Source organism: Streptomyces sp. NPDC058307 (assembly GCF_042880295.1).
Lineage (GTDB): Bacteria > Actinomycetota > Actinomycetes > Streptomycetales > Streptomycetaceae > Streptomyces.
In genome coordinates this window covers 1-41,703 of sequence record NZ_JBHVYZ010000073.1, presented here as the reverse complement: position 1 = coordinate 41,703, position 41,703 = coordinate 1, and the positions used below count along the sequence as shown (strand labels likewise).

Here is a 41,703-nt window from a genome sequence, read left to right as displayed (position 1 = left end):
GGGGCGTGCCGTACGGCACTCCCCCCTCCGGGCCTGACCGGACCTCACCGGATGCGTGGGGACTCCAGGGGGGTGGCTCACCTCTGCGGGGGTGGCTCTCACCTGTGCGGGGTGTGCTGTGCGGCCCATTGCGGATCCTGTGGTGCGCGGGCGTGGATCACCCTGACTTCCTGGTCCTCGGCGAGCGGCTCGGACGGCGGTGCGGTGCGCGCGCTCGTGGCGGCCGGACGGTTCCAGTCGCCGTCGCCGAGCACCAGGAGCGGGTCGAACATGACCACCACCCCGGCCAGCAGCAGGAAGATCGCCGGTCCGAGGAGCATGGGCAGGAGCAGCGAGGTGGGCGAATCGCCCGCCCACGAGCCCCCGGTGCTGTCGTGGACATGGACGCTGACCGCGGACATGCCCGTGTAGTGCATTCCCGTCACGGCGATGCCCATGATCAGGCTGGCGCCGAGGCTCGTCAGGAAGCCCCGGATCGTGACGGCCGCCCACAGTGCAGCGGTCGCGGCGACGATCGCGATGACCACGGAGAGCGTGACGACGGCCGCGTCGTACCGGATCGTCCCGTTGATGTGCAGCGCCGCCATACCGAGGTAGTGCATCGCGGCCACGCCCACCCCGGTGACCACGCCCGCGAACGACAGATTCCGGGCGCTGGCGCCCCGATAGCCGACGATGAACACGCCGATGCCCACGACAACTATGGCCACGACGAGACTGAGGACCGTGAGCCCGGCGTTGTAGCGGATCCGGGTCTCCACCACCTGGAAACCGATCATGGCGATGAAATGCATCGTCCAGATACCGCAGCCGATCGAGGCGGCTCCCAGCGCCAGCCAGCCCGCCTTCCACGACTGCGTACTGAGCAGGGTACGCACGATGCAGCGCAGCCCCAGGGCCCCTCCCAGGCACGCCATCAAGTAGGCGGCCACCGGGGTCACCGCGCCATAGCGGAACCCGTCAACCGTGCCTTCCATATGCCAACTCCCCCCAGAGTCTTGGCTGGTTGTTGAGGAAGGGTTACGGCTGGGGATCCGGTAAAGCAAGGCATTACCGGGGGTAAGCGCTTAACTCTCCAGAAGCGCTGTTGAACTTTAGTCACAAGAGGACGAGTTTCAGCCAAGGGGACTCCAGCGGCTCGCCGATGTGCCAGAGTTGAGCAATTTTCAGCATTCCCACAGTGTCGGCGAACCTGTTCGATCAGGAAAAAACGGTTGTCGCTTCGCCGCCGTTCGTGAACGATCCCGCTCGTGACCACGCGCACCGAACAGCCCTCCTCCGCCACCCGCCCCCTCGCCCTGATCACCGGCGTGGGCCGCACCGTCGGCATCGGGGCCGGTATCGCGCAGCGGTTGGCGGCCTCGGGGTGGGACATCGCGTTCACCTACTGGAACCCGTACGACGCACGCATGGCCTGGGGCGCCGAGCCCGACGCGACCGAGGCGATCGTCAGGACCCTGTCCGAGCGGGGCGCGGCGACCGCCGCCATCGAAGCGGACCTCGCCGACCCCGGGACACCGGCCCGGGTCTTCGACGAGGCGGAGCGACGCCTCGGCCCCGTCACCGCGCTGGTGATGAGCCACTGCGAGTCGGTCGACTCCGGCCTGCTCGACACCACCGTCGAGAGCTTCGACCGGCACTTCGCCGTCAACACCCGCGCGACCTGGCTGCTCATCCGTGAGTTCGGCCGCCGCTTCACCGCGGAACGGGGTACCGGGCGGATCATCAGCCTCACCAGCGATCACACCGTCGGCAACCTGCCCTACGGGGCGAGCAAGGGGGCCATGGACCGCATCACCCTGGCCGCCGCCCACGAACTCGCCCACCTCGGCGTGACCGCCAACGTCATCAACCCAGGGCCCGTGGACACCGGTTGGATGACCGAAGAGGTCCGCGCGCACTGTCTCGCCGCCACGCCACTGGGCCGCCTCGGCACCCCGCAGGACACCGCCCACCTGGTGGACTTCCTGTGCTCGCGGGAGGGGCAGTGGGTCAACGGGCAGCTGCTGAAGAGCAACGGGGGCTTCGCGTAAGGCCGTTGGGCCTCACTCACCGTCCCCCACGAACTCTCCCAGAAGCGGCAGCAACAGGGACGTCCGCTGCATGGGTCCATGTGTGTGGTGGCGGGCAGGACGGCCAACTGGGCGCCGGGATGAGCTGTTGCATCTCCGCCGCGTGCTCCAGCAGTGGGGGCGCCCGCAGTCCGCGCAGGTCGTCGGCGGTCCAGGGCAGTGGGGCGTGCGCGGCCGCCGAGAACTTGGCGAGGAAGTCCTGGAAGTGCTCGGGTGGGGCGCTATCGCCACGTAGGTGTCGGGCCATCTCCTGGAAGTCGTCCTGGCTGGGCTGGGCGGCCGGGGCGAGTTGTAGTCGGGGACGCGGACCTCGTCGTGGACCCCGTCCTGGCTGTATGCGGTGGCGGCGAGCGCGAGCCGTCCCACGCGCTCCGGGTGCCGCACCGCGATCTCCAGCGCGGTCAGCCCGTCGAGGCTGAACCCGAAGAAGTCGGCCTGCGCGCCCGGACCCGCCGGCCGGCGGCCAGAGCGGGCAGTACGGCGGAGAAGGTCAGACCGACGGTGAGGCCACCCCCGTGCAGCAGCACCAGCGGGCGGCTGCCCTCGGGGGCGGCGCCGTGGGTCTCGTAGTACGTGTCCAGGGCGTTGACCTTGGCGTACGCGGAACTGCTCGACACGGTCATCACATCCGTTCTGCGGAAGTCGTATGCGAGGTGGACCGTGCGCGGTCGCGGAAGTGATCGGCGCCGGAGTGGTGTCACCTGGGCGGGGCGGGCACCGGCCGCAGCACCATCAGGCCGCCTTCGCGACCCGCGGCCATGGCGAACGGAAACCGGTCGGCCTCCAGGCAGAGGCCGACGTCGTCCGGGTGAACCCCCGGCAGTCCCCGCCGCGCCCCCTGCGCCAGCTCGGCCGCCCAACGGGAGTCCCGTGCACGACGGAGATACGGTTCCGCGTCCACCTCGGCGGACTCGACGCGTCGCCCGATGTACTCGGCACACGCGAGATCCTCCTCGGCCCGACCCTCCTCGCCGGTGACGACGAACGTCACCTCCCGCGCGCCACGCTCACGCAACAGCCGCGCGGTCGCACCGGCCACGACGAAGCTCGCGCACAGCAGCAGCCGGGCCTCGGCCACGGCCAGGGCGCCCACCGTCCCCGAGGTCGTCTTCTGCACGATCGTGCGGCCGGAGAGGTCGTGCGTCGCCAGCATGGCCGGGGAGTTGAACGCGTCGAAGCCGGACGCGGGCGCACCGTCCTTGAGGGCCAGCCAGCCCGGACGACGGGCCTTCAGCTCCAGTGCCTCCTCCTCCGAGGAGGCCAGGACGATTTTCTCGGCACCACCGTCGAAGGCACAGGCGGCCACTGTGAACGCGCGAAGTACATCGACGACGACGGCGACGGCGGGAGTCCGCGTCAACTCCGGAATGCCAAGGAAACGAGAGCGCATCGACTCATACTGCCCTGGCGCGGCCGTGTGCGGTCACGAATATCACGGTGGCCGCCGACCACTGCGCTGCTCACGACTGAGCGGTCAACTCCCCGCCGCGCGTTCGAGTTCGGCGAGGGTCAGGACGTTGCCGCCGAAGCCCCAGCCGCCGTCGGTGACCTCCTCGACGACGACGAGGGTGGCGGCGCGGGCGCGTTCGCCGTAGATGTCGACGTAGAGCTCGGTGGTGCGGGTGATGATCTGCTCCTTCTGCTCCTCGGTGAGGGTTCCGGCAGGGACCTTGAAGTTCGCGAACGGCATGAGTGTGCTGCTCCATCTGTGGGGTGGGGAACGCTGTACGCACACCACAGTCGTCCGGTGCGGGACGCACAGCCAGGGCTGCGTCCACCCTGGGGTCGGCATCCCCTGGTTCCGGCGCCGCGTTCCGCGTGATGATGGCGGGATGAACCTTGCCGAGCTCGCCGCGTTCCTGAGGTCCCGGCGCGACCGCGTACGGCCCTCCGACGTCGGCCTGCCCACCGGGCCGCGGCGCCGGGTCCCCGGCCTGCGACGCGAGGAGGTCGCCCAGCTGGCCGGTCTGTCGGCGGACTACTACACCGAGCTCGAACGCGGAGGCGACGTCCAGCCCTCCGCGCAGGTGCTGGCCGCGCTCGCCCGGGCCCTGCGTCTCGGCGGCGACGAGCGCGACCACCTGTTCCACCTCGCCGACCGGCCCGTCCCCACGGTGGCCCGGGGCTCGAACGCTCACGCCCAGCCGGCCCTGCTCGGCCTGCTCGACCGGCTCGGCACGACACCCGCGCAGATCATCACCGACCTGCACGAGACGCTCGTCCAGAACGAACTGGCCGCCGCGCTGATCGGCCGCCCTCCCACCCGCCGCGGCGCGGCCGGGAGCTTCGTCCACCGGTGGTTCACCGATCCCGACTCCCGTGCCGTCTATCCCACCGAGGACCACCCGCAGCACTCCAGGGCCTTCGTCGCCGACCTCCGTGCCGTCGCCGCCCGGCGCGGCCGCGACACGGAGGTCACCGGGATGGTGGCCGAACTGCGGGGCCGCAGCGAGGAGTTCGCCACCCTGTGGGACACCCACGACGTGGCCCTGCGACGCACCGACCACAAGCGGATCGTCCACTCCACACTCGGAGTCGTCGAAGTCGACTGCCACACCCTGTTCAGCGAGGACGCACGCCAGCGGCTGCTCTGGTTCAGCGCCCCACCGGGCACCGAGGCCGCCGCCCAGCTGGAACTGCTGGCCGTCATCGGCACCCAGGACATGTCCGCGGACGACGAGACCTCTTTGCGCCGGACGTCGGTCAGCGTGCCTCGCGTACGACCGCGACACCCCCCGCGGGAACGGTGACCGACCCGCTGACCTCCTTGCCGGTGAGGAGGTCGACGCCGTCGGCGGGAACCTCGGCACCGAGTCCACCGTCGCCCCCGGGTACAGCCGCGGCATGCTCCCGCTGCCCGACGGCCACAGCCTGGAGACCTTCAGCGGCGGCTGCAACGCCCAGAAGTGGACCCTGACCAGCGCGGGCGGCGGCTCCTACAAGCTCGGCAACGTGGGCAGCGGTCTGCTCGCCGGGGTGGCCCAGTCCTCCACCGCCGACGGCGCCGTCGGCCAGTGGAACGACGCCGGCGTGGAATACCAGCTGTGGAAGATCGTCCGCGTCAACTGACGTAAAGCATCGCTTCCGGGCCGGCCCACCGTGCTCGGCGACGACCTCGGGGGTGGGGGAGCCGGGCTCCGGACGCCACCGCGTGACCGGGACGACGCCGGGTTCGACGAGTTCCAGACCGTCGAAGAACCGGCTGATCCGGTCGACGGTACGCAGGACGTACGGCACGGCGCCGCTGTCGTCGTAGGCCTCCTGGGCCTGCTCGAAGACCGGGTCGACGCCGAGCGAGCCGTCGTTGACGCAGAGTGGCTGCCCGGAGGGAGGGCACGTCGAGGAACTGCCGGATGCCCGCCTCGGCGACCAGGCAGGTGATCGGGCGGCCGCAACCTGTGTCCCAACACCCACCGCTCGCTGGCCAGTTCGGCTTTTCGAGTCGGTCGGGCACCGCCGTCGAACCGGAGACGTGCCGACGCCGGGCAGCGGCGCGCTCAGCCGCCGCGACGCACCTGGGCGGCCCTGCGGGCCTCGGCGAGCTTGCGGGCCTCGCCGGACTTACGGGACTTGCCGCCGGTGGCGCGCGAGGCGTCCTTGCTGGTGCCCAGCCCGCGGAAGGGAGTGTTGATGTTCTTGGGCCGGGGCGCGGCGGGCCCGCCGTCGAGCGGGGTGCCGGACGGAGCCCTGGCCCCGGTGATCCGGCTCAGCTCCGCCTCGCCCGAGCGCACCTTGGTGACGGTCGGCTCGATGCCGGCCTCGGCCATCACGCGGCTCGTCTCGCGGCGCTGGCCCGACAGCACCAGGGTGACGACCCTTCCGGACTCACCCGCCCGGGCGGTGCGGCCCGCGCGGTGCAGATAGTCCTTGGCGTCGGTGGGCGGGTCCACGTTGACCACGAGGTCCAGGTCGTCGATGTGCAGGCCGCGGGCCGCGACGTTGGTGGCGACCAGGACGGTGACCTGCCCGCCCTTGAACTGGGCGAGGGTGCGGGTGCGCTGCGGTTGGGACTTGCCGCTGTGCAGGGCAGCGGCGTGCACGCCGCTGGTCCGCAGATGCCGGGTGAGCTGGTCCACGCCGTGCTTGGTGTCCAGGAACAGCAGCACGCGGCCGTCGCGGGCGGCGATCTCCGTGGTGACGGCGTACCGGTCGGGGCCGTGGACGACCAGCAGGTGGTGATCCATGGTCGTGACGGCGCCCGCGGACGGGTCGACCGAATGGACGACGGGGTCGCTGAGGTAGGTGCTGACCAGCTGGTCGACATCGCGGTCCAGGGTGGCCGAGAACAGCATCCGCTGCCCCTCGGGCCGCACCTGGTCGAGCACCTCGGTGACCTGCGGCAGGAAGCCCAGATCGCACATCTGGTCGGCCTCGTCGAGCACGGTGATCCGCACCCGTCCCAGACGGCAGGCCTTGCGCTCGATCAGGTCGTGCAGTCGGCCGGGGGTGGCGACGACGACCTCGGCCCCGTCCCGCAGCGCGGCGATCTGCCGGCCGATCGACATACCGCCGACGACCGCGGCCATCCGCAGCCGGAGCGCCTCGGCATACGGTGCCAGTGCCTCGGTGACCTGCTGGGCGAGCTCCCGGGTGGGCACCAGGATCAGTGCGAGGGGCTGCTTCGCCTCCGCGCGCTGCCCGGCCGTGCGGACGAGCAGCGGGAGGCCGAACGCGAGCGTCTTGCCCGATCCGGTGCGCCCGCGGCCGAGGACGTCACGTCCCGCGAGGGCGTCGGGCAGCGTGGCCGCCTGGATGGGAAAGGGCTCGCGCACACCGTGCTCGGTGAGGGCGCGCAGCACCTGCGCCGGAAGGGCCAGGTCGGCGAAGGAGGCGGCGGGGGACACTGTGCCGGGGTGATCCGGGTGATCCGGGTGGTCGGGGTGGTTCATGAAGAGCCTTCCGCAGAGGGGACGTACCGAGGAAGGCCCGGCAGGAAGTCATGAGCGCGCAAACGTTAGACGGTAACACAAAGTGATGGTGGGGTCGGGTGCGTGAACGTCTAGAACGTCCGCTTGAGCAGGTCGAGCAGTGCCGTCCAGTGCCGCTCGTCGCCCTCGGGGTGGTACGAGGCGGTGTCGGCCTGGGTGAAGCCGTGCGGGGCACCGTCGTAGACCTCGCACCGGTGGCGGACCCCGGCCCCGGTCAGGGCGGCGGCGAGGCGCTCGATCTGCTCCGCAGGCAGCGACGGGTCGTTGTCGGCGTGACCGAAGTACAGCTCGGCGGTGATGTTCCCGGCCACCAGGTGCGGGCTGTCCGGAGCGTCGGTCGCCAGGCGTCCCCCGTGGAAACCGGCCGCCGCGGCCACCCGGTCCGGATAGGTGCCGGCGGTCAGCAGGGACAGCCGTGCGCCCATGCAGTAGCCGGTGACAGCGACCGGACCGTCGGCGGCCTCGGGACGGTCGGCCAGCCAGCGCAGATACGCCCCGGCGTCCCGCATCGCCAGTTCGGGCGTCAGCGCCTGCATGACCGGCATGATCTTCCTGAAGATCTCCGGCCGCGCGCCCGGGTCGATGAACTCGGGCAGCTCGAAGACCGGCGCGCGCCCGTGACGGTAGAACACGTTGGGCACGAGGACCGTGTAGCCGGCCCCGGCGAGCCGGTCGGCCATCGACCTCAGCTGGGGGCGCAGCCCGAAGGCGTCCTGGAAGAGCAGAACGGCCGGCCGCGGCGCACCGTCGGCCGGGTGGGCCAGATAGGCGTCGGCGGTGCCGTCCTCGGTGGGGATGTCGACGGGGGTTCCCTGTACGGAGGTCATGGGGGTGCCTCTCTGCGCATGCCACGGCGAGCAGGTCGCCGACCCGGCGGAACCGGGCCGGGGCACATGTTTGCACGCACCATCCAACTCGCCGTGGCGACCCCCTCCCACTTGAGGGCCGCTTTACTCGAACCGGCTGGTGTCACCCGCCCCGTGCCGTACGATCTCGGCCTCGCCGCCCGAGAAGTCGATCACCGTCGTCGGTTCGGTGCCGCAGTCCCCGGAGTCGACGACCGCGTCCAGCACATGGTCGAGACGGTCCTTGATCTCCCAGCCCTGGGTCATCGGTTCCTCCTCGTCCGGCAGGAGCAGGGTGCTCGACAGCAGCGGCTCCCCGAGCTCGGCGAGCAGCGCCTGGGTGACGACATGGTCGGGGATGCGCACGCCGACAGTCTTCTTCTTCGGGTGCTGGAGCATCCGTGGCACCTCCTTCGTCGCCGGGAGGATGAAGGTGTAACTGCCGGGCGTGGACGCCTTGATCGCTCGGAACACGTCCTTGTCGACCCGTACGAACTGGCCGAGCTGCGCGAAGTCCTGGCAGACCAGGGTGAAGTGGTGCCGGTCGTCCAGATGCCGGATGGTCCGGATCCGGTCGATGCCGTCACGGCTGCCCAGCCGGCACCCGAGCGCGTAGCAGGAGTCCGTCGGATACGCGATCAGCGCGTCCGACCGGATGCTCTCGGCGATCTGGGAGATGGTGCGGGGCTGCGGGTTGTCGGGGTGCACGTCGAAGTACTTCGCCATCCGTCGAGCTTATGCGGTCGGCGCACGGCGACGACGCAGGCCTGGGTGGCGGCGACGCCCGCGAGACGGCCACGTTGGGTCGACGCCGGAAATCCCCGACGGACCCGGGCATGAATGCCGTGGCGGATTTTCTGCCCCGGGGTGGACTGACCTGCGCACGACGGGTACTCGTCCGGCTCCGGAACGACTACCGCTCGAGGAGGCCGGAATGACGAGCAGCACGGAGACCGGCGGCGCGACCGGCACGCCGGACAAGGACTACAACCTGATCTGGTATGTGGAGGCGTGCCTGAGCAACGCGCTGCGACTCGAGAGCTACATCGAGGACGCGGAACGCGGCAAGGACACCGAGGTCGCCGACCTGTTCCGCAAGGCCCAGGCGGACAGCCGCAAGGGTGCCGAGATCGGCAAGAAACTCCTGCGCGCCCGCCTGAACGGCGGCTGACCCGGTAGGTGCGGAAGGGCCGGACAGACGGGTGTCCGGCCCTTCCGTCGTGCACGGGGAACGCGTTGCCGTGCCTCTGGCCGAGACCGACGTGCAGGGGAACGCGGTCGTCCTGAGCCGGGCGTCGCCCACAGCGACTGAACAGCCGTAACCGGTCTTCCGTACCCCGGGGCGTAGGCGTACGCCGACTGGATACGGAGAGGCTCGTGCCGCGACGAGGACGCAATCATCGGAACACCGTGCTGCGACTGGGCACCCTCGCCGGGAGCCTCGCGCTGGTCACGGCGTGTGGCGGAGGCGAGGACGACACCGCCAGGACCCCGCGGCCGTCGAAGAGCTCCGCGCCGCCCGCCGCTGGCATCGTGGCACCGGCCAGGGTCGAGGTGATCGCCGGGCTGGCCGGCTGCGAGGCCGAGATCCGTATCGACGCGGACGAACTGCGCGAGGGCCTGTGCCACTCCCCGCAGGCCGACTACCGCATCACCACCTTCCCCGCGGAGAAGTACAAGGAGGCGTGGCTCGACGCGGCCAGTGTCTACGGGGGTACGTACCTGGTGGGCCCGCGCTGGGTGGTCAGCGCCAAGGCGGAACAGCTGGAACAGGCCAGGAACAAGCTGGGCGGGACGATACGGCAGTTGCGGGGCACGTCGTAGGTTCCGCCGGGCGCGCCCCCGGCGGAACCCATACCGTCAGGCGACGAGCGCGGACACCTTGCGCCGGGTCGACCCTCGGTTCGAGGGCCCGCTCGGCCAGGCGGCCGAACAGCGGCTCCGACGCCGACCTCAGGACGGTCTGGACGCCGAGGGACCAGGCGGAACTCGCACAGCCGGGGCGAGTCCGAGGTCCGGCGGGACAGCGCCGATCCCGAGGAGCACGCCGAGCGCGGTCATCAGGACGAACAGGCCGGTGCGCTTGTCGACGGTGTCCGGGTCGCCCACCGCGGGCGGGTTCGCGGGTCCGCGCTCGGCTACGACGCCACCGCGCTGTGGGCGGCCTGGGCCGACGACCTTCGGCATACGACCGTCTCGTCCGGCCACTTCATGGCGGAGGAGGCGCCGGCGGACGTGGCGAAGGCCCTTGAACTCGGGGGCGCCGCGAGCGGGTTGCTGACCGCCGGGCCCGTGGCGGACCATCTGGACGCGTTGGCCGCCGGCGTTGGCGGTGCACGCATCTTGACCTTGGTCCAGACGGAGGCTTAGCGTTCGGGCGTTCAGCGGGACTGAAACGATTCATAAGTCGCTTGGGGGCGCCCACATGCATGAAGCCGTCTCGCAGCGCGGGGGGATGTCCCGACGTGCGGTCCTGGCCGTAGGACTGACCGCGGGCGCCGTCGCGGCGCTCGGGGTGGCGGTCCCGGCCGCGGCCTCGGGGGCGACCGCCGACTGGTTCGCGGCCCCGGTGAAGTCCGTGCGGCCCAGGTTCCGCTGGTGGTGGCCGGACGGTCTGGTGGACCCGGACGAGATCGCCCGCGAGATCGACCAGATCGCGGACGCGGGCTTCGGCGGTGTGGAGATCGCCGCCGTCCACCACAGCATCAAGGACAAGTCGGTCCTGGACACCGCGCACCACGGCTGGGGGAGCAGACCCTGGCGGGACGGTGTCGAGGCCGCGCTGCGCCGCGCGGCGAGACGCGGGCTCACCGTCGACCTCACCCTCGGTCCCAGCTGGCCCGTCGCCGTCCCCGGTCTCACGCCGGACGACGAGGCCGCCGCCAAGGAACTGGTCCACGGCCGCGCCGCGTTGACCGGCGGAAGCACCTACCAGGGCCCCGTCCCGCCGCCCGTCCACGCCCCGGCCGCAGGGGTCACCCGCCAACAACTCCTCGCCGTCCAGGCCGCCCGGGTCGAGCCCGCCAACTCGACCCGCAAGGAGACCGGACTCGACCCGGACAGCGTCCAGGACCTCACCGCGACCGTCACTGACTCCACCCTGACCTGGACCGCGCCCGAGGGCGGGGACTGGGTGCTCATCTCCTACTGGGTGCGTGGTTCGGGCCAGCAGCCCGAGTCCGGCCCCCACTCCGCCCCGGCCGCCTACGCCGTCGACCACTTCAGCCCGGCCGGCACCACCGCGGTCACCTCCTACTGGCAGGACCACCTGCTGACCCCCTCCGTGCGGCGCCTGTTGCGAGCGGCGGGTGGCTCCTTGTTCGAGGACTCCGTGGAGCTGGAGACCGACGGCCTGACCTGGACACCCCTGCTGCCCGAGGCCTTCGAGAAGCACACCGGACGGCCCCTGCTGCCGTACCTGTCCGCACTTGTCCTGGACAAGGGCAACCAAGTCTTCGCCTACGACGCCCAGTTGACCCGCCAGATCCGGCACGACTTCTGGGAGACCGTCTCCGGCCTCTTCAACCGCAACCACCTCACGGCCCTGCGGGACTGGGCGCACACCCTCGGCATGACCCTGCGCTCGCAGCCGTACGGCCTCCAGACGGACGCCATCGCTGCGGCCGCGATCCTCGACGTCCCCGAGGGCGAGTCGCTCGGCTTCAAGAACCTGGACGACTACCGCTGCCTGGCCGGCGGCCGGGACATGGCCGGACGGACCGTCCTGTCCTGCGAGGCGGGGGCCTACAACGGATCCGCGTACAGCACGACCTGGGACCGCTTCCTGCGGACCATGGGCGGCGCCTACGCGGCCGGCGTCAACCAGACCGTCGTGCACGGCTTCTCCTACGCCACCGCCCCCGGGGCGAACTGGCCGGGATTCGCGGCCTTCAGCCCGTACAGCGGCACCGCGGGCTACGGCGAGTCGTGGGGCCCGCGCCAGCCCACCTGGCGGCATGCCGAGGACATCTCCGGATACCTGGGCCGCGTCCACCAGGTGCTCCAGAGCGGTACCGCCCGAGCGGACGTCGCCGTGTTCCGGCAGACCGGCTACACCGCCACCGGTATCGGCGCCTCCTGGTTCACGGCGACCGGTGTCCCGCTCGGCTGGACCCACCAGTTCCTCAGCGGCCCCCTGCTCGACCTGCCCTCCGCCGCCGTCTCCGGCGGCCGGCTCGCCCCCGAAGGACCCGCCTACAAGGCGCTGTTCGTCGAGGGTGACTTCTTCTACGGCTCCACGCCCACGCTCGCAGTCGAGGACGCCCGCAGGATCCTCGCCCTGGCCGAGGCGGGGCTCCCGGTGGTCCTGTTCGGCGCCTTCGACCAGGCGCTGACCCCCGGCGTCCCGGACCAGGGCGAGACGGACCGGTTGCGCGGGCTTCTCGGACGGCTGCTCGCCCTGCCCCATGTCGTACGGATCACCGACAAGGCCGCGGTCGGTGACGTCCTCGCCGCACTGGGCGTGAGGGCCGACGTGCGGCACGCGAGCGCGTCCACGCTCCTCAACGCCCACCGGGTCACCGCCGAAGCGGACTTCTACTACCTGTGCAACGGCAAGCACGCCGAGACGGTCAAACCGCCCGTGGCCGCGATCGACCACGACGTCACGCTGCGCCGCACGCACGGCGGCCGGACGGTGCCGTATCTGCTCGACGCCTGGACGGGCGAGGCGACCCGGCTCGCGCGCTACACCGAGGACGGGGACGACGTCACCCTGCGGGTGGCGCTCCAGCCGGGTCAGACGATGATCGTCGCCCTGGGACGGCCGGGCCTGTTCGGCGACCGGTACGGCAGCAGCCCCCACGCCGAGGCCACCGACGCCGACGCGGTGCTGTTCACCGAGCGCGGGCTGACCGTACGCGCCCGCACGGCCGGTACCTGGACCACACGCCTGTCCCAGGGCCGGACCGTCACCACGAGGACCCCCGCCGTGCCCGCACCGATCACCCCGACCCGCTGGCAGCTGGACGTGGAGGACTGGTACCCGGGCCCGGACGCCGCCCGGACGGAACGCGTCCGGCGCAGCCTCACCCTCGACACGCTCAGGCCCTGGTCGCAGATCCCCGAGCTGGCCGACTCCGCGGGCGTCGGCCGCTACCGCACCACCGTCACCCTGCCGGCCGACTGGACGCCGTCCCACGGCGCCGAACTGGAGCTGGGACAGGTCAGCGACACGTTCCGGGTGAGCGTCAACGGCCGGCGGCTGCCCGCGGCCGACCGGCTCCACCCCGTCGTCGACCTCGGCCCCTTCCTGCGGCGCGGTGCGAACACCCTCGAGATCGAGGTGGCGACCCCGCTCATCAACCGGCTCAGGGCCGAGCAGCCCACCGTGTTCGGCGGGGCCGCCCGCCAGGACCACGGCCTGGTCGGGCCGGTGCGACTGGTGCCTTACGTGCAGGTGGCCGTGCGCTGACCGGCCGGAGACGGGCTTACCCGCTCCCCCTACGCAAGAGAGCAGTACAGGAACAGATGCGGTTCGGTGGCGCCCTCGGGGTGGTCCGGGGTGAACTCCGTGAAATGCTCGGACTCCACCGTCAGACCCGCGTCGCGCACCACGGCGGCCACGTCCTGGGCGGCGAAACTGGTCGCCCGGACGGGCTGGCCCATGAACTCGACCGCCAGGTCCTCCACGTCGGCCGGCACGGTGGCGAACACCAGAGGCCCGCCCGGGCGCAGGGCTTGTGCCAGCCGCCCCAGCACCTCGGACTGCTCGGCGCGGGTCATCTGGAGCAGCGAGAAGTACACGCAGACCGCGTCGAACGAGCCCTGCTCCAGGGGCAGTTCGCGTATGTCGGCGTGGCGGAAGGTGGCCAGCGGCACCTGCCGCGTGGCGAGGTCGACCATGACGGGGGAGACGTCCACCCCCAGCACCTCGTGGCCGGCGGCGGCCAGCGTCGACGCGGTGGGCCGGCCGGTGCCGCTGCCGACGTCCAGGACCCGGCTCCCGGGAGCGAGCCTCCCGAGCAGCCACTCCAGCGAGGCCAGGTGCGCCTCGGAACGCGCGAACGCCTTCTCGTACGTCAGCCCCAGCGCGTCGAAGACCGCTGCCGCCCGCTGTCCTTTGTCACCCACGACCTGCTCCCCCCTCGCGATGTCCGGGCATCGTAGCCCGGCAACGCCCGGCCACAGCCCGGCTTGCGGACGAAAGCCGGGGCAGGGCAGGGTTCGACCGTGGCCACCTTGCTGATCGTGCATCACACACCCTCGCCCAACTGCCAGGCGATGTTCGAGGCCGTCGTCTCCGGGGCCACGGCGCCGGAGATCGAGGGCGTCCGTGTCGTACGGCGCGCGGCCCTGTCCGCCACCGCCTCGGACGTGCTGGAGGCGGACGGCTACCTGCTCGGCACCCCGGCCAACCTCGGCTACATGTCCGGCGCCCTCAAGCATTTCTTCGACCAGGTCTACTACCCGTGCCTCGACGAGACGCGCGGCCGGTCCTTCGGCTTCTACCTGCACGGCGGCAACGACGTCACCGGTGCCCTGCGCGGCATCGAGTCGATCACGACCGGTCTCGGCTGGCGAAGTGCGGCCGAACCGGTGACTGTCACCGGCCAACCGGCCAAGGCCGACATCGAGGCGTGCTGGGAGCTGGGGGCGACGGTCGCGGCCGGACTGATGTCCTAGGGGTCCCGGTCTCCTAGGGGTTCCGGTCCCAGGGACCCCGGAAGGCGCCTTCCGCGGTACCGCCCGGCGTGACCAGCCCGCTCTCGTAGGCGAGGACGACCGCCTGCACGCGGTCGCGCAGCTCCAGCTTCGACAGGATCCGGCCGATGTGCGTCTTCACCGTGGTCGGACTGAGGAAGAGCCGGTCCGCGAGCTCGGCGTTGCTGAGCCCCGTCGCCAGCAGCCGCAGAACCTCCAGCTCACGCGGGGTCAGCCCGGACAGGTCCCGGTGCAGGTCGGCCGAGGGCACTGCTTCCTCCCGCTGGGCGAAGCGCTCGATCAGGCGACGGGTGATCGTGGGCGCCAGCAGGGCGTCCCCGGACCGCACCAGCCGTATGGCGGCCACCAGGTGCTCGGGCGTGACGTCCTTGAGGAGGAAGCCGCTGGCCCCGGCGGTGAGCGCGGCGTAGACGTAGTGGTCGAGGTCGTACGTGGTCAGGATGATCACGCGGATCTCGCCGGCGGTGTCCTCGGCGAGGATCCGCCGGGTGGCCTCGATGCCGTCCATGCCCGGCATCCGGATGTCCATGAGAACGACGTCCGGGCGGGTCCGCCGGACCGCGGCGACCGCCTCCGCCCCGTCCGCCGCCTCCGCGGTCACCTCGATGCCGTCCGCGGTGAGGATCATCCCGAACCCGGTCCGTACGAGGGCCTGGTCATCGGCGATGACGGCCCGCAGCCTGTCACCGTCGACGCCGTTGTCGGTGTTCATGCCGTTCACGCCGTCCGCCACGGCACCTCCGCCCTGATGCGGAAGCCGCCGGCGAGAGTCGGGCCCGCCGTCAGCTCGCCGCCGTAGACCGCGAGGCGCTCGCGCAGGCCGATCAGCCCGCGGCCGTTCCCGTCCGCGGTCACCCCGTCGCGGACCGCGCCGCTGTCCATGACCTCGATCTCCAGCCGGTCGCCGGACCAGCCGACGGTGACGACGGCCTCGGCGCCGGGCGCGTGCTTGATGGTGTTGGTCAGCGCCTCCTGGACGACCCGGTACGCCGTGAGGTCCACGCCGGGCGGCAGCGGTTCCGGAGGCAGTGAGACCGCGACGCCGACCGGTGTCCCGGCGGCCCGCACCCGGTCGATCAGGGCGTCCAACTGCCCGAGGCCCGGCTGCGGTTCGAGGCCGTTAGCGGGGGAGTCCGGACGGCCGGTGTCCGGCGCGGCCAACAGGCCCATCACGTGCCGGAGTTCGGCCATCGCGGCCCGGCCCCCGGCCTCGACCGCGAGCAGCGCCTCCTTGGACCGCTCCGGGGCCGCGTCCATGACCTTGCGCGCGGCGCCCGCCTGGATGACCATCACGCTCACATTGTGGGTCACGACGTCGTGCAACTCCGCGGCGATCCGGGCCCTTTCCTCCGCCACGGCCCGGCGCGTCGCCTCCTCGTGCGTCCGTTCCAGCGCCGTGAACCGGTCCCGGCTGGCCGCGAGGCGCCGCCGCCCGAACCGGACCACGCTGGCCAGCACCCCCGCCACCAGCAGCACCACCCCGGGACTCGACCAGCCGGGCAGTACCGGCTCCGTGGACCGGAAGGCCACCCCGGCGAGGACGGCCGCGACGGCCAGCCCGGTCATCGCCCCCGCCCGGTGACGGCTGTACATGACCGCGCTGTACGTGCCGATGACACAGGTCAGCACATTGATCCAGGAGGCGTCGTCCCCGATGCGGAGCGCCGCGCCGAGCACCACGGCGAACACGGTCAGCGGAAACCGCCGCCGTGCCGCCAGCGGCAGTGCCGACAGCACGACCAAGGCCCAGGGCGGCGAGGAGACCGGTTCCTCGATCCGCGCGCCCGGGAGCACGGGAGGCCGGGGCGGCACCGGCACGCCGTACTCGAATTTCGACACCTGCACCGGTCCGTCGCCGGGGTAACGCGACGCCACCACCAGCGCGACCACCGTCAGCAGTACGGCCAGCAGCACGTCGAAACCCACCGACCGCCGCGACAGCGCGGCGCCCTTCGCCTCCGGCCGCAGCGCGACACGCACCTGCCGACGCCATCCCCGCAGGTACTCCGTCTCCATGCGCTCATTGTCGCGGCCCCGGTCCCGCCGCGCGTCCGTCTCCACGACCAACGCCCCCTCCGACGGGCGTACTTCGCAGGGATGACCCCCGGCAGGGTCCTCCGCACGGAGGGCCGCATGTCGGTGCCCCGGCCGACGCGCCCGCCACCCGCCCGCCCATACCTTCGCCACGCCGACAAGGACACGACCCGACGACCGACAGGACGGGCACCTCCCATGACCGCAGTGATCGAACTGAAGGGCGTGGCAAGCGCTACGACACCGCCGGCGCACCCGCGCTCGGACCGCTCGACCTCTCCGTCGCCCAGGGCGAGGCCCTCGCCGTCACCGGTCCTTCCGGCAGCGGCAAGTCCACGCTGCTGAACCTCGTCGCGGGCCTCGACAAGCCGACCGAGGGCACCGTGACCGTCGCCGGGCAGCGGATCGACCGGCTCGGCGAGCACGCCCTGGCCCGGTTCCGCCGTGAAAGCGTCGGCATGGTCTTCCAGTTCTTCAACCTCCTCGACGACCTCACCGTGGTGGACAACATCCGGCTTCCGGCCCAGCTCACCGGGACCTCACGGCGCAAGACGGAGGCGCGGGCACACGAGCTCATGGCGGTCCTGGGCATCGAGAAGCACGCCCAGGCCTACCCCGGCCGGCTCTCCGGCGGCGAGCGCCAACGCGTGGCCGTGGCCCGGGCGTTGGTGAACCGGCCCGCCCTGCTGCTCGCCGACGAGCCGACCGGTGCCCTCGACAGCGCCTCGGGCCAGGACGTCCGGGAACTCCTCGTCGACCTGCACCGCGGCGGCCAGACCATCGTGCTCGTCACCCACGACCCGGCCCTGGCCGAGGCCTGCGCGAGCCGCACCGTCCACCTCGTCGACGGCCATGTCGCCCTCGACTCCCGCGCCGGAGCCGTGCGATGACCGGCCCGCTTCTCCGCGTCGTACGCTCCGGGGTGAGCCGGCGCCGGGTACAGACCGTCGTCATCGCCATCGCCACGATGATGGCCGTGGCGGCGGCCGTGGTCGCCGGTTCCCTCATGGTCGTCTCGAACGCGCCCTTCGACCACGCCTTCGCCGAGCAGAACGGCGCCCATGTCACCGCCGAGTTCGACCCGGCGAAGGTGACGGCCGAACAACTCGGGGCCACCGGGAAGTCGGACGGGGTCACCGCGAGCGCGGGGCCATATCCCACTACGGTCCTCCAGACGACCGACTCGTCCGGCCACCAGCCCCCGGCCATGACCCTGGTCGGACGCACCGGCCCGCACGCAGACGTGGACGACCTGGACCTCACGGCCGGCCGGTGGGCGAGGGAGACGGGCGAGATCGTGCTGAGCTCCGCGTACCAAGGCCCCGGCTTCAAGGTGGGCGACACCCTGACGGCCTCCGACACGACTCTCACGATCGTCGGTTTCGCCACCTCGGCCAGCGAGACAGCCGACATGTGGGCAACTCCCTCGCAGGTCAGGGCCCTTGCCTCCAATGAACAGCCCGTCACCAGCCAGATGCTCTACCGCTTCGAGTCGGCGGGCTCGAACGGCGACATCGCCGCCGACCGCAAGAAGCTCCTCGCCGCCGTCCCGTCCGGTGCGCTTCTCGGCACCCGGTCCTACCTCGACACCAAGCGCGCAGCCGACGCGGGCGCCGCACCTACCATCCCGTTCCTGGTCGCCTTCGGGGTCCTCGGCATCGTCATGTCGGTGATCATCGTCGGCAGCGTCATCAGCGGCGCGGTCGGCACCAGCCTGCGCAGGATCGGCATCCTCAAGGCCATCGGCTTCACCCCGCGCGAAGTGGTCCGCGCCTACGTGGCCCAGGCGCTCATCCCGGCAAGCGTGGGCATCGCACTCGGAGTCGTCCTCGGCAACCTGCTGGCCCTGCCCCTCCTCGACGACACCGAGCAGGCGTACGGCACCGCCACCCTGTCCGTCGCCTGGTGGGTGGACGTCGTCGCCCCCGCCGGAGCGCTGCTGGTCGTCGGGCTCGCGGCTTTCGTCCCCGCACTGCGGGCCGGGCGGCTGCGCACGGTCGAGGCCATCGCCGTCGGCAGGGCCCCGCGCACCGGACGCGGTCAGTGGGCCCACCGCGCGGCGGGGCGGCTGCCGCTGCCCCGGGCCGTGGCCTACGGCCTGGCCAGCCCCTTCGCGCATCCGGTCCGTACTGTCGCCATGCTGCTCGCGGTGGCCTTCGGCACGATCGCGGCGACCTTCGCCGTCGGGCTCACCTCTTCACTGAACGCGGTCACGGAGATACAGGATCCCAGCCGTTCCGCGGTCACCGTCCTCGCCGGCGGCCCGAGTCTGGCGGGCGGCGACCATGTGCCCGCACCGGGCACCCCGCAGTCCGAGCCGGCCGACCCCGCGCAGGTGAGCGCCGCCATCGAGGCCGAGTCGGGCACCGCCTCGTACTACGGCGCCAGCGGACAGAACGCCACGGTCGCCGGGGTCTCCGGAACCGTCCGGGCGACCCTCTACCAGGGCGACTCCACTCGTGCCGGTTATGCCATGATCTCCGGGCACTGGCTCACCGGCGCGGGCCAGGTCGTCGTGCCCGGCCGATTCCTGGAGACCACCGGCACCGAGATCGGCGACACCGTGCGCGTGACCGTCGGGAAGGAATCGGCCGCCCTGCGGATCGTCGGTGTGGCTTTCGAGAGCTCGGGTGGCGAACTGGAGATACAGGCGAACCTGGCGGATTTCCCCGCAGCCAGGCCCCAGGAGTACCTGGTCGACATCAAGGCGGGCGTTTCCGCGGCCTCGTACGCCGAGAAGCTCGGCGCCCGGATCGAGTCCCTCGGCGCCGAGGCCCGGGCCAACGCCCCTTCCCAGCAGGGCGGCTTGGTGCTCATCCTGAACGCGATGGCCACGCTCCTCACCCTGATGCTCGTCTCCGTCGCGGGCCTCGGCGTCCTCAACTCCGTCGTCCTGGACACCCGGGAGCGCGTCCACGACCTCGGCGTGTGCAAGGTGCTCGGCATGTCGCCCCGGCAGACCGTGAGTCTCGTCCTCGCCTCGGTGGCCGGCATCGGCGTGCTCGGTGGTCTCGTCGGCGTCCCCGCCGGGTACGCCCTGCACGGCTTCGTGCTCCCCGTGATGGGCCATGCGGCGGGGACCGACCTGCCCAGGTCCGTCGTCGATGTCTACGACACCCCGCAGCTGCTCCTGCTGGGCCTGGCCGGGCTCGTCATCGCCCTGCTGGGCGCGCTGCTCCCGGCGGGCTGGGCGGCGAAGGCCCGCACGGCGACGGCTCTGCGCACGGAGTAGCCCTCACCCAGTGAGACGGAGTAGCCCTCACCCGGCGTCACCCCTCTCGGCGCAGGCTCAGCACCAGGTCGCGGGGCAGGCCGTGGGTGTCGTGGAGGTACTCGTAGTCCTCCTCGCTCAGCGGCCCCCGGTACCGCGGCCCGGACAACAGCCGCCGACCGCGCTCCAGCAGCCGGTCGAACCGGCGTTCCTCCTCCAGCAGCACGTCACGGACGAGCCCTGTCCCGCAGTCCGTGCGGAAGTGGTCCAGCGTGTGCCGGAGGAGCTCCACTGGCAGGTCGGAGAGGGTGCGGGACGGGTCGTCGCGCCGCAGGGTGGTGAGCAGGCGGCGCACGACGCGGCGCAGGACGTAACCGCGGCCGGTGTTGGACGGCCGTACCCCGTCGCCGATGACGACGACACCGGAGCGCAGATGGTCGCAGACCAGACGCAGTGACGGCTCCTCGAGTCGCCACAGGGGAGGCAGCAGCCGCATCCATGGTTCGAACAGGTCGGTGTCGTAGACCGAGTCGCGGCCCTGCAGGACGGTGACCAGGCGCTCCAGCCCCATGCCGGTGTCGATGCCGGGGCGCTCCAGGGGCCGGAGCGAGCCGTCCTCCAGGCGCCGGTAGCGCATGACGACGTGGTTCCAGATCTCCACCCAGCGCGGGTCGGTGGTGGGTGTGCCCCGGGTCGGGGTGCCGCCGGTCCACACGAAGATCTCCGAGTCGGGGCCGCACGGGCCGACCGGGCCGTTGGACCACCAGTTGTCCTCCCCGGTGAGTTCCACCGGGACCTCCAACTTCTCCCAGGTGCGCAGGGATTCGAGGTCGGGGCCCACCTGCTGGTCACCGCCGAAGACCGTGACGTGGAGTCTGTCGTGGGGGATGCCGAAACCGTCGCGGAGCAGCTCGTACCCCCAGCGAAGGCTCTGCGAGTGGCCGTAGTCGCCGAGCGACCACGAGCCGAGCATCTCGAACACCGTCAGGTGGGTGGAGTCGCCGACCTCGTCGAGGTCGGTCGTGCGCAGACAGCGCTGCACATTGACGAGCCGGCGGCCCCGGGGATGCGGGCGGCCCTCCAGGTAGGGGGTGAGCGGATGCATGCCCGAGGTGGTGAAGAGCACCGGGTCCCCGGGCGGTGGCAGCAGCGTGCTGCCCGTGATCAGGTGGTGTCCGCGCTCGCGGTAAAAGTCGGTGAAGACGCCTACGGTCCGGTCCGTGTCCATGGCGGTGGTCCTTCGGTCTCGTGGGACCGGAAACGACCACGGCGGCAGCGCGACCAGAGGCCTTGCACCGGCGGTCCGTTTCCGGCCGCCGGGGGGGGGATTGGGGGAGGTCAGGCGTCGGCAGCCGGCGAGCTGGTCGCTCGCGCGGCTGCGGTGTGGGTACGGCTGATGATCTCCATGTGATCAACGGTACGCACAGGTCTCCTGCCCGTCACCCGAATTTCCCGGGGCGGGCGACGCCAGGGCTCGGGCACCGCTGGTCCGGCGGACGAGCGACCGGCCCCCGTGCGCCGCCTGTGCCTCGACCAGCGCCCTGCGCAGTGCCCGGCTGATCTCCGTGGGCAGGCTGCCGGCGTCGGGCCAGCGCACGACGTGCTGGGCGACGTCCCGCAGTTTGATGTTGGTGTGCTGGGACACGGTCTTCAGGACCTCCCACCCCTGCTCGGGGCGGAGACCACTGAGGGCGAGGACGATACCGATCGCCTGGTCGACGACGGCGTGCGAGACAAGGGCCTGCCGGAGCTGGCCGACTTCCGCCTGAAGTTGCTCGATCTTCTCGACCAGCTCTTCGCGTTGCGTCATGTACAGCCTGTCGCCCTCTTCGCCTGGTACCCCGGCGACTCCGGCGGTCGCCGCCCGTTCCAGCCTGCACGCCGCTGACCGGGCATGACGAGCCGACGGACGCACATCCGGTGACCTGGCAGGACAGAAAACGAAACGCGACCGGCAGCATCGCGGCATTCGTGGGTACGAGCGAAGGAAAAGCAGAGAGTGGGAGGCCCGGCGCGATGGAGACGCTGACGTTCGACAGCGAGGATCTGGACCGGACCGAGGAGTTCCTCAGTCATGCCTACGCCAGGATGCGCATCGGCAACGGCACCCCGGACAGCAGCCGGGCGCGGATCCAGCGCAGCGCCATCGACTCGGTCAGCGTCGACGAGCTCGACCTGGCCTTCGACATGAGCTACGCCGTCACCCCGCTGGGCCGGATCTGCCTGTGCGTGGTCCACGAGGGGACCATCGAGGACCACGTCTACCAGGGTGTCTCGGACTCCTTCGGCCCCGGTGACGTGGTGTCCTTCGTCCCGCCCGAGCTGTCCTACGCGGGCCGTGTCCACGCGGCCCGCTACAACATCACCATGCTGGACCCGGAACTGCTCACGCAGGTCGCGGCGACCGCGGGCACCCGCAGACCGGAACCGGTCCGGCTCACCGGGCACCGGCCGCTCAGCCCCGCCGCGGGCGACCGGCTGCGGGCGACCATCCGCTATGTGCAGGACCACGTCCTGGCGGACGCCACCGTCGCCGACGAGCCGCTGGTGGCCTCCACCGCCGCCCAGCACCTGGCCGCGACCGTCCTGGCGACCTTCCCCAACACCGCGTCCACCGACCCCACAGGACCCGACCGCCAGGACGCCCACCCCGCCGCCCTGCGCCGCGCCATCTCCTACATCGACGACCATGCCGACCGGCCCCTGACCGTCGCCCAGATCGCACAGGCGGCCCACATCAGCGTCCGCGCGCTCCAGTACGCCTTCCGCCGTCACCTGGACTGCACCCCGCTCGCGTACCTCCGCCGGGTCCGCCTGTCCCACGCCCACGCCGAGCTGGCGGCCGCCGACCCCGACGAGGGTGCCACGGTCACCGCCATCGCCGCCCGCTGGGGCTTCTCCCACCCGGGCCGCTTCGCCACCCTGTACCGGCACACCTACGACCGCTCACCACGCCGTACCCTGCGCGACGGCTGAGGTCGCTTGCGGCTGGTGACAAAGCGTGCACCGGGCCCTGCGTTCTTGTGAGCAACTCCCGAGGGCGTGGCCCGCGCCGCCCTACGGTCCCAGCATGAACACGAGTCGCAGCAGAGGAAACAGGTGGCGCACCGCAGCGCTGGCGGTGCTGCTGACCACCGGGGCGTTCACCGTGTCGTCCCCCGACGCCCAGGGAGACAGCGCGAGAACCGAGACCGCCGTGGGCACGAGCGCCGGCGTCACCGAGACCGTGGTGCGGGTGAAAGCCCCCCTGCCCGCGTCCTTCGGCGCCCGGCCCGCGGCATGCGACTGGCTGTCGTACCTGCGCTACCGGTCCGCCGACGGCCCCGCCGCCTCGGCGGACGCCGACCGGGTCCTGGTCGCCCAGCCAGGCATCCTGGAGGGCGCCGGAGCCTTCGACAGCGTCGCCCGCAACACCGTGACCCGAGCCGCCGAGCAGGGCCGGCACATCGAGTTCTGGGCCCTGGACCGGCGCTCCAACTGCCTGGAGGACCGCACCGGCATCGCCTCCGGGGACCAGCACACCGCCGTCGACTACTACTACCGCGGCAAGCAGGTCCAGGGCCGCACCTTCGCCGGGTTCGTCGGCAACGACAAGCTCGGCTGGATGGCGAAGCTCGGCATCGAGCAGACCGTCCGCGACGAATACACCCTGCTCACCGCCGAGTTGCCCGACCAGCGCGTCCGCAAGGACAAGGTGCTGTGCGGCGGCCACTCGCTCGGCGGTGTCATCACCGGTTACTTCGCCGCCGCCGACTTCGACGGCGACCCCGCCACCACCGCCGACGCCGGACACAACCAGTGCGCCGGCTACTTCGCCCTCGACACCACCGTCTCCACCTCGCTCGGCGACCTGAGCGGCAGCATCCCGGACGACACCAACCTGCCCGACATCGGCCTCGGGTACGGCGTCGTCCAGGCCGGACTCGACAGCGGAGTGCTCCCGCGCTCACTGTCCGCGCCCGTCCTGCTCAACCCGGAGACCATGACCCTGCTCGCCATCGCGGGCGTGGGTGCCCTGCAGGATCCGGGCGGCGAGGCCGACCTGCCGAGCTATCTGCCCGCCAGCACCAACATCGAGGCCACCAACCGCTTCCTGTTCTCCAAGGACACCGCCACCTTCCTCACCGGCTCCCCCGCGGTGAAGGACTTCCGGCTCACCAACCAGGCGGTGCTGGGCTCACTGATGGACGACCAGTCCGTACCGCTCGCCTTCCTGCAGAGCAGTGTCGGCTTCTTCGACGGGGGACCGATCACCGACAAGAACTTCCCCGCGGCCAACGGGAGTTCGTCGCAGCCGGGCCTCTTCGGCACCGAGTACAAGGCCATCCCGGCCGTGCCCCACGGTCCGCTGTACACCTGGCGCAACTACGACCGCGTCGGCGATCCGGACGACCCCGGGTACCGGTCCTCGGACGGGACGCCGTTCACTGCCGCGGGCAAGGAGGTCACCGACATCCAGGAGCTGGCGCGCAGCATGGCCGCACAGCCGCTGGACTTCACCGAGCAGTACTTCCCGACCAAGCTCGTCACCGACCTCGAACTGTCCACCTCCCCCCAGGTCAAGCGGCTCGTCGTGCACCCGGACGGGCTCACCGCCAACCCGACGCTCACCGTCCTCGCGGGCGACGGACTGCTCGCCGGGCGGGCCCCCGCCGACCTGCACCCCGTGATCGCGGACGGCTACCAGCACCTCGACGTGCTGACGGCGGCGCCGGTACAGAACAACGGCCGGCCCGAGCCGGTGTCCACCGCCCTCACCGCGTTCGCCCGCACACCCCGATAACCACCACAAGGGGGAAGGGCCCGGCAGGAGTTCCTCCCGGGCCCTTCTTCATGCCGTCGCCCGGCTCAGACCTTGCCGGCGGCGAAGGTCGCCGCCGCGTCGGCGTTCGCCGTATAGCCGAGGTGCGCCAGCGTGTCGCCGCCGCCCGCCTCACAGACGGGGTCGCCCTTGGCACAGAAGTCGATGGTGCGGCTCTGGTACGTGCCGGTGACGCTCTTGCCGATCGCCCGGATCGGATTGCCGAACAGCAGGACCGCGGCCACCCGCGACTGCAGTGCGGCGGGAATGCTGGCCACGATGGGACTGCCGACCACCGCACCGGCGCTGCTGATGCCGATGGAGTTGTCGACGACGTTCGCGCCCTGCGAATAGCCGACCAGAATGAACCGCTGGTTCGGACACGAGGACGCCTGGCTGTTCACGTGGTTCACCAGATCCGCGTTGCCCTGTGCGGCCGAGGTGAGGGACAGGTCCGCGGGGTAGTTCACCTTGTAGCTGGTCAGACTGCGGCCCGTGAGCTTCTTCTGCAGGGCGGAGTACACCGGGTCGCCGACGATCAGGCCCAGGTTGCCCGGCTCGAACGTGCCGCGAGCGGAGACGACGTCGATGTCCGAGCAGGGGGCGGCGGACGCCTGCGGTGCCGTGACGGCGGCCACTCCGGCCCCGCCGACCAGCGAGAGCGCGGCGAGGTACAAGCGAATACGCATGGGGGGATCCTTTTGCGGGTGGGGCGTGTGAAACGCCTGTGGAAAGGATGTCCCGAAGGTATTCGCTTGACCAAGCACTGTGTTATGGACGGGAATTCAAGAATTCCTCGTTCTTTTGTGCGGTGGTGAGTGCCAGAATGAGATCCAGACGGGAGCAGGGATCGTGCAGGGCGTCACCGAAGACTTTCTCCAGCTGACGCAGCCGATAACGCACCGTCTGCGGATGGACATGGAGACGGGCGGCGACGTCGGGCACATTGCTGCCGCTGAGCAGCCACGCCAGCAGGGTCTCGGCGAGCCGCTCCCGCTGCCCCTCCGACACCGTGTCGAGCGGTGCGAGAACCCGCGCCCGCAGCTGGTCGAGCATCGGCTCGTCGCTGTGCAGCAGCAGAGTCGACAGATGGTCGGCGCAGCGCACCACCCCCTGCCGGGGAAGGATCCCGCGCCCCATCAACCCCAGTGCCCTGGTGGCCCAGCGCAGCGACTGGGCGGCGTCCGTGAGCGGCACCGTCGGCCCGATCGCGGCCGGCCGCCCGCGCAGCGCGAGGCTGAACGCCCGCCCGCCGAAACGCGCGGAGCCGTCAGGGTCGGGGATCAGCATCCGGGGCGGCCGCGACTCCATGTCCACCAGCGCCCCCGCGGCGGCCAGCGGCCAGTCCTCCTCCCGTTGGTCCGGGGTGGCCGCGAGCGCTACGACCGCGACCTGCCTGGGCACCGTCCACCGGGCACCGTGGGCCAGATCCTGCACCGCGGCCGGCGCGACCGGCCCGTCGCCGAGCAGTAGGTCCAGCAGGCGTCTGCGCCGCCGTTCCAGCTCGTCCGTGTTGTGCGAGCGGGCCTCGGAGAACCCGGCCGCAGCCGCCTCCGCGACCTCGTGCACGGTGCGGAAGGCGAGTTCGCCCAGCGCCGTGACCGCCGCGGAGTCGAGGCCGAGCTCCTCCGCCGTACGGCCCATCAGCCGCCAGGCGTGCAGCCCCCCGACCCGCAGCGCGGACTGCAGCGCGTCCAGGCTGCGCCCCTCCAGGGCCTCGCCGCGCCCGAGTTCGTAGTACGTCGCCGCGATCGCGTCCCCGCGGCCGCGCGGATCGGCGATGTGGTCGACGAACAGGGTCAGCGCCTGCACCACACCGGCTCTGAGGTGTTCGCGGTAGGTCCCGTCGGCCGGGCGCGCGTACTCGGGGACCTGCCGGCGGACCTCCTCCTCGACCTCGTCGGCGACCTCCGCCAGCTGGGAACGCAGCAGTTCGGCGAGGTCGGGGGGTACCGGGGCGGTGCCTAGGTTCTCCGGAGCACCGTGCGGGACTGGGGTGGCCAAAGGAGGCCCTCCTTTCACCCGGAAGCGGCTCACCCGCGGGCCGTTGCCCGTGGGACGAGGGGTAAGTCCTGTGTTGGACGGACGTCCCCTGCGTTGCGTTCCGTGTCCCGACGGTACCGACTTCACTGCGGCACCCCCAGCCCTCGCGCGAGCATCGGCCACGACGCGGTGAACTCCTGCTTCCAGTAGGCCCAGCTGTGCCCTCCTCCTGCGTAGAAGTGCGTGGTGACCGGGATGCGCAGCAGTGCGAGGGTGTCGGTGAAGCTGTGCGCGGAGGGCCACAGCGCGCTCTCCAGCGCCTCGGGCAGCCAGTCGCCCGTGCCCCCGGCCAGCCCGCTGCCGCTGGAGACGTACAGGGCGGTGCCGCGCAGTCCCGCCGCACGGTCGCGCGGGTTGAAGTCGAGCCAGGTGAGCAGGTTCAGGAACGGGTTGCCCCACAGCGAGGTGGGCACCAGGTTCTCGCGGGCCACGATGGCGTCCATGAGGGTGGGCACACCGGGCGCCCTGGTGTCGAGGATCCCGCTGTAGGAGGCCGCAGCGGTGAACACGCCGGGATGCCGGGCCGCGTGCGCCATGGCGCCGTAGCCGCCCGTGGACACCCCCGCGACGACCCGCACACCGGAGGCCCGGTAGTCGCGGGCGAGCAGTGCCGGGACCTCCTTCAGCTGGAAGGTCTCGTAGTCGGGGCCGCCGCGCCAGGCGGTGGGAATGCCCGTGGGGCCCGCGTCGGGCATCGCCACGATCAGGTCCCGCCCCGCGGTGAAGGCCTCGATGTCCGTCTCCCGCGTCCAGGACGTGTAGTCGTCATGGGCGCCGTGCAGCAGGTACAGCACGGGGTAGGTGCGGGAGGCCCGCGGGTCGAACCCCGTCGGCAGGATCAGCCGCACCGGGGCGCTGCGGCCCAGTGCGGCGGAGGACACGGACACGTCGACGGTGCGGGACCCGAGCGCGGAGGCGGTCCGGGCGCCGAACAGGACGGCCAGACCGGCACCGGCCGCGGCTCTGGTGACGGTACGGCGGGACACTCCGGTGCTGCGACGGTGCATGGCGGCTCTCCTCGGATCACGTTCAGTGGGTCCCTGGGGCGAGCTCGCGCCCCAGATGGGCGGCGATCTCGTCGACGTGCGGTGGGTCGAGCAGCGACAGGTGATGTCCCGCCACCGGTACGACGGTCAGGCGCGGGCACACCTCGTCCCAGCCCAGCGCCCGGTCGTCGCGCTCGTAGGCGGGGTCGCGCACGGTGTGCGGAGCGGGCTCCGTGGCCCGGAACAGGACCACCCGCCCGTCGTAGCGGCCCGGCCGGTGGGCCTCGCCGATCCTCAGGTCCAGGTAGGAGCAGCGCTGATGTTGCAGGGCGGCGGGCGGCACCTCGGCGGAGGCGCGCAGGATCTCCAGCACGGTGTCGATGCGTTCGCTGTCGTCGTCCATCGCGACGAGCTCGTCGTACGGCAGCTCCAGCGGGACCCCGTAGGCGTCGCGGACGTGGCGGGCGAACCCCTCGAAGTGGGCGCGGAGCCGGTCGGCCGGGGTGCGCTCCGGCTGGGGGAGCGGCCGTACGGAGTCGATGAGGACCACCAGCTCCACGACCCGCCCCACGGCGGTCAGTTGCCGCGCGGTCTCCTGCGCGACGAAGCCGCCGAAGGACCAACCGCCCAGCAGACAGGGCCCGTCGGGGTGGACGGCGGTGACGGCCTCCGCGTAGCGGCGCGCCTTCTCGGTCACCGTCGGGGCGTCCTCGAGGCGGTCGAGACCGTACACGGGCCGCTCGTCACCCAGGCGTTCGGCAAGTGCCCGGTAGACGTCGGGTGTTCCGCCGGCGGCGTGCACGAGGAAGAGCGGGGGACGGCTGCCGGTGACGCGCAGCGGGCGTACCGGGCCGGTGGTCAGGACCCGGTCGGCGACCTCCTGGACCGTGGTGGCGCCGAGCAGGTCGCGCAGCGGCAGCTCGACGGCGAACTCGCGCCGCAGGGCGGTGCGGACCCGGACCGCCATCAGCGAGTCGAGCCCGAGGTCGGCCAGCGCGGTGGAAGGGGTGATGCGGCCGGCGGGGTGGCCGGTGACGGTGGCAATGTGATGGCACAGGCGGCCGGCGACCGAGGTGTCCTGCTCGGCGTGAACCTCTGGAGGCCGCACCTCCGCGGGCGCCGCCGCCCGACCGTCCGTCCACCAGTGCCGCACATGCTTCCAGCGCGGCGCGGGCAGGTCGACGATCCGCCCCGGCGGCAGCGGCAGCCGCCCGCCCGCGCAGTACAGGGTCCCCACCTGGGCGAGGAAGTCGGCGCATCCGTCGGCGTCCCGCCGCAGCGTGCCGATCGCGAGGGCACCGGGCACGTTGTCGGTGACGGCCCGGCCCAGGACCGGGTGCGGGGAGATCTCGACGAAGGCGGTGTGGCCGTCGGCCGCGGCCGCGGCGACGGCCCGGTCCAGCCGTACGGGCCGCCGCAGGTTCGCGGCCCAGTGCGCGGCGTCGAAGACGCAGTCACCGCGCGGGTCGTCCAGGACGGTGGAGTACACGGGCACCCGAGGCGCTCTGCCTCCGACGTCGGCCAGGGACTCGGTCAACTCGGCCAGCAGCGGCTCGACCTGGGGCGAGTGCCCGGCACCGACGACCCGCATGGACCGAGCGGTCCGCCCCTGTCCCTCCAGCCACCGCACGAGGCGCGCCACCGCGGGTTCCTCGCCGGTGACGACCTTCTGCCCGGGCGAGGAGTGGACGGCGACATGAACACCGGGGAAGTCCCGGGCCAGGGCGCCGAGTTCCCCGTCGTCGAGGTCGACGACCGCCATGGCCCCGCCCCGCAGCCGGCTGAGCAGCCGGGCCCGTACGGCGACGATCCGGGCGCCCTCCGCCACGTCCAGGGCGCCCGCGCACACCGCGGCGGCCACCTCGCCCAGGGAGTGGCCGATGACGGCTGCGGGTTCGACGCCGTAGGAACGCCACAGCTCGGCGAGCGCCACCTGGAGTCCGAACAGGACGGGCTGGGCCACCTCCAGCCGGTCGAGCCCGCTCCCGGACGCGAGACGGTCGTAGAGTGACAGTCCGCACTCCGCGTCGAGCTTCTCCACGGCGGCGGCGAAGGCGGGCTCCTCGGCCAGCAGCCGGCGTCCCATCCCGGCCCACTGGCTGCCGTACCCGGAGAAGACCCACACCGGGCCGGGCCCCACCCGATCACCCTCACCGGTCACGACCTGCCCGTGCGGGCGGCCCTGCGCCAACGCGTCCAGTCCGTCCGCGAGTTCGGCACGGTCCCGCGCGACCACCGCGGCGCGCACCCCTCCGCGGCCCGTCCGTCCGGCCAGTGTGCGGGCCACGTCGGCGGGGTGCGCGGCCGCTGTCGGCAGCCAGTCGGCCAGCCGGGCCGCGGTGTCCCGCAGCCGCTCCTCGTCCACGTCGGACAGGAGGTGGAGGCGGGCGCCGGGTTCCTCGGCCGGGCGCGAGGGCAGGACGCCGGGCCGCCACTCCTCCAGTACGGCGTGGGCGTTGGTGCCGCCGAACCCGAAACCGGAGACCCCGGCGACGGCCGTACCGCCGTAGCGCGGCCAGGGCTCGCCCTCGGTGACCACGCGCAGGCGTACGTCGTCCAGGGCGCTGCCCTCGGTGCAGTGCAGGGACGGCGGGATGACGTCGTGGTGCAGGGCGAGCACCGCCTTCACCAGCCCGGCGATGCCCGCTGCGGACTCCAGGTGCCCCAGGTTCGACTTCACGGAGCCCAGCAGCAGCGGCTGGTCGGGGTCGCGGCCCGCGCCGAGCACCGTGCCGAGCGCGCCCGCCTCGATCGGGTCGCCGAGCGGGGTGCCGGTGCCGTGCGCCTCGACGTAGTCGACGTGGGCGGGAGTGAGTCCGGCCCGCGCGTACGCGGTGGTCAACAGGGCCTGCTGGGCGGCCGGGTTGGGGGCGAGGAGGCCGTTGGAGCGGCCGTCGGAGTTGACGGCCGTGGCGCGGATGACGGCGAGCACGCGGTCGCCGTCCCGCTCGGCGTCGGACAGCCGCTTCAGGAGCACGGCCGCACAGCCCTCACCGCGTCCGATGCCGTCGGCGTCCGGCGAGAAGGGCTTGCACCGCCCGTCCGGCGCGAGGGCGCCCGCCCGCCGGAAAGCCATGCTGACCGTGGGGGAGAGCAGCAGGTTGACGCCCGCGGCGATCGCCGTGTCACTCTCGCCGGTGCGCAGGCTCACGCAGGCGTGGTGCACCGCGACCAGCGAGGAGGAGCAGGCGGTGTCCACGGCCATGCTCGGTCCGCGGGTGTCCAGGACGTACGCCAGCCGGCCCGCGGTCACGCTCAGCGCACCGCCCGCTGGCGCCCAGGGGTCCACGGCCGCCGGGTCGGAGCCGGTGAGCGAGCCGTACTCCGGGGCGGAGACCCCGACGAAGACACCGGTCGCGGTGCCCGCGAGGGAGGCGGCCGGGACGGCGGCGTGGGCGAGGGCCTCGTGGACGACCTCCAGGAGGATCCGCTGCTGCGGGTCCATGACGGCGGCCTCGCGCGGGGTGATCCGGAAGAAGTCCGCGTCGAACCCGGCGATGTCGTCGAGGTAGCCGCCGTACCGGGGCGCGTCCTCGGGCGGGAAGGGGGTGAAGTCGCGCCAACGGTCCTCGGGGACCCGTCCGATCGCGTCGACGCCGTCGGTCAGCAGCCGCCAGTAGTCCGCCGGGCCGTGCACCCCGCCCGGAAGACGGCAGCCGAGGCCGATCACGGCGACGGGTTCCGCAGGGGGAGCCACCGGGTCGGGCGTCGGCGGCGCGGTCTGCACGTTCTGTGCGGGCATCCGACACAGGTGTGCCACCAGGGCCTCCCCGGTGGGCGCCTCCCACAGCAGCGTCGGCGGCAGCTCCCGGCCCGTGAGCCGGGCGAGGTCCCCGGCGAGCACGACCGCGTCCCGCGAGGACATGCCGAGGTCCGCCAGGGGCCGGTCCATCGGAACGTCCGCCACGGCCGTGCCGGTCCAGCCGGCGACGCGCTCCGCGACCAGCCGGCGCACCGCGCTCGCGTCCATGCCCCTCACGCGGCGCCGCCCGTCCCGTAGGCACCCGCCAGATACCGCTCACGCGTCAGCGCCCGCGACACCTTGCCGCTCGACGTCCGCGGCACCGTGCCCGGCGGGACCAGGAGCACATCGGCGAGCCGCACCCCGTGCCGCCCGGACACGGCCGCACGCACGTCCCGCACCAGAGCCGGTACGTCGATCTCGGCGAGGCTCGTGGTCCGCGCGTGCTCGGCCACCACGACCACCCGCTCAGCGGAGGCGCCCGCCACCCCGAACGCGGCGAGCCGGTCGCGCCGCACCGCCGGATGCGCGTCCTGGACGGTGGCCTCCAGGTCCTGCGGATAGTGGTTGCGTCCGTCGATGACGATCAGGTCCTTCAGCCGGCCGGTGACGATCAACTGCCCCTCCAGGACCGTCCCCAGGTCACCGGTGCGCAGCCGGCCGTCCGTGCCGAAGACCCGCCGGGTCTGCTCGTCCCGGTTCCAGTAGCCGCGGCCCACGTTGGGACCCCGCACCTGGATCTCACCGACCTCGCCCTCGGACAGCTGGGCGCCGGAGACCGGGTCGACGATGCGGACCTCCTGGCCCACCGGAGTTCCGCAGCCCGCCAGCAGCACGGCCCGGGGATCGTCGGGCCGTGCGGGCAGCGCCTTCCCCTCGGCGAGGGCGTCCCGGTCGAGGGCGAACCGGCGCACCGGCTCCCCGGGCCGGGCGGCGCTGACGAAGACGGTCGCCTCGGCGAGCCCGTACGACGGGCAGTGGGTCTCCGCGACGAGTCCCTGACCGGCGAAGGCGGCCTGGAATCGGTCGGCCGTGGTGGGGCGGACCGGTTCGCTGCCGTTGATCAGCGCGACGACCCCGTCCAGCCGCAGGTCCGCCTTCTGCGCTTCGGTCACCGTCGAGGCGCAGTAGTCGTAGGCGAAGTTGGGCGCCGCGCTCAGCGCCCGCGGATGCGCGGACAGCAGCCGCAGCCAGCGCGCGGGTTCGTGCAGGAAGGCGACCGGGTCCATGAGCACCGACAGCACCCCGCGCACGACGGGGGCGGCGACACTGAGGACGAGCCCCATGTCGTGGTAGAGCGGCAGCCAGCCCACACAGGTCACGGGATGGACGTCGGCACCGTAGGCGCCCAGCGCCTGCCGGGCGTTGGCGACGACGTTGGCGTGCCCGATCTCCACACCCGCGGGGGTGCGCGTCGACCCGGAGGTGTACTGGAGGTAGGCGATCTCCCCCTCGGGCGGCGGCAGTTCCCTCGCGGTGGCATCGGGCACCTGGTCCACGGCGACGACCCGCGCGGCGGTGTCCCCGCACAACTCCCGCACTTGGTCGGCGACCTGACTGATTGTCACGACCACCGCGGGCTGCGCATCCGCCAGGACGGCCGCGAGCCGGTCGCCGTGCCCGGGCAGACCCGGCGGATACATCGGTACGGCGACCATGCCCGCCGCGAGCGCTCCGAGGAACCCGGTGACGTACTCCAGCCCCTGGGGGCACAGCACCGCGACCCGTGCCCCGGGCTCGGCCTCCTCGGCGAGCCGGGCGGCCACCGCCCGCACCCGCACGTCCAGCCGCCGCCAGGTCAGGGTGCGGTGGACACCGCGCGAGTGCGGGGCGGGATGGTCGACGAAGGTGAAGGCCCGGCGGTCCGGGGTGGTGTGGGCCCAGTGACGTACGTACTCCGGCAGACTCCGGAACGCGGGGGCGAGCGGGGGACGGCGGATGTCCATCGGGCGGGTCTCCTCGCGAGGCAGGTCAGAGCGGGATGTTGCCGTGCCGGCGCTCCGGCATCGGGGCACGCTTGCCGCGCAGCGCGCGCAGGGCACGGCAGATGTGGTCACGGGTGTCGCGCGGGGCGATGACGGCGTCGACGTACCCGCGCTCGGCGGCGAGGTAGGGCGTGCCGTGGGTGGTCTCGTAGGCGTCCACGAGCCGGGCCCGCAACGTCTCGGGGTCGTCGGAGGCGGCGAGTTCACGCCGGTGCAGGACACCCACCGCGCCCTCGGCGCCCATCACGGCGATCCGCGCGGTGGGCCAGGCGAGGTTGATGTCGGCGCCCAGGTGCTTGGAGCCCATCACGGCGTACCCGCCGCCGTACGCCTTGCGCACCACCACGGTCACCTTCGGCACGCTCGCCTCGGCGTAGGCGTACAGCAGCTTGGCGCCGCGCCGGATGATCCCGGCCTGCTCCTGGCGGACCCCGGAGAGATAGCCTGGTACGTCGGCGAAGGTCAGCAGCGGAATCCCGAACGCGTCGCAGAACCGTACGAACCGCGCGGCCTTCTCGGAGGCGTCGATGTCCAGCACCCCGGCCGCGTGCAGCGGCTGGTTGGCGACGACTCCGACGGACGTGCCCTCGACGAGGGCCAGCGCGCAGATGATGTTCGGCGCGAACAGCTCCTGCACTTCCAGGAGTTCACCGTCGTCGACGACCGCCCGCAGGATGTCCCGCATGTCGTAGGCCTGCCCGAGCCGGTCCGGCACGATCTCGTCGAGCGGGATGTCGGCGGGCGGCGGCAGCGGGGCGTACTGCGGTGGCCGCTCCAGGTTGTTGACGGGCAGGTACGACAGCAGCTCCCGTACGGTGTCCAGGGCCTCCGTCTCGTCGGCGGCGAGGAAGTGGGCGTTGCCGTTGCGGGAGTTGCTGGTGAGGGCGCCGCCCAGCTCCTCGGCGCTGGTGCGCTCCCCGGTGACCGCCTCGATGACATCGGGCCCGGTGACGAACATGTGCGAGGCCCCGTCCACCATGACGGTGAAGTCGGTGATGGCGGGGGAGTAGGCGGCCCCTCCGGCACACGGGCCGAGGACGACGGAGATCTGCGGGATGACCCCGGACGCCTGGACGTTGCGGCGCACCAGCTCGGCGTAGAGGGCGAGCGAGACGACGCCCTCCTGGATGCGGGCGCCGCCGCCGTCGTTGAGTCCGATGACCGGGCACCCGGTTCTGAGGGCGAGGTCCATGAGGGCCACGGTCTTCTGGCCGAAGGCCTCGCCCATGCTGCCGCCGAAGACCGTGGAGTCCTGGGAGAAGACACAGACGGGACGCCCGTCGACCGTGCCGTACCCGGTGATCACGCCGTCCCCGTATGGGCGGTCGGCGTCGTCCCCGGCCGGCCGGGCCCGTACGAACAGACCGGTCTCGGTGAACGAGCCGGAATCCAGCAGCAGGTCGATCCGCTCCCGGGCGCCGAACTTGCCGCGTCTTCTCGGCCGGTCTCCGGCCACGGCCTGCGCTCGGCGGGCTTCGAGCGCGAGGACGCGGTCGGCGGTGCGGTCCGGCAGACGTGTCGTCGTCACCTCTAGTGTCACAGCCACCTCCGAAGTGGCCTTCGAATATGGCAGCGCCTCCGGCGCGGGCCGAGCCCAACGCCGTTCTGTTTGCGCGAGGTGAGTCCCGGGAGGCCGGCCTTAGTCCGGGAGTGACAAGGGCCGCTGCGGGCCAGGGGCTCCCCTGTGCACCGCATTTGAGACAACCTGGCCGGAGGAAAGGTGCAGACCTGTTGCGGTGGTCGGCCTTTTCGCAGGCTGTGGGATTCCGAGTACACGAATCGAACCATGCGAATGAGTCAGTTCCTTGATTCGCTTCGACCGGCCGGTTGATAGTTCAACGGGGGCGCTGCGACAATCCCCGTCCTGGCCTCGTCGCCAGCCCTCCACGCGAATTCCGGATTCACGAATCCCCACACGTCCGCACAGCGCACGGCTCCGGTGTGCCTTTGATGCAACGACCGGCGTGGCAGTGAAGAAGCGGCAGTAAAGAAGGTGCATGTGTCACGGCACTCCCTGGGGCTCGGCGGGCCGCCGACCCCCTACGACCCGTCGGTGTCCCGTCAGCCCGCGTACCAGTCGCTGCGCCGCCGCCACCGGCGCTTCGGTGTCCGGGCCACGGCTGTCGCCGTCGGCGGCTTCCTGCTGTACGTCCTGCTGTCCAGCTTCGTGCCCGGCCTGATGAACACCTCCGTGAGCGGCCATCTCACGATCGGGCTCGCGCTGGGGCTGGGCCAGTTCGTGCTGATGGGCGTGATCGTGTGGCGCTACCTCGTGCACACGCGCACCCAGGTCACCCCGGTGGTCCGCGGGCTGCGCGGCCTGGTCCGCCACCACGCGAGCGCGGAACGCGAGCGCGCGGCCTTCGAGACGCGCACGGCTCTACGTGAGGCCCCACGTGACGCCCCACGTGACGAGGAGTACCGCCCGTGGTGACGCTCGGCGCCTCCGTCGTGGACCGCCTCAGCCTCCAGCTGACGCTCGTACTCTTCCTGTCCGTGGTCGTCGTGACCCTGTTCACCGCGTTGCTGACCGCACCCCAACGCGACGAGATCGGCGAGTTCTACCTCGGCAACCGCGCCATGTCCCCGCTGCGCAACGGACTGGCGATGTGCGGCGACTACCTCTCGGCCGCGACCCTCCTGGGCAGCACCGGCCTGGTCGCCCTGACCGGCTACGACGGACTCCTCTACCTGTGCGGCACCGCGGTCGCCTGGATGATGGTCCTGCTGCTGATCGCCGAACCCCTGCGCAACACCGGCAAATTCACCCTCGGCGACACCCTGGCGATACGGCTGTCGCGCATGCAGCGGCCGGTCCGCCTCGCCCTGTCGCTGTGCACGCTGGCCATCACCACCCTCTACCTGGTGGCCCAACTCGTCGGCAGTGTCGCCCTGTTGACGCAGTTCACCGGCCAACCCAGCACCGCCACCCGCACCCTGTGCGTCATCGTCATCGGCACCATCGTCATCGTCTACGCCGCCATCGGAGGCATGCCCGGCGCCACCTTCATCCAGGTCGTGAAGGCGGTCATGCTCATCTGCGGTGTCACCGTGGCCGGCGTGATGGTGATGCACCGCTTCGACTGGAACTTCGAGAACCTGCTCGCCGCGGCCGCCGACAACAGCGGGCAGGGCACGCGGTTCCTGGAACCCGGACTGCGGTACGGGGGCAGCGCCACCAGCAAACTCGACTTCTTCAGCCTCCAGTTGGCCATCGTGCTCGGCCTCGCCGCCCTTCCGCACGTGATGATGCGTCTGCTCGCCCCGAAGTCGGTCGACGTCCTGCGCACCTCGGTGGTGTGGGCCATGGGCCTGGTCAGCTTCGTCTGCCTCGTGGCCGGCATCCTCGGTCTCGGCGCCGCCGCCGTCCTGGGCAGCGACACCATCGCGGAGAACGACCGCACCGGCAACGCGGCGGTCCTGCTGCTCGCGCACGAACTGGGCGGCGCCGTCCTGACCGCCCTGCTGTCCTGCCTCGCCTTCGTCACCCTCCTCGCGGTCGCCGCGGGCCTCACCCTGGCCGCCGCCTCCTCGCTCGCCCACGACCTGTACGGCGAGGTGATCCGCAAGGGCAGGGCGACCGAGACGGAGGAGCTGGCCGTGGCCCGGCTCGCGGCGGCCGTCATCGGGGTTCTCGGCATGCTGCTCGCCCTGGTCTCCTGGGGCGCCAACTCCGCGACCCTCGCCTTCCTCGCCTTCGCCATCGCCGCGTCCGCCATCCTTCCGACCCTCGTCTACAGCCTCTTCTGGCGGCGGTTCACCGCGCAGGGCGCGCTCCTCAGCCTCTGCGGGGGGCTGCTCACCTCGGTGCTCCTCGTCGTCTTCTCCCCGGTCGTCTCCTCCGCTCCCGCCTCGCTCTACCCGCACGCCGATTTCGCCTGGTTTCCCTTGCAGAATCCCGGAATCGTCTCCATCCCGGCCGGCTTCCTGCTCGGCTGGCTGGGTTCGGTACTCAGCCGTCCCGAAGCAAAGGAGACCTACGAGGACTTCGAAGTGCGCGCCCTTGTAGGCGTCGACTAGCCGTTTACCTCTCGCTTTTCGGGGAACCGTGTGGCGAACACGTGGATATTTCGTCGACAGTGGAGCACGGCTTGCGGCAACAAGTTCCGTGCAGTAATTAGGTGATGCATGAACTTGTTCAACCGTGGCACCACGTTCCGTCGCGCAGACCGCACGGAACCCGCCGACGTCTCCCAGCCCCCCACCGGGTCGTCGGCCACTGCCACAGCCGTCCTCCCCGATCCCGGACTGGCGGCCCTGACCGGGGAATGGGCGATCGACCCCGCACACAGCAGGATCGGCTTCTCCGTGCGCCACGCCATGGTGACCACCGTGCGCGGGGCGTTCCTGGAGTACCAGAGCCGCCTCTACTTCGACGGCCGTGACCCGTCCCGTTCGATGGCGGAGATCATCATCTCCACCGGCAGCGTCGACACCGGCGTCGAACAGCGCGACGGGCACCTCGTGGGACGGGACTTCCTGGACGCCGAGAGCTACCCGCGCATGCGGTTCGTCAGCACCGCCGTGGAAGTCGTCGGCCCTGATGTGTACCGGATGACCGGCGACCTCACCATCAAGGCGATCACCCGCCCCGTGGTCCTGGAACTCACCTACATAGGCCATGTCACCGACCCGTTCGGCTACCAGCGGGCCGGCTTCGACGGCACCACCACCATCAACCGCTCCGAGTGGGGCCTCACCTACAGCACCAGACTCGCCGAGGGCGGCGCCATGGTCAGCGAGAAGGTGCGCCTGCAGTTCGACATCGCCGCGATCCGCACCCCTCCGGTCGGCTGACCGGGTCCCGCGGCACAGCGTGGGCCACGAACTCCTCCGAGTCCGTGGCCCGCTGCCGTGTTCCGGGTGCCGTCAGCGCCCGCGCACGAGCCCGGCCAGGTACCGCCACAGCGACGAACGCGGTCGTACGGCGGACTCGTCGGCCGGAGCGGAACCGGCCGTGGCGGCCAGGGGCGGGAGAGGGGGCACCGGCAGGGCCGGTGTGCCCGAGACCGTGTAACGCACCGGGAGCGACCGCAGACCGCGCATGAACGGCGACGAACGCCACGGCAGTTGGTCGACCGGCAGCGACAACTCGAGCCCCGACAGCCGCTCGAAGAGCCTGCTCACGCCGATCGCCGCCGCGCCCCCGGCCAGTTCCCGGGCCGGGCACTGGCGCGGGCCGGCACCCCAGGACAGATGGGCCCGCGTGCTGATGGTCGACTCGGGGCAGACCTTTCCCGCGAAGGCCGGATCCGCGTGCGCGGCCCCGACCGACACCCACACCGGATCGCCCGCCGCGATGGTGTACTCGCCGAGCTTCATGTCGGTCAGCGGGAACCGCGGCACGAAATTGATCAGCGGCGGCTTCTGCATCACCACCCGGTTCATGGTCTCCCTGATGAGCCCCGCCGACAGGCTGGCGCTCGCGGGGAGGTTGCCGGTGATGACCTCGACGACCGTGTTGGAGATCAGGATGCCGACATGGTCCGAGGTCATGCCGAGCAGCATCATCAGCTCACGGGACAACTCCTCGACGCTCAGGCCGGGATGGGAGGCGAGCAGATAGGAGGGGAAGTCGTCGCCGGGCTGCTTCATCTTCCACGCGCCGAGCTCCGACAGGGTGGCCAGCAGCCGCTCCAGCGCGGGCCCCGCGTCCGGCCCCGCGTCCAGGACCCGCCACATGTCCATCAGCGCGTCGTCGTGCTGCGAGCCCGGAAAGCCCAGCAGGTGACTGGCGACCATGAGCGGCAGCGGCCGCGAGAACTGCGCGGACAGGTCCGCCCAGCCGGTGCGGCCGCCCTGGGTGAACAGGGAGATCAGCTCGTCGGCGTCACGGGTGATCTTCGCCTTGAGCCGCTTGGCCACCGGGTGCCGGGGGTCCTGGAAGGGCCGTAGCGCGGTGTCCCAGGCCACCTTCAGTCCGCGGTAGCCCTCACCGCCCTGGATCAGCACGTGGTTGACGTCCAGCGACGGCGCGAGCGGCCAGTCCTCGGGGAGCCGGCCTTCCCTGCGCGCCCGCCAGTTCTCCAGCCCCTTCGGCCAGGCGTGGTCGTCGCGCAGGACCTCGTACGCCTCCTCGTAGCCCAGCACGAGCCAGACGGGCACCCCCAGCAGGTCGACCGGCGCGACCGGACCGTGCGCCCGGCGCAGCCGCTCGTACACGATCGCCGGGTCCCGTTCGTAGTCGCGGGTCATGAGCGGTTCGAGGCTCATCGACTCCAGCGACTCGTGACCGGCTGCCGATCCGCTGTCCAGTTGGACCCCCATGGCTTCCTTCCCTCGCTCAGGCGCTACGCCAGGGTAATGTGACCCCCTGCACTGCCTCCATGGCGGGGGGTGATTACCGCCCCGCCGCTCGAGGGAGCCCCGGGAACGGCGAACGGCACCGCCCGAGGACGGTGCCGCTCCGGTGCCAAGTGGTCTCCTACGGGGTCCACTTGATGTTCGGGTTCACATTGCCGGTCCAGTTGAAGACGGCCATGTTGTCCCAGCCGTTGCCGCTGTTGTTGATGTCGGCCGGGTCCCACCCGTTGCCGGTCACCGCGTACCAGGTGGGCTCCCAGTAGAAGACCCCGATCGCGCCGTTGCTGCGGGCCGCGTTCTGCACGGCGGTGAAGTTGTCCGCCTGGCCCTGCCAGCTGAGCGGGTAACCCGAGCAGCCCGTCGTGATGGAGTTGGCGGTGCTGTCCGCGTTGGCCGAGGTGAACGGGTAGGCCGTCTCGGCGATGATGACGTCCTTGCCGTAGCGGGACTTCATGTCGGCCACGACACTGCCCATGTTGGCGATCGTGCCGTGCCACGGGCAGTAGTAGGACAGCCCGGTGATGTCCCAGTTGACGCCCTTGGCCTTGATGCCGTCGTAGAACCAGCGGGCGTTGGCGTCACTGTCGGCGTCGGCGGTGTGGATGATCACCTGGGTGCCGCTGTTGCACGCCTTGGTCGCGTTGTAGCCCGACTTGAGCAGCAGGCTGAGGTTGGTGAAGTCGTTGTTGACGACCTTGCCCTCGTTCCACAGCATGCCGACGTTGATCTCGTTGCCGATCTGCACGCTGTCCGGGGTGGTGCCCTGCGACTTGAGGCTGTTGCAGACGTCGTACGTGTAGTTGTAGACGTCGGTCTGCAGCTGGCCGATGGTGTGACCGGCCCACGCCGCCGGCTTGTTCTGGTTGCCCGGGTCCGCCCAGGTGTCCGAGTAGTGGAAGTCGACCAGCAGCTTCAGCCCCTTGGCCTTCACCTGCTTCGCGTACGACAGCACCCTGGCCTTGTTGTTGTAGCCGCTGGCGGGGTTGTTCCAGACCCGCAGGCGGACGTAGTTGACGCCGAGGCCCTTGAGGATGTCCAGCGGGTCCTTGGCGGTGCCGCTCGCGTCGTAGTACTTGGCGCCGAGGTCGAGGGCGCGCTGGGCGGTCGACACATCGGCACCGCGCATGGTGAGCGTCCCGGCGGCGGATGCGCTGGGCGTGGTGAGCAGGGATGCGGGCAGTGCGAGAGCCGCGAGGAGCATGGCGGCTCTCACGAGGCGGCGTGGACCTTTGACGGTCATCCCGACCTCCTTGTCTGACATGACCATGGGGATGAGTTCTGGGAACGCTCACAGTACGAGCCGTGATGTGGACTGTAAATACGTGTGTCAGCAGTATTTCTACGAGGTTAGAGGGGTTTTTGTGAGGAAGATCAACTGTGTACGTACACAGCTTCCTCGGAACTCGGATGCACCGCCTGACGTGCGACGGGCAGGATGCCCCCCATGGCCAACGCTCCGAGCACCTTCCACCAGCGCCTCGTCGAACAGCCTCGTCCGACCGGCCTGACCCTCGCTCCCGACGGCACTCGCCTGGTGGCGTCCGTCCAGAGCTTCGACGAGGCGGGCTCGCGGTACGTGTCGGAGCTGTGGGAGGTGGATCCGGCGGGCGAGCGCGAACCCCGGCCCGTGACCGGGTCTGTTCAGGGCGACCGTGCCCCCGCCTTCGCCGCCGACGGCACGCTGCTGTTCCTCTCCGACGAGCGTGACCCGCGGGAGCCGCCGGGAGCGGCCCTGTGGGCGCTGACCGCGAACGGTGAGGCAGAGCGGACCGCCCACCACCCGGGCGGGCTGACCGCGTTCACCGCCGCCTCTCGTTCGCGCACGCTCGCCTGTACGGCCGCTCTCCTGCCGGGCGCCGCGGACGCCGAGACCCACGCCGCCCTGCTGCACGAGCGTGATCGGGCCCACGTCACCGCGGTCCTGTACGAGGCGACCCCCACCCGCGCCGACGGCGTGGACCTCGGCCCCGCCGAACCGCACACCTTCGTCCTTCGCGGCGATGCCCCGCCGATCGACGCGGGCGGCCAAGGACTCGCGGGCGCAGGCGACATGGCCCTGTCCCCGGACGGCTCGGTGGTCGCCTACACCC

34 protein-coding genes and 4 pseudogenes are annotated in these 41,703 nt (G+C 71.7%); 16 read left to right on the top strand and 22 right to left on the bottom strand.

Annotated features, from left to right (window positions below; all coding sequences use genetic code 11):
- Positions 1 to 98 precede the first annotated feature (98 nt).
- Entirely contained in the window at positions 99 to 977 is an 879-nt protein-coding gene (locus ACFVYN_RS35250) for an MHYT domain-containing protein (RefSeq protein ID WP_390006082.1), read from the bottom strand.
- Positions 978 to 1,250: 273 nt separating this feature from the next.
- Here ACFVYN_RS35250 and ACFVYN_RS35245 point away from each other — a divergent pair, with 273 nt between their 5' ends.
- A complete protein-coding gene (locus ACFVYN_RS35245; protein ID WP_390006080.1) occupies positions 1,251 to 2,033 on the top strand; it encodes an SDR family oxidoreductase in 783 nt (260 codons plus the stop codon).
- Positions 2,034 to 2,473: 440 nt separating this feature from the next.
- Here the strand turns inward: ACFVYN_RS35245 and ACFVYN_RS35240 are convergent, their stop codons facing one another.
- From ACFVYN_RS35240 to ACFVYN_RS35230, 3 genes are all read right to left on the bottom strand, one after another.
- Positions 2,474 to 2,689: a hypothetical protein gene (locus ACFVYN_RS35240; protein ID WP_390006078.1), complete on the bottom strand. Its 216-nt coding sequence runs from the start codon at positions 2,687 to 2,689 to the stop codon at positions 2,474 to 2,476.
- Between the two features lie 80 nt (positions 2,690 to 2,769).
- Positions 2,770 to 3,462 (bottom strand): 2-phosphosulfolactate phosphatase, encoded by a 693-nt coding sequence (locus tag ACFVYN_RS35235; RefSeq protein ID WP_390006076.1) that lies wholly within the window; start codon positions 3,460 to 3,462, stop codon positions 2,770 to 2,772.
- A gap of 84 nt (positions 3,463 to 3,546) precedes the next feature.
- Positions 3,547 to 3,762, bottom strand: a complete 216-nt coding sequence (locus ACFVYN_RS35230; protein WP_390006074.1) for a tautomerase family protein — start codon at positions 3,760 to 3,762, stop codon at positions 3,547 to 3,549.
- Between the two features lie 142 nt (positions 3,763 to 3,904).
- On the opposite strand from ACFVYN_RS35230, the gene ACFVYN_RS35225 reads away from it, so the two are divergent.
- Positions 3,905 to 4,822, top strand: coding sequence for a helix-turn-helix transcriptional regulator (locus ACFVYN_RS35225; RefSeq protein ID WP_390006071.1), 918 nt, complete (start codon positions 3,905 to 3,907; stop codon positions 4,820 to 4,822).
- A 94-nt stretch (positions 4,823 to 4,916) separates the two neighbouring features.
- Positions 4,917 to 5,141: an RICIN domain-containing protein gene (locus tag ACFVYN_RS35220; RefSeq protein WP_390006069.1), complete on the top strand. Its 225-nt coding sequence runs from the start codon at positions 4,917 to 4,919 to the stop codon at positions 5,139 to 5,141.
- Positions 5,142 to 5,153: 12 nt separating this feature from the next.
- Here the strand turns inward: ACFVYN_RS35220 and ACFVYN_RS35215 are convergent.
- The 4 genes and pseudogenes from ACFVYN_RS35215 to ACFVYN_RS35200 form a co-directional block, all read right to left on the bottom strand.
- A pseudogene (locus tag ACFVYN_RS35215) lies at positions 5,154 to 5,402 on the bottom strand (SAM-dependent methyltransferase); the annotation flags it as partial.
- Between the two features lie 167 nt (positions 5,403 to 5,569).
- A complete protein-coding gene (locus tag ACFVYN_RS35210) occupies positions 5,570 to 6,961 on the bottom strand; it encodes a DEAD/DEAH box helicase (RefSeq protein ID WP_390006067.1) in 1,392 nt (463 codons plus the stop codon).
- A 110-nt stretch (positions 6,962 to 7,071) separates the two neighbouring features.
- Complete coding sequence (locus ACFVYN_RS35205) at positions 7,072 to 7,827, bottom strand: dienelactone hydrolase family protein (RefSeq protein ID WP_390006065.1); 756 nt, start codon at positions 7,825 to 7,827, stop codon at positions 7,072 to 7,074.
- 123 nt (positions 7,828 to 7,950) lie between these two features.
- Positions 7,951 to 8,571, bottom strand: a complete 621-nt coding sequence (locus ACFVYN_RS35200; protein ID WP_390006063.1) for an L-threonylcarbamoyladenylate synthase — start codon at positions 8,569 to 8,571, stop codon at positions 7,951 to 7,953.
- Positions 8,572 to 8,779: 208 nt separating this feature from the next.
- Here ACFVYN_RS35200 and ACFVYN_RS35195 point away from each other — a divergent pair, with 208 nt between their 5' ends.
- Both ACFVYN_RS35195 and ACFVYN_RS35190 read left to right on the top strand, forming a co-directional pair.
- Positions 8,780 to 9,016: a hypothetical protein gene (locus tag ACFVYN_RS35195; RefSeq protein WP_352389819.1), complete on the top strand. Its 237-nt coding sequence runs from the start codon at positions 8,780 to 8,782 to the stop codon at positions 9,014 to 9,016.
- Positions 9,017 to 9,222: 206 nt separating this feature from the next.
- On the top strand, positions 9,223 to 9,669 hold the full coding sequence (locus ACFVYN_RS35190; RefSeq protein WP_390006060.1) for a hypothetical protein: 447 nt from the start codon (positions 9,223 to 9,225) through the stop codon (positions 9,667 to 9,669).
- 129 nt (positions 9,670 to 9,798) lie between these two features.
- On the opposite strand, the gene ACFVYN_RS35185 is transcribed toward ACFVYN_RS35190, so the two are convergent.
- A complete protein-coding gene (locus ACFVYN_RS35185) occupies positions 9,799 to 9,954 on the bottom strand; it encodes a hypothetical protein (RefSeq protein WP_390006086.1) in 156 nt (51 codons plus the stop codon).
- Between the two features lie 15 nt (positions 9,955 to 9,969).
- On the opposite strand from ACFVYN_RS35185, the pseudogene ACFVYN_RS35180 reads away from it, so the two are divergent.
- Together ACFVYN_RS35180 and ACFVYN_RS35175 are read left to right on the top strand one after the other, a co-directional pair.
- Positions 9,970 to 10,095: pseudogene (locus tag ACFVYN_RS35180) on the top strand (alpha/beta hydrolase); the annotation flags it as partial.
- Between the two features lie 175 nt (positions 10,096 to 10,270).
- Complete coding sequence (locus ACFVYN_RS35175) at positions 10,271 to 13,258, top strand: glycosyl hydrolase (RefSeq protein WP_390006058.1); 2,988 nt, start codon at positions 10,271 to 10,273, stop codon at positions 13,256 to 13,258.
- 29 nt (positions 13,259 to 13,287) lie between these two features.
- On the opposite strand, the gene ACFVYN_RS35170 is transcribed toward ACFVYN_RS35175, so the two are convergent.
- Positions 13,288 to 13,917 (bottom strand): class I SAM-dependent methyltransferase, encoded by a 630-nt coding sequence (locus tag ACFVYN_RS35170; RefSeq protein WP_390006056.1) that lies wholly within the window; start codon positions 13,915 to 13,917, stop codon positions 13,288 to 13,290.
- A gap of 99 nt (positions 13,918 to 14,016) precedes the next feature.
- Here ACFVYN_RS35170 and ACFVYN_RS35165 point away from each other — a divergent pair, with 99 nt between their 5' ends.
- Positions 14,017 to 14,469 carry a flavodoxin family protein gene (locus ACFVYN_RS35165; RefSeq protein ID WP_390006054.1) on the top strand — a complete coding sequence of 151 codons (453 nt, stop codon included), beginning with the start codon at positions 14,017 to 14,019 and terminating at the stop codon, positions 14,467 to 14,469.
- A gap of 13 nt (positions 14,470 to 14,482) precedes the next feature.
- On the opposite strand, the gene ACFVYN_RS35160 is transcribed toward ACFVYN_RS35165, so the two are convergent.
- Together ACFVYN_RS35160 and ACFVYN_RS35155 are read right to left on the bottom strand one after the other, a co-directional pair.
- On the bottom strand, positions 14,483 to 15,220 hold the full coding sequence (locus tag ACFVYN_RS35160) for a response regulator (protein ID WP_390006084.1): 738 nt from the start codon (positions 15,218 to 15,220) through the stop codon (positions 14,483 to 14,485).
- A gap of 5 nt (positions 15,221 to 15,225) precedes the next feature.
- On the bottom strand, positions 15,226 to 16,524 hold the full coding sequence (locus ACFVYN_RS35155) for a sensor histidine kinase (RefSeq protein ID WP_390006052.1): 1,299 nt from the start codon (positions 16,522 to 16,524) through the stop codon (positions 15,226 to 15,228).
- A 216-nt stretch (positions 16,525 to 16,740) separates the two neighbouring features.
- On the opposite strand from ACFVYN_RS35155, the pseudogene ACFVYN_RS35150 reads away from it, so the two are divergent.
- Both ACFVYN_RS35150 and ACFVYN_RS35145 read left to right on the top strand, forming a co-directional pair.
- Positions 16,741 to 17,432: pseudogene (locus ACFVYN_RS35150) on the top strand (ABC transporter ATP-binding protein).
- The gene (locus ACFVYN_RS35145; RefSeq protein ID WP_390006050.1) at positions 17,429 to 19,774 is read left to right on the top strand and encodes an ABC transporter permease; all 2,346 of its coding nucleotides are present in this window, start codon (positions 17,429 to 17,431) and stop codon (positions 19,772 to 19,774) included. Before ACFVYN_RS35150 ends, ACFVYN_RS35145 begins: the two are co-directional and overlap by 4 nt.
- 37 nt (positions 19,775 to 19,811) lie before the next feature.
- Here ACFVYN_RS35145 and ACFVYN_RS35140 read toward each other — a convergent pair whose 3' ends face one another.
- Positions 19,812 to 20,981, bottom strand: a complete 1,170-nt coding sequence (locus ACFVYN_RS35140; protein WP_390006048.1) for an alanine--tRNA ligase-related protein — start codon at positions 20,979 to 20,981, stop codon at positions 19,812 to 19,814.
- A 183-nt stretch (positions 20,982 to 21,164) separates the two neighbouring features.
- Entirely contained in the window at positions 21,165 to 21,563 is a 399-nt protein-coding gene (locus tag ACFVYN_RS35135) for an ANTAR domain-containing protein (protein WP_390006046.1), read from the bottom strand.
- 206 nt (positions 21,564 to 21,769) lie between these two features.
- Here ACFVYN_RS35135 and ACFVYN_RS35130 point away from each other — a divergent pair, with 206 nt between their 5' ends.
- Positions 21,770 to 22,729 carry a helix-turn-helix transcriptional regulator gene (locus tag ACFVYN_RS35130; RefSeq protein WP_390006044.1) on the top strand — a complete coding sequence of 320 codons (960 nt, stop codon included), beginning with the start codon at positions 21,770 to 21,772 and terminating at the stop codon, positions 22,727 to 22,729.
- Between the two features lie 94 nt (positions 22,730 to 22,823).
- Complete coding sequence (locus ACFVYN_RS35125; RefSeq protein ID WP_390006042.1) at positions 22,824 to 24,536, top strand: hypothetical protein; 1,713 nt, start codon at positions 22,824 to 22,826, stop codon at positions 24,534 to 24,536.
- 65 nt (positions 24,537 to 24,601) lie between these two features.
- On the opposite strand, the gene ACFVYN_RS35120 is transcribed toward ACFVYN_RS35125, so the two are convergent.
- From ACFVYN_RS35120 to ACFVYN_RS35095, 6 genes are all read right to left on the bottom strand, one after another.
- Positions 24,602 to 25,243 carry a cutinase family protein gene (locus tag ACFVYN_RS35120; protein WP_390006040.1) on the bottom strand — a complete coding sequence of 214 codons (642 nt, stop codon included), beginning with the start codon at positions 25,241 to 25,243 and terminating at the stop codon, positions 24,602 to 24,604.
- 82 nt (positions 25,244 to 25,325) lie between these two features.
- Positions 25,326 to 26,558: a PucR family transcriptional regulator gene (locus tag ACFVYN_RS35115; RefSeq protein WP_390006038.1), complete on the bottom strand. Its 1,233-nt coding sequence runs from the start codon at positions 26,556 to 26,558 to the stop codon at positions 25,326 to 25,328.
- Between the two features lie 122 nt (positions 26,559 to 26,680).
- Positions 26,681 to 27,604, bottom strand: coding sequence for an alpha/beta hydrolase (locus tag ACFVYN_RS35110; protein ID WP_390006037.1), 924 nt, complete (start codon positions 27,602 to 27,604; stop codon positions 26,681 to 26,683).
- A 22-nt stretch (positions 27,605 to 27,626) separates the two neighbouring features.
- Positions 27,627 to 31,553, bottom strand: coding sequence for a beta-ketoacyl synthase N-terminal-like domain-containing protein (locus ACFVYN_RS35105; protein ID WP_390006036.1), 3,927 nt, complete (start codon positions 31,551 to 31,553; stop codon positions 27,627 to 27,629).
- A 5-nt stretch (positions 31,554 to 31,558) separates the two neighbouring features.
- Positions 31,559 to 33,271, bottom strand: a complete 1,713-nt coding sequence (locus ACFVYN_RS35100; RefSeq protein WP_390006035.1) for a fatty acyl-AMP ligase — start codon at positions 33,269 to 33,271, stop codon at positions 31,559 to 31,561.
- A 25-nt stretch (positions 33,272 to 33,296) separates the two neighbouring features.
- Positions 33,297 to 34,838 (bottom strand): acyl-CoA carboxylase subunit beta, encoded by a 1,542-nt coding sequence (locus ACFVYN_RS35095; RefSeq protein WP_390006033.1) that lies wholly within the window; start codon positions 34,836 to 34,838, stop codon positions 33,297 to 33,299.
- Positions 34,839 to 35,309: 471 nt separating this feature from the next.
- On the opposite strand from ACFVYN_RS35095, the gene ACFVYN_RS35090 reads away from it, so the two are divergent.
- From ACFVYN_RS35090 to ACFVYN_RS35080, 3 genes are all read left to right on the top strand, one after another.
- Positions 35,310 to 35,744, top strand: coding sequence for a DUF485 domain-containing protein (locus ACFVYN_RS35090; protein WP_390006031.1), 435 nt, complete (start codon positions 35,310 to 35,312; stop codon positions 35,742 to 35,744).
- Positions 35,738 to 37,330 (top strand): cation acetate symporter, encoded by a 1,593-nt coding sequence (locus ACFVYN_RS35085; RefSeq protein ID WP_390006029.1) that lies wholly within the window; start codon positions 35,738 to 35,740, stop codon positions 37,328 to 37,330. Before ACFVYN_RS35090 ends, ACFVYN_RS35085 begins: the two co-directional genes overlap by 7 nt.
- A 108-nt stretch (positions 37,331 to 37,438) precedes the next feature.
- Positions 37,439 to 38,107 (top strand): YceI family protein, encoded by a 669-nt coding sequence (locus ACFVYN_RS35080; RefSeq protein WP_390006027.1) that lies wholly within the window; start codon positions 37,439 to 37,441, stop codon positions 38,105 to 38,107.
- A 72-nt stretch (positions 38,108 to 38,179) separates the two neighbouring features.
- Here ACFVYN_RS35080 and ACFVYN_RS35075 read toward each other — a convergent pair whose 3' ends face one another.
- Positions 38,180 to 39,577, bottom strand: coding sequence for a cytochrome (locus tag ACFVYN_RS35075; protein WP_390006026.1), 1,398 nt, complete (start codon positions 39,575 to 39,577; stop codon positions 38,180 to 38,182).
- Between the two features lie 157 nt (positions 39,578 to 39,734).
- The gene (locus ACFVYN_RS35070) at positions 39,735 to 40,853 is read right to left on the bottom strand and encodes an arabinogalactan endo-beta-1,4-galactanase (RefSeq protein ID WP_390006024.1); all 1,119 of its coding nucleotides are present in this window, start codon (positions 40,851 to 40,853) and stop codon (positions 39,735 to 39,737) included.
- Positions 40,854 to 41,057: 204 nt separating this feature from the next.
- Between ACFVYN_RS35070 and ACFVYN_RS35065 the strand changes: the two are divergent.
- Positions 41,058 to 41,703, top strand: a pseudogene (locus ACFVYN_RS35065) (S9 family peptidase); the annotation flags it as partial.

Excerpts from the sequence above, each read along its gene's own strand:
- ACFVYN_RS35100 (WP_390006035.1), bottom strand. The coding sequence starts at position 33,271 with ATGGACATCCGCCGTCCCCCGCTCGCCCCCGCGTTCCGGAGTCTGCCG.
- ACFVYN_RS35145 (WP_390006050.1), top strand. The coding sequence starts at position 17,429 with ATGACCGGCCCGCTTCTCCGCGTCGTACGCTCCGGGGTGAGCCGGCGC.
- ACFVYN_RS35230 (WP_390006074.1), bottom strand. The coding sequence starts at position 3,762 with ATGCCGTTCGCGAACTTCAAGGTCCCTGCCGGAACCCTCACCGAGGAG.
- ACFVYN_RS35140 (WP_390006048.1), bottom strand. The coding sequence starts at position 20,981 with ATGGACACGGACCGGACCGTAGGCGTCTTCACCGACTTTTACCGCGAG.
- ACFVYN_RS35120 (WP_390006040.1), bottom strand. The coding sequence starts at position 25,243 with ATGCGTATTCGCTTGTACCTCGCCGCGCTCTCGCTGGTCGGCGGGGCC.
- ACFVYN_RS35110 (WP_390006037.1), bottom strand. The coding sequence starts at position 27,604 with ATGCACCGTCGCAGCACCGGAGTGTCCCGCCGTACCGTCACCAGAGCC.
- ACFVYN_RS35210 (WP_390006067.1), bottom strand. The coding sequence starts at position 6,961 with ATGAACCACCCCGACCACCCGGATCACCCGGATCACCCCGGCACAGTG.
- ACFVYN_RS35220 (WP_390006069.1), top strand. The coding sequence starts at position 4,917 with ATGCTCCCGCTGCCCGACGGCCACAGCCTGGAGACCTTCAGCGGCGGC.
- ACFVYN_RS35235 (WP_390006076.1), bottom strand. The coding sequence starts at position 3,462 with ATGCGCTCTCGTTTCCTTGGCATTCCGGAGTTGACGCGGACTCCCGCC.
- ACFVYN_RS35155 (WP_390006052.1), bottom strand. The coding sequence starts at position 16,524 with ATGGAGACGGAGTACCTGCGGGGATGGCGTCGGCAGGTGCGTGTCGCG.
- ACFVYN_RS35225 (WP_390006071.1), top strand. The coding sequence starts at position 3,905 with ATGAACCTTGCCGAGCTCGCCGCGTTCCTGAGGTCCCGGCGCGACCGC.
- ACFVYN_RS35200 (WP_390006063.1), bottom strand. The coding sequence starts at position 8,571 with ATGGCGAAGTACTTCGACGTGCACCCCGACAACCCGCAGCCCCGCACC.
- ACFVYN_RS35125 (WP_390006042.1), top strand. The coding sequence starts at position 22,824 with ATGAACACGAGTCGCAGCAGAGGAAACAGGTGGCGCACCGCAGCGCTG.
- ACFVYN_RS35175 (WP_390006058.1), top strand. The coding sequence starts at position 10,271 with ATGCATGAAGCCGTCTCGCAGCGCGGGGGGATGTCCCGACGTGCGGTC.
- ACFVYN_RS35105 (WP_390006036.1), bottom strand. The coding sequence starts at position 31,553 with ATGGACGCGAGCGCGGTGCGCCGGCTGGTCGCGGAGCGCGTCGCCGGC.
- ACFVYN_RS35075 (WP_390006026.1), bottom strand. The coding sequence starts at position 39,577 with ATGGGGGTCCAACTGGACAGCGGATCGGCAGCCGGTCACGAGTCGCTG.
- ACFVYN_RS35195 (WP_352389819.1), top strand. The coding sequence starts at position 8,780 with ATGACGAGCAGCACGGAGACCGGCGGCGCGACCGGCACGCCGGACAAG.
- ACFVYN_RS35135 (WP_390006046.1), bottom strand. The coding sequence starts at position 21,563 with ATGACGCAACGCGAAGAGCTGGTCGAGAAGATCGAGCAACTTCAGGCG.
- ACFVYN_RS35080 (WP_390006027.1), top strand. The coding sequence starts at position 37,439 with ATGAACTTGTTCAACCGTGGCACCACGTTCCGTCGCGCAGACCGCACG.
- ACFVYN_RS35070 (WP_390006024.1), bottom strand. The coding sequence starts at position 40,853 with ATGACCGTCAAAGGTCCACGCCGCCTCGTGAGAGCCGCCATGCTCCTC.
- ACFVYN_RS35160 (WP_390006084.1), bottom strand. The coding sequence starts at position 15,220 with ATGAACACCGACAACGGCGTCGACGGTGACAGGCTGCGGGCCGTCATC.
- ACFVYN_RS35250 (WP_390006082.1), bottom strand. The coding sequence starts at position 977 with ATGGAAGGCACGGTTGACGGGTTCCGCTATGGCGCGGTGACCCCGGTG.
- ACFVYN_RS35205 (WP_390006065.1), bottom strand. The coding sequence starts at position 7,827 with ATGACCTCCGTACAGGGAACCCCCGTCGACATCCCCACCGAGGACGGC.
- ACFVYN_RS35130 (WP_390006044.1), top strand. The coding sequence starts at position 21,770 with ATGGAGACGCTGACGTTCGACAGCGAGGATCTGGACCGGACCGAGGAG.